The organism is Burkholderia sp. HAN2018 (genome assembly GCF_024704855.1).
GTDB classification, from domain to species: domain Bacteria; phylum Pseudomonadota; class Gammaproteobacteria; order Burkholderiales; family Burkholderiaceae; genus Burkholderia; species Burkholderia cepacia.
The window spans coordinates 1-50,204 of the sequence record NZ_QOBB01000046.1; the positions used below are offsets into that span (position 1 = coordinate 1).

At 66.0% G+C, this 50,204-nt stretch carries 45 protein-coding genes; 22 read left to right on the plus strand and 23 right to left on the minus strand.

Annotated elements, in window-relative coordinates:
• Positions 1-128: 128 nt before the first annotated feature.
• The 7 genes from DPV74_RS14595 to DPV74_RS14625 are packed head-to-tail and all read right to left on the minus strand — an operon-like array spanning position 129 to position 7,266.
• Entirely contained in the window at positions 129-383 is a 255-nt protein-coding gene (locus DPV74_RS14595) for an acyl carrier protein (protein WP_006481176.1), read from the minus strand.
• A 58-nt stretch (positions 384-441) separates the two neighbouring features.
• Positions 442-1,545, minus strand: coding sequence for a hypothetical protein (locus tag DPV74_RS14600; RefSeq protein ID WP_119337452.1), 1,104 nt, complete (start codon positions 1,543-1,545; stop codon positions 442-444).
• 15 nt (positions 1,546-1,560) lie between these two features.
• Positions 1,561-2,880 carry a hypothetical protein gene (locus tag DPV74_RS14605; RefSeq protein ID WP_119337453.1) on the minus strand — a complete coding sequence of 440 codons (1,320 nt, stop codon included), beginning with the start codon at positions 2,878-2,880 and terminating at the stop codon, positions 1,561-1,563.
• The gene (locus DPV74_RS14610) at positions 2,870-3,610 is read right to left on the minus strand and encodes an outer membrane lipoprotein-sorting protein (protein ID WP_059523010.1); all 741 of its coding nucleotides are present in this window, start codon (positions 3,608-3,610) and stop codon (positions 2,870-2,872) included. Before DPV74_RS14610 ends, DPV74_RS14605 begins: the two co-directional genes overlap by 11 nt.
• Complete coding sequence (locus tag DPV74_RS14615) at positions 3,607-4,824, minus strand: FtsX-like permease family protein (protein WP_060349627.1); 1,218 nt, start codon at positions 4,822-4,824, stop codon at positions 3,607-3,609. The genes DPV74_RS14610 and DPV74_RS14615 overlap by 4 nt, the downstream gene beginning before the upstream one ends.
• Positions 4,796-5,506, minus strand: coding sequence for an ABC transporter ATP-binding protein (locus DPV74_RS14620; RefSeq protein ID WP_119337454.1), 711 nt, complete (start codon positions 5,504-5,506; stop codon positions 4,796-4,798). Before DPV74_RS14620 ends, DPV74_RS14615 begins: the two co-directional genes overlap by 29 nt.
• Complete coding sequence (locus DPV74_RS14625) at positions 5,503-7,266, minus strand: fatty acyl-AMP ligase (RefSeq protein WP_119337467.1); 1,764 nt, start codon at positions 7,264-7,266, stop codon at positions 5,503-5,505. Before DPV74_RS14625 ends, DPV74_RS14620 begins: the two co-directional genes overlap by 4 nt.
• Positions 7,267-7,684: 418 nt before the next feature.
• Here DPV74_RS14625 and DPV74_RS14630 point away from each other — a divergent pair, with 418 nt between their 5' ends.
• The 3 genes from DPV74_RS14630 to DPV74_RS14640 all read left to right on the plus strand — a co-directional run bounded on the left by DPV74_RS14630 (position 7,685) and on the right by DPV74_RS14640 (position 11,167).
• Positions 7,685-8,632 carry a fatty acid desaturase gene (locus DPV74_RS14630; protein WP_119337455.1) on the plus strand — a complete coding sequence of 316 codons (948 nt, stop codon included), beginning with the start codon at positions 7,685-7,687 and terminating at the stop codon, positions 8,630-8,632.
• Between the two features lie 56 nt (positions 8,633-8,688).
• Positions 8,689-9,561, plus strand: a complete 873-nt coding sequence (locus DPV74_RS14635) for a ferritin-like domain-containing protein (protein WP_119337468.1) — start codon at positions 8,689-8,691, stop codon at positions 9,559-9,561.
• Between the two features lie 613 nt (positions 9,562-10,174).
• The gene (locus tag DPV74_RS14640) at positions 10,175-11,167 is read left to right on the plus strand and encodes a LysR substrate-binding domain-containing protein (RefSeq protein WP_027792905.1); all 993 of its coding nucleotides are present in this window, start codon (positions 10,175-10,177) and stop codon (positions 11,165-11,167) included.
• Between the two features lie 352 nt (positions 11,168-11,519).
• Here DPV74_RS14640 and DPV74_RS14645 read toward each other — a convergent pair whose 3' ends face one another.
• Positions 11,520-11,825 carry a DUF4148 domain-containing protein gene (locus DPV74_RS14645; protein WP_059699639.1) on the minus strand — a complete coding sequence of 102 codons (306 nt, stop codon included), beginning with the start codon at positions 11,823-11,825 and terminating at the stop codon, positions 11,520-11,522.
• A gap of 296 nt (positions 11,826-12,121) precedes the next feature.
• On the opposite strand from DPV74_RS14645, the gene DPV74_RS14650 reads away from it, so the two are divergent.
• From DPV74_RS14650 to DPV74_RS14665, 4 genes are all read left to right on the plus strand, one after another.
• On the plus strand, positions 12,122-12,313 hold the full coding sequence (locus tag DPV74_RS14650; RefSeq protein WP_230942831.1) for a hypothetical protein: 192 nt from the start codon (positions 12,122-12,124) through the stop codon (positions 12,311-12,313).
• A 321-nt stretch (positions 12,314-12,634) separates the two neighbouring features.
• A complete protein-coding gene (locus tag DPV74_RS14655) occupies positions 12,635-13,312 on the plus strand; it encodes a response regulator transcription factor (protein ID WP_021160456.1) in 678 nt (225 codons plus the stop codon).
• Between the two features lie 13 nt (positions 13,313-13,325).
• Complete coding sequence (locus tag DPV74_RS14660; protein ID WP_049096825.1) at positions 13,326-14,723, plus strand: HAMP domain-containing sensor histidine kinase; 1,398 nt, start codon at positions 13,326-13,328, stop codon at positions 14,721-14,723.
• Between the two features lie 58 nt (positions 14,724-14,781).
• A complete protein-coding gene (locus DPV74_RS14665; protein ID WP_060084764.1) occupies positions 14,782-15,465 on the plus strand; it encodes a response regulator transcription factor in 684 nt (227 codons plus the stop codon).
• 60 nt (positions 15,466-15,525) lie between these two features.
• Here DPV74_RS14665 and DPV74_RS14670 read toward each other — a convergent pair whose 3' ends face one another.
• Together DPV74_RS14670 and DPV74_RS14675 are read right to left on the minus strand one after the other, a co-directional pair.
• On the minus strand, positions 15,526-15,681 hold the full coding sequence (locus tag DPV74_RS14670; RefSeq protein ID WP_162923038.1) for a hypothetical protein: 156 nt from the start codon (positions 15,679-15,681) through the stop codon (positions 15,526-15,528).
• A 69-nt stretch (positions 15,682-15,750) separates the two neighbouring features.
• A complete protein-coding gene (locus DPV74_RS14675; protein WP_119337469.1) occupies positions 15,751-16,023 on the minus strand; it encodes a DUF4148 domain-containing protein in 273 nt (90 codons plus the stop codon).
• A gap of 322 nt (positions 16,024-16,345) precedes the next feature.
• Here DPV74_RS14675 and DPV74_RS14680 point away from each other — a divergent pair, with 322 nt between their 5' ends.
• Positions 16,346-17,521 (plus strand): porin, encoded by a 1,176-nt coding sequence (locus DPV74_RS14680; protein WP_059699635.1) that lies wholly within the window; start codon positions 16,346-16,348, stop codon positions 17,519-17,521.
• A gap of 84 nt (positions 17,522-17,605) precedes the next feature.
• Here DPV74_RS14680 and DPV74_RS14685 read toward each other — a convergent pair whose 3' ends face one another.
• From DPV74_RS14685 to DPV74_RS14705, 5 genes are all read right to left on the minus strand, one after another.
• Positions 17,606-19,072, minus strand: coding sequence for an efflux transporter outer membrane subunit (locus tag DPV74_RS14685; RefSeq protein WP_119337456.1), 1,467 nt, complete (start codon positions 19,070-19,072; stop codon positions 17,606-17,608).
• Positions 19,065-20,270 carry an efflux RND transporter periplasmic adaptor subunit gene (locus DPV74_RS14690; RefSeq protein ID WP_119337457.1) on the minus strand — a complete coding sequence of 402 codons (1,206 nt, stop codon included), beginning with the start codon at positions 20,268-20,270 and terminating at the stop codon, positions 19,065-19,067. The genes DPV74_RS14685 and DPV74_RS14690 overlap by 8 nt, the downstream gene beginning before the upstream one ends.
• Complete coding sequence (locus tag DPV74_RS14695; protein WP_060174503.1) at positions 20,260-23,514, minus strand: efflux RND transporter permease subunit; 3,255 nt, start codon at positions 23,512-23,514, stop codon at positions 20,260-20,262. The genes DPV74_RS14690 and DPV74_RS14695 overlap by 11 nt, the downstream gene beginning before the upstream one ends.
• A 157-nt stretch (positions 23,515-23,671) precedes the next feature.
• Positions 23,672-24,346 (minus strand): response regulator transcription factor, encoded by a 675-nt coding sequence (locus DPV74_RS14700; protein ID WP_119337458.1) that lies wholly within the window; start codon positions 24,344-24,346, stop codon positions 23,672-23,674.
• A 22-nt stretch (positions 24,347-24,368) separates the two neighbouring features.
• Entirely contained in the window at positions 24,369-25,277 is a 909-nt protein-coding gene (locus DPV74_RS14705; RefSeq protein ID WP_027792894.1) for a LysR family transcriptional regulator, read from the minus strand.
• 422 nt (positions 25,278-25,699) lie between these two features.
• On the opposite strand from DPV74_RS14705, the gene DPV74_RS14710 reads away from it, so the two are divergent.
• A complete protein-coding gene (locus tag DPV74_RS14710; protein ID WP_027792893.1) occupies positions 25,700-26,074 on the plus strand; it encodes a hypothetical protein in 375 nt (124 codons plus the stop codon).
• Between the two features lie 75 nt (positions 26,075-26,149).
• On the opposite strand, the gene DPV74_RS14715 is transcribed toward DPV74_RS14710, so the two are convergent.
• Entirely contained in the window at positions 26,150-27,238 is a 1,089-nt protein-coding gene (locus DPV74_RS14715) for a porin (RefSeq protein ID WP_162923041.1), read from the minus strand.
• An 870-nt stretch (positions 27,239-28,108) separates the two neighbouring features.
• Between DPV74_RS14715 and DPV74_RS14720 the strand changes: the two genes are divergently transcribed.
• Positions 28,109-28,783 carry a lytic polysaccharide monooxygenase auxiliary activity family 9 protein gene (locus tag DPV74_RS14720; protein ID WP_059699683.1) on the plus strand — a complete coding sequence of 225 codons (675 nt, stop codon included), beginning with the start codon at positions 28,109-28,111 and terminating at the stop codon, positions 28,781-28,783.
• Between the two features lie 88 nt (positions 28,784-28,871).
• On the opposite strand, the gene DPV74_RS14725 is transcribed toward DPV74_RS14720, so the two are convergent.
• The gene (locus DPV74_RS14725; protein ID WP_060084757.1) at positions 28,872-30,275 is read right to left on the minus strand and encodes a GGDEF domain-containing protein; all 1,404 of its coding nucleotides are present in this window, start codon (positions 30,273-30,275) and stop codon (positions 28,872-28,874) included.
• An 813-nt stretch (positions 30,276-31,088) separates the two neighbouring features.
• On the opposite strand from DPV74_RS14725, the gene DPV74_RS14730 reads away from it, so the two are divergent.
• Entirely contained in the window at positions 31,089-32,162 is a 1,074-nt protein-coding gene (locus DPV74_RS14730; RefSeq protein ID WP_257943092.1) for a chitinase, read from the plus strand.
• A 54-nt stretch (positions 32,163-32,216) separates the two neighbouring features.
• Here DPV74_RS14730 and DPV74_RS14735 read toward each other — a convergent pair whose 3' ends face one another.
• Positions 32,217-33,095 (minus strand): SDR family oxidoreductase, encoded by an 879-nt coding sequence (locus DPV74_RS14735; protein WP_119337460.1) that lies wholly within the window; start codon positions 33,093-33,095, stop codon positions 32,217-32,219.
• Between the two features lie 185 nt (positions 33,096-33,280).
• On the opposite strand from DPV74_RS14735, the gene DPV74_RS14740 reads away from it, so the two are divergent.
• On the plus strand, positions 33,281-34,243 hold the full coding sequence (locus DPV74_RS14740) for a GlxA family transcriptional regulator (protein WP_119337461.1): 963 nt from the start codon (positions 33,281-33,283) through the stop codon (positions 34,241-34,243).
• A gap of 76 nt (positions 34,244-34,319) precedes the next feature.
• Here DPV74_RS14740 and DPV74_RS14745 read toward each other — a convergent pair whose 3' ends face one another.
• A complete protein-coding gene (locus DPV74_RS14745; protein ID WP_119337462.1) occupies positions 34,320-35,252 on the minus strand; it encodes a LysR family transcriptional regulator in 933 nt (310 codons plus the stop codon).
• Positions 35,253-35,460: 208 nt separating this feature from the next.
• Here DPV74_RS14745 and DPV74_RS14750 point away from each other — a divergent pair, with 208 nt between their 5' ends.
• From DPV74_RS14750 to DPV74_RS14760, 3 genes are all read left to right on the plus strand, one after another.
• Positions 35,461-36,327: an NmrA family NAD(P)-binding protein gene (locus tag DPV74_RS14750; protein WP_059699618.1), complete on the plus strand. Its 867-nt coding sequence runs from the start codon at positions 35,461-35,463 to the stop codon at positions 36,325-36,327.
• A gap of 219 nt (positions 36,328-36,546) precedes the next feature.
• Complete coding sequence (locus DPV74_RS14755; RefSeq protein WP_119337463.1) at positions 36,547-36,954, plus strand: MAPEG family protein; 408 nt, start codon at positions 36,547-36,549, stop codon at positions 36,952-36,954.
• Between the two features lie 47 nt (positions 36,955-37,001).
• The gene (locus DPV74_RS14760) at positions 37,002-37,940 is read left to right on the plus strand and encodes a PLP-dependent cysteine synthase family protein (RefSeq protein WP_060084751.1); all 939 of its coding nucleotides are present in this window, start codon (positions 37,002-37,004) and stop codon (positions 37,938-37,940) included.
• A gap of 145 nt (positions 37,941-38,085) precedes the next feature.
• Here DPV74_RS14760 and DPV74_RS14765 read toward each other — a convergent pair whose 3' ends face one another.
• Both DPV74_RS14765 and DPV74_RS14770 read right to left on the minus strand, forming a co-directional pair.
• Positions 38,086-38,334, minus strand: coding sequence for a hypothetical protein (locus DPV74_RS14765; protein ID WP_162923039.1), 249 nt, complete (start codon positions 38,332-38,334; stop codon positions 38,086-38,088).
• Between the two features lie 250 nt (positions 38,335-38,584).
• Complete coding sequence (locus DPV74_RS14770) at positions 38,585-38,770, minus strand: hypothetical protein (RefSeq protein WP_162923040.1); 186 nt, start codon at positions 38,768-38,770, stop codon at positions 38,585-38,587.
• Between the two features lie 130 nt (positions 38,771-38,900).
• On the opposite strand from DPV74_RS14770, the gene DPV74_RS14775 reads away from it, so the two are divergent.
• The 5 genes from DPV74_RS14775 (at position 38,901) to DPV74_RS14795 (ending at position 45,595) form a co-directional block, all read left to right on the plus strand.
• Entirely contained in the window at positions 38,901-39,500 is a 600-nt protein-coding gene (locus tag DPV74_RS14775) for a LysE family translocator (RefSeq protein ID WP_027792883.1), read from the plus strand.
• A gap of 497 nt (positions 39,501-39,997) precedes the next feature.
• Positions 39,998-41,614, plus strand: a complete 1,617-nt coding sequence (locus DPV74_RS14780) for a tryptophan halogenase family protein (RefSeq protein ID WP_060357110.1) — start codon at positions 39,998-40,000, stop codon at positions 41,612-41,614.
• A complete protein-coding gene (locus DPV74_RS14785; protein WP_060357109.1) occupies positions 41,614-42,699 on the plus strand; it encodes a monodechloroaminopyrrolnitrin synthase PrnB family protein in 1,086 nt (361 codons plus the stop codon). Before DPV74_RS14780 ends, DPV74_RS14785 begins: the two co-directional genes overlap by 1 nt.
• Before the next feature lie 58 nt (positions 42,700-42,757).
• Positions 42,758-44,458, plus strand: coding sequence for an NAD(P)/FAD-dependent oxidoreductase (locus DPV74_RS14790; protein ID WP_027792880.1), 1,701 nt, complete (start codon positions 42,758-42,760; stop codon positions 44,456-44,458).
• A gap of 24 nt (positions 44,459-44,482) precedes the next feature.
• Positions 44,483-45,595 carry a Rieske 2Fe-2S domain-containing protein gene (locus DPV74_RS14795; RefSeq protein ID WP_027792879.1) on the plus strand — a complete coding sequence of 371 codons (1,113 nt, stop codon included), beginning with the start codon at positions 44,483-44,485 and terminating at the stop codon, positions 45,593-45,595.
• Positions 45,596-45,869: 274 nt separating this feature from the next.
• Here the strand turns inward: DPV74_RS14795 and DPV74_RS14800 are convergent, their stop codons facing one another.
• A complete protein-coding gene (locus tag DPV74_RS14800) occupies positions 45,870-46,127 on the minus strand; it encodes a DUF4148 domain-containing protein (RefSeq protein ID WP_119337464.1) in 258 nt (85 codons plus the stop codon).
• A 199-nt stretch (positions 46,128-46,326) separates the two neighbouring features.
• Here DPV74_RS14800 and DPV74_RS14805 point away from each other — a divergent pair, with 199 nt between their 5' ends.
• Positions 46,327-47,004 (plus strand): heavy metal response regulator transcription factor, encoded by a 678-nt coding sequence (locus DPV74_RS14805; RefSeq protein WP_021160488.1) that lies wholly within the window; start codon positions 46,327-46,329, stop codon positions 47,002-47,004.
• Entirely contained in the window at positions 47,001-48,512 is a 1,512-nt protein-coding gene (locus DPV74_RS14810) for a heavy metal sensor histidine kinase (RefSeq protein WP_119337465.1), read from the plus strand. Before DPV74_RS14805 ends, DPV74_RS14810 begins: the two co-directional genes overlap by 4 nt.
• Here DPV74_RS14810 and DPV74_RS14815 read toward each other — a convergent pair.
• The gene (locus tag DPV74_RS14815) at positions 48,493-50,079 is read right to left on the minus strand and encodes an efflux transporter outer membrane subunit (RefSeq protein WP_119337466.1); all 1,587 of its coding nucleotides are present in this window, start codon (positions 50,077-50,079) and stop codon (positions 48,493-48,495) included. The genes DPV74_RS14810 and DPV74_RS14815 overlap by 20 nt on opposite strands.
• Positions 50,080-50,204 lie beyond the last annotated feature (125 nt).

Below are 50,204 nucleotides of genomic sequence, written 5' to 3' on the forward strand. Positions count from 1 at the left end.
CGCCGTCGCGTGACGGCGCGACGCGCCGGTATGCGAGCGCCTGCACGGTCAGCGCGGTCGCCGGGGCCACCGGGAGCGGCTCGGCGGCGGCGGCCGCCACGGTCGCAAGGGGCGCGAGCATCGTCGTGTCAGGCGGCGTGCTGCTGGCTGCGCAGTTGCGCGTCGAGCTGCTGCAGCGTCGTGTACTGCGTGATGTTCAGCGCTTCCGGGTCGATCGAACCGTAGAGCTGTTCGCAGAACACGATCAGCTCGACGATGTTCAGCGAATCGATGCCGAGTTCGCCGATGCCGGCATCGGTGTCGACGGTCTCGACATTGAGGATCTTCGCGACTTCGCGGGACAGGATGTCGAGCGCGTCGGCCGGAACGTTCTGGGTCGTCATGAGAGGAGCTCCTGGTAATGAAGTGGGTTGATCGGGATCGATCGGCCTGTCGCGTGGGTCAACTGCCGGCTTCGCAGCGCAGGCTCTTGCGAAGCTCGTGATAACAACGGTACGAACTGCCTTCCATCTTCGAAAACGCCAGCAGGTCGCGCTGGTCGTCGAACGTCGCGACCCGGCCGTCGCGCACGAGCGCCGTCAGGAACTCGTTCGACAGCAGCTTGATCGCGAGCACGCGCTGCACCTTGCCGAAGCTGTAGTGCGCGTCGTCGGTCTGGCTGCGCGCGGCGTCCGCGATGAAGCGGTGGACGGCGCGCGCGTCGGCGTCGAGTTCGACGCGGCCGGTTTGCGCGAGCCATTCGACGTGCGCCATCAGCGCGCGGACGAAGTAGGGGCGCACGACGGTCAGGTACTTGTTGAACACGGTCGGGCCGCCGATCCGCAGGCGATCCTCGGCGCTCACGCGCACCTGGCCGCCGACGTTCGCGAGCTGCAGGTTGCCCGCCAGGAACGGCGCGCCGCAGGTCGTGCGCTTGAGCTTGCGGTACTCGTCGGGCCACACGAGGTACGCGGCCGGGAACATCACGCCCGGCAGCCGCGCGGCGACGACCGCCATGCAGTCGCGATGCGCTTCGATGCCCCACACCTTGTCGACGGTGAGCGCGAGGCCCGAGTCGTCGCTGCGCACGACCGTGCGCCAGGCGGCGAGGGTCGGGCCGCCGCCGTCGCTCATCAGGAACGCGAAGTTGTGGCCGCTGTCGATGCAGTCGCATGCGCGACGGTTCTGGTCGTCGGAGAAGAACAACCCGAACATGATGCGGATGAACGCGCGCATGAACGGCTTGAACAGGTGATGAAACCCTTCGCGTTCGATCTGGCCGAGCAGCGCTTCGGTGAGCGGCGCCTCGTCGTGCCGCAGCGGCGTCGACGCGGACGAATCGGGCAGCACGTCCGGCGTCGCAGCGCGCAGCGCGATCACCATCTCGCTGTCGAGCAGCCGCACGGCGGCCGCCTCGACGAGCCGGGCGGCCGCGCGCGGCGGCGTACCGATGGTGCCGATCGTGTCGAGGTGGCGCAGCACCGGATACGCGGCCTGGTCGGCCACGCGCAGCAGCAGCGGCGGCGGCAGGTCGGCGGACGAAGCGGGGGCGGAAAGCGTGGACATGGGGCGGGGTTCCTGTCAGAAGCGCACGCGCACGGCGGCGTCGATACGGGTGCCGAGACCGACCATCCGGTACTCGGAGTTGCTGTCGGAGAACGCGCGGGTGAGCGCGACATCGACGCTCACGCGCTTGTTCACGTCGGCGACGACCTGGGCGATTGCGAGCAGGCCCTTGTCCTGCGGCGAATACACGCCGCGCAGCGAATACTCGACGCGGCCGATCTTCTTGCCGAGCCGCGCGAACAGGTAGTCGCGCAGGTTGCCGTCGACGCTCACGAAATCGGCGGTGCCGCCGAGGCCGGCCAGCGCGGGGCCGGGCGCGACGGGCAGCAGCGCGTTGTTCGCGCGCACTGCGCTGACCATCCGGCGCCACTGGTTCGCGTCGTAACGCGCCTCGTCGTGCGACCACTCGACGATCAGCGACAGGTTGCCGGGCAAGGCGCTCTGCATGCCGACCGCGCTGCGCCACATGACCTGGCGGTCGTTGCGGCGATCGACGGCGTCGTACGCGGCCGGCGAATCGAGCGGCGTGCCGTTCGCGATGAAGGCCGGCAGCGGCCGTGTCGTGCCGCGTTCGAGCCACGCGCTCGCATAAACGGTGTTCGAGCGTGCGACGTCGAACGACAGCGTCGCGCCCGCGCCGCCGCGGCCCGCATGACGTCCGGCGAGCAGCGCGGCCGAGCCGCCCGACCAGTTGTACGCGCCGCGCACGAGCTGCGTCGCGCCCTGCACGTCGCGGTTGTCGACGTCGTTGCGCAGCGTGCGGTTCTCGCCGGCGATGAACTGCAGCGTGGCCTGTTCGCCGGCCCATTTCGCTTCGACGAGCGGCGTGCCTTCGACGTCGCCGTAGCGGTCGTAGATGTCGGCGGTCGCGGCCCGCTTCTGGAAGAAGCCGAGCGGGAAGAACGCCTGCGACGTGTCGAGCGGGTCGATCCGCTTGCCGGCGGTGAGCGTGATGCCGTTGTCGAATGCGTAGCGCACGCCGGCCTCGTTGAAGCGGGTGGCCTGCGCGCCGAGCGAATGGTTGCTCGCGACGGCGCGTGCGTTCAGGAACAGGTTCTCGCCGTCGATGCGCGCGAGCAGGCCCGCTTCCTGCTGGTTGCGCGGCTGGTCGCCGATCAGGCTGCCGAGCAGCGCATGACCGTCCATGCTGTCGACCGAGCGTGCGTAGGCGATGCCGTTCAGCGTGCTCAACTGTTCCATCAGCGATTCTCCGTGCGCGAGCGTGCAGCCGAGCGCGAGCGGAACGGCGAGTACGACGCCGCGCCGGAGGCGGCTGGGCGAGGGACGAGGGCGGTCACGACGGGCGTCGGCATGGGCGTCGTGGTCACTGGCCATCGGCAAGCGTGTCGGGGTTGAACCAGCCCGACGGAATCTTGCGCGGCTGGCCGTCGAGGATGTCGACGACGCTCGCGCGCTGCTTCTCGATCTCGTTGCGATAGGTGATCTTGCGGATCACCTTGCGCCCGTTCGCATCGACCGGCGCGGAGAAATCGGCGCTGCGGAACAGCAGCCCGCTCGCGAGGAAGAACTGCGCGCGCACCGGCACGTCGGTGTCGGGCGTGACCCACAGCTTGATCGTCGGGTAGACGTTGTCGGGATCGGTCGCGGTCAGGTCGAGCTCGGTGGCCGGCTTGCCGGCGATCGTCGTCGCGCCGGGCGCGGCCGACGCGCGATAGCTGTCCGCCCAGTGCGTGCGCGTGATGTCGCTGATCACGACCTCGCCCTGCAGCCGCTGCATCCCGTTGATGCGTACCGCGCTGCGCGTGTTCGGCACGTAGAACCAGTGGCCGCGCGTCGTCGCGAGATACTTCTGGCCGTCGTTCTCGCCGCTGCGCGTCAGCGCGAGCGTGTCGCCGTTGCCGCGCGTGTAGACGAGATAGCGCGTCGCGTCGCCGGATTGTCCGCCGACCTCGTTCGTGATCTGGATGTTCGTCTGCGTATCGGCGGCCGTGCTGCGGTACGCGTCGGCACGGGCAAGCATGGTCTGGGCCGCCGGTGCGTCGGCTGCGTGGGCGAGCGGCGCGCACGCGACGAGCGCGGCGGCCATCAGGCGGATGCGGTTCATGGGGCGAGTCCTTCGAGGATGTTGCGTTTGGCGAGCCCGAGCGTCGCGAGCAGCGCGGCGGCCACCCCGAGCACGACGAACGCGCCTTCGACGGCGGCCACGGCGGCCGGCGAGACCGTGAATTCGAGCAGGATCGGCTTCACGCGGCCCGGCGGCGCGGGCAGGTGGATCTGCGCGTGGTTGAGCGCGACCATCGTGAGCAGTGCCACCGCGATGCCGGCGGCCGCGCCGAGCAGGCCGAGGAACGCGGTCTCCTGGATCAACACGCCGCGCACCGTCGCGGCCGGCACGCCGAGCGCGCGCAGCGTCGAGATCTCGCGGCGGCGCTCGACGATGCTCATCAGGATCCAGTTGCTCATCGACAGCAGGATCGTCACGCACAGGATCGCGCCGAACACCGAGAACTGGTTCTTGTACAGCGCGACGACCTGGTGATAGAGCGACACGAGCTGGTCCCAGGTCTTCACGTCGAGCGCGGGCAGCGCGGCGCGCAGCGTCGCGGCGGCGGACGGCGTGTGCGCCGTGTCCGACAGGAACACCGCGATGCGCGACGCGCGGTCGGTGCGCAGCAGCGCCTGCGCGGCCGCGAACGTCACGTCGACGATCCGTTCGTCGACGTCCTTGTTGCCCGTGCTCATCACGCCGACGATCTGCGCGTCGGTCGCGTTGATGCCGCCGTGCGCGGTCGAGGCCATCAACTGCACGACCGAGCCGACGTGCACGCCGAGCTTGCGCGCGAGTTCGGCGCCGACGACGACTTCGGTGCCGGCATTCGCGGGCGACAGGTAGCGGCCCGACAGCACCGTGTGATAGTCGAAGAAGCCGGGCGGCTCGCGGTTCGGCTCGATGCCTTCGCCGACGAAGCCGTAGCTGAGATCGCCGTTCGAGATCAGCCCGTCGAAGTCGATGCCGCGCGCGGTGGTGGCGACGCCGTGCAGCGCGGCGACGGCGCGCGCGGCGGCAGCCTGCTCGTCGGCGGTCAGCCCGTACTGCAGCGGCCGTTCGCCGATCAGGTCGAGATAGCCGTGGTGCAGCACCTGCACGTGGCCGACGCCGCTGTCGATCGAGCCTTCGCGCACCGCGTCGAAGGTCGCGATCACGTAGCCGAGTGCGAGGCTCGACGCGAACGCGGCGACGCCGATCATCGCCATCGTCAGCACGGTGCGGCGCTTGTTGCGCCAGAGGTTACGCCACGCAAACGTCGACCAGTTCACGATTCACTCCCGGTACGCCGTCGCGCATCTCGATGCGGCGCGGCAGGTGCGCGCACAGACGATCGTCGTGCGACGCAATCAGAAAGGCGGTGCCCAGCGTGCGGTTGGTGTCGAGGATCAGCTCGGCCACCGCGCGCGCGTTGGTGCTGTCGAGGCTGGCGGTCGGCTCGTCCGCGATCACGATCGCCGGCTCCTTGGCGAGCGCGCGCGCCAGCGCGACCCGTTGCTGCTCGCCGCCGGACAGCTCGCCGGGGCGGTGGCGTTCGCGCGCGGCGAGCCCCACCGCGTCGAGCATCGCGCGGGCGCGCTCGCGGCGCGTGCGCGGCGTGCCCCACGCGAAGCAGCCGAGTTCGACGTTCTCGAGCGCCGACATCACCGGAATCAGGTTGAACTGCTGGAACACGAAGCCGATGCGCTCGCGGCGGATCCGTTCGAGCGTGTCCGGCGCGTCGTCGATCCGATGGCCTTCGAGCCAGCGTTCGCCGCTGCTCGGCATGTCGAGAAAGCCGGCCAGGTTGAGCAGCGTGCTCTTGCCGCTGCCCGACGGGCCGACGAGCGCGACGACGTCGCGCGGGCCGATCGAGATGGTCGCGTCGCGCACCGCGACGACGCGGCCCGCGCCCTCGTACACGCGCGTGACGTCGCGCAGCTCGAGCACCGGCGTGAGCGGGGCGGCCGTCATGCGTACGCTCCCTGGCCGGTTTCGACCGCCGCCGCTGCGTGGATGACAGGCAGCGCGCCGTTCGCATAGAGGTCGCGGCATTTCAGGCGCTGCAGCTTGCCGCTCGTGGTGCGCGGCAACGAGCCGGGCTCGACGAAGCACAGATCCTGCGCGGCGAAGCCGATGCGCGACGCGAGCAGCTGCTGGCACTCGGCGCGCGTCTGCGGTGTCGCATCGGCGGGCCGCGCCTCGATCGCGACGACCAGCCGCTCGGTGCCCGTCTCCGGGTCGGGCAGCCCGAACGCGATGCACGTGCTCTTGCGCAGCGTGCGATGCGATGCCAGCGCTTCCTCGATGTCGTGCGGGAAGTAGTTGCTGCCGCGGATGATGATGACTTCCTTCTTGCGCCCGAGGATATGGAGCTGGCCGTCCGAGACGTAGCCGATGTCGCCGGTGCGGAACCAGCCGTCGGCCGTCAGCGGCGCGGCGATCGAGCCGTCGTCGGGATTCAGGTAGCCGAGCATCACCGACGTGCCGCGAATCGCGACTTCGCCGACGGCGCGGTTCGCGAGGGCGTGGTCGCCGTCGTCGAGGATCCGGAAGGCCATGCCGTCGATCGGCGTGCCCATCGCGAGCACGGTTTCGGTCTCGGTGTCGGCGCCGTCGTTCGCGGCGGCCGGTTGCGCGTCGCGGCGCTCGATCAGCGCGCGCCGGTCGAGCGTGTCGGCGATCACGTACGGTGCGCCGTCCACCGTGCCTTCATGCCACGCACGATGCATCGATACCGCGAGCGTCGATTCGGCCATCCCGTAGCACGGCTGCAGCGCCGATGCCGCGAGGCCATACGGCGCGAACGTCGCGGCGAAGTCGCGCAGCGTCGCGTCGTCCACGCGTTCGCCGCCGATGAAGATGTTGCGGCACGCGGACAGGTCGACGCCTTCCATCGCGGCGGCGTTGAAGCGGCGCACGCAGTAGCGCAGCGCGAAGGTCGGCACCGACGTCGTCGTCGCGCGCGCCGACGCGATGCGCTTCAGCCAGCCGAGCGGATTCCGGATGAAGCTGTTCGGCTGCATCATCAGCAGCGGCGCGCGGTAGTGCAGGTTCGACAGCAGCGTGAGCAGCCCCATGTCGTGATAGAGCGGCAGCCACGAGGCGGTGCCGTCACCGGCCGCGATGTCGAAGCGGACCGACCCGCCGATGCCGAGCACGTTCGCGATCACGTTCTCGTGGCTGAGCACCGCGGCTTTCGGGTGCGACGTCGAGCCCGACGTGAGCTGCACGTGATGCGGGTCGTGGCCGCTCTTCGCGCTGATCAGTGCGCGCGCGCCGGCATCCGCGGCGATCGACAGCGTGTCGAGATCGACCACGCGCGTCGATGCCGCGGGAAACGCGTCGTCGTGCCACGCGGCGGCCTGTGCGTCGGCGGCAATGACGAGGCGCGGCCGATACAGCTCGCACGCGACGTCGATCACTTGCCTGCCGGCGGTGGCGCGGCGCGCGGGAACGGGCACGGTGCAGGGCAGCGCGCCCGTCATCACGCAGGCCATCATCGCGACCGCGTGCTCGACCGATGCGGGCAAGGCGAGCATTACCAGGTCGTTCTCGCGCACGTCGAGTTCACGCAGCGCGCCGGCCTGGTGAAACACTTCTTCCGCGAAGCGCCGGTACGTGATGCCTGCCTCGTTGCCTGCCTCGTCGACGAACGTCATGCGATGCGTGGCGCCCGCGACGTCCTCGAGCGATTCGATCAGGCGATGAATGGTGGATGCGCACTTCGTCACGAGAATCTCCCGTTGAGGAACACGGCCGCTCGTGCCACGGTGCCGGCGGCGCCGTTCGTCGAGTGAGGGGGATTCTTGCCGGATCGACATGACACGACAAACGGAATATTTGCAGGCTATGCATGAGCGCTACGCATCCACTCGTGTCTGCCCCGCACGTGTGCATGTGAATCCGCGCCGGGTGAATGGCCGGTACGCATTCGACCGGTCGTCTAGTTCACGATGTGGTGCGCTCATGCGCGGGCGTCATGCAATGCGTTCGGAAAATTCGTTTGTCCGAAGCATCGACTCACAGAAGAATTGCAACCCGGCAGCGCGCCAGCGTCGCCGTGTCATGGCGCCGGGCAGGGTCCGGCTCAAGGAGAGCGTCTTGTCCGTCACCTCATCGCTTGTCGCCCGTCAGAAACCGGTTGCAGACATGAAGAGCCGTCCGAGCGGCGTCGTCTTCTCGCTGAAGCTCGCGGTATACGTCGCGCTCGTTGCGCACGGCATGCTGTTCGCGCTGTCGACGTATGTGATCCTGAAGATCGTCGGGATCCTGCTGATCGGCGCGATGTACGCACACGGCGTCGAGTTGCAGCACCAGGCGCTGCACTACCAGGGGTTCCGGAGCAAGCGGCTCAACATGGTGTTCGGCGTGCTGCTCGGCATGCCGATGCTGGTGTCGTTCCACGCGTACCAGGACAGCCACCTGCGTCATCACCGGCTGCTCGGCACGCCCGAGAACAAGGAGTTCTTCGACTACGGCGACCAGTACGGCGCGAGCCCCGTCGTCAATCTCGGCCTGTGGGCGTGGCGGCTGTCGATGGCCGCGCACTATATCCAGTTCGCGAAGAACGTCGCGAAGCTCGTCGTGCCGGGGGCGCGCTTCGGCGACAACCCGCTCGTGTCGCGCGCGATCCGCCGCGATCACCTGCTGATGGTCGCGGCGATCGCGCTGCTGGCCGGCGTGTCGGTCGCGCTGCACACGTGGTTTGCCGTGTGGGTGTGGGTTGTGCCGCTGGTGTTCGTCGCCGCGCCCGTGCATGCGCTGGTCGAGATGCCCGAGCACTACCGCTGCGACCTGACGAGCACCGACCCGTTCCGCAACACGCGGACGATCGAGAGCAACGCGTTCATGACGTGGTTCACGAACGGCAACAACTATCACGTCGAGCATCACATGATGCCGAACCTGCCGATCGAGCGGCTGCACGACCTGCATGGCGCGATCGGGCCGCGCATCCGCTATTACCACCGCACGTACCGGCAGTTCTATTACGCGCTGCTGCGCGGCAGGCTGGCGCCGCGCACGGTGGACGACGATGCGGACGAGCGTGCGCCCGATACCGAAGCGGCGGCGCCGGCGTCCACGCAATCGGCATGACCGCGACGGGGCCGGCCGCCTGCTTGCGTGCCGTGCCGGAACGTTGTTCAACGACGGTGACGACGATGCTCTATCCGGAATTATTCAGGTCGCTGGAAGCGGTGCGCTGGGACATGGAGAAGGATATTCCGTGGAACCGGTTCGACGCTTCGCTGCTCACCGACGAGCAGGCCGAGACGATCAGGATGAACGCGATTACCGAATGGTCGGCGTTGCCCGCGACGGAGATGTTCCTGCGCGACAACCGGCACGACAGCGACTTTTCCGCGTTCATGAGCGTGTGGTTCTTCGAGGAGCAGAAGCATTCGCTCGTGCTGATGGAATACCTGCGCCGCTTCCGGCCGGAGAGGGTGCCGACCGAAGAGGAACTGCACGCGGTGCGCTTCGAATTCGACCCGGCGCCGCCGCTCGAGACGCTGATGCTGCACTTCTGCGGCGAGATCCGCCTGAACCACTGGTACCGCTGCGCGGCCGACTGGCATACCGAGCCGGTCATCAAGCAGATCTACGAAACGATTTCGCGCGATGAAGCGCGCCATGGCGGCGCCTACCTGCGCTACATGAAGAAGGCGCTGAACGACTGCGGCGACGTCGCGCGCGCGGCGTTCGCGAAGATCGGCGTGCTGATGGCGTCGGCGCGCCGCACCGAGAAGCCGCTGCACCCGACCAACCTGCACGTGAACCAGGCGCTGTTCCCGCGCGATACCGTGCAGTCGCGCGTGCCCGATCCGGAATGGCTCGAGCGCTGGCTCGACGAGCAGATCCGGTTCGACGGCGAGTGGGAAAAGAAGGTCGTCGAGCGGATCCTGCACAACCTGTCGATCCTGTTCGGGCGCACGTTCACGACCGCGCAGGAGCTGAACCGCTATCGCCGCGAAGTGACCGCGCGGACGAACCGTGTGGCGGATGGCGTGGTGGACGGCGTATAGCGGATGCGTGCCCCGTCCAGCTTGGGCGGAACCGATTCCGGCCGGCAAGATGGCGTAGTGCGCACGGTGTCCCGTATCCGGCCGGCGGGATATTCATTTCCGGACATAATGGGTTCATCAATTTCCTGTTATTGCATGATTCAATCGAATTTCATGCGTTTAGTATATTTTCATAAACATGAAATTCAGGATTTAAATGGTATTTCGCGTGTATGTTGGCGTGTGTTTTCTTTCCGTAATGCGGCAAATGAAATGATATGTCGGGTGATTGAAATTGTATTGTAGGCACGAGGCGCGATTCCGGTGTGGCGCCGAGATGTCCGCCGTGCCATCGATTTTTGCCCGCAATGCCATGTTTTGGTGGGTATTTCTCGGCCATTCCTCGCGTCATTCCACCCGGATATTTATTTACAAAACCACTACTTAATAATGTTAATGTAAGAATATCGGGCCGACTAAAATCGATAGATAAATACGAGTGTCACGATTGAAAATAAGAATGATCAGCATCCATTCTTCAATATAAAATCGCTTCCGAATCCAAATAGGAGAAACGATTCAGGGGAACGAAAGGCGACTTGCCTGTCGATGGGTGCAACTTTGAGGCGGCGGTATGGCTAATGTGAGATTGGCAAAACGATTGAGAAGTATGCCTTCGCTGGATTTCCTGAGAGGCTTCGAATGCGCGGCGCGTCATTTGAGCTTTACACGCGCCGGGCAGGAACTGAACGTCACGCAATCTGCCGTGAGTCGGCAGGTCAAGGCACTCGAGGAGCAGCTCCGGATCGAGCTCTTTCACCGGCACATTCGATCGCTGACGCTGACCGACAAGGGGCGGGAGCTGTACGACGCGATCTCGTTCGCGTTGTCCGACCTCGAATCGGTGATCGGCAAGCTGTCGTCGAGCGTGGGACAGCGCGCGATCTCGTTGTCGACGACCGTATCGTTCGCGGCGCTGTGGCTGATTCCGCGCCTCGGTTCGTTCCGCGCAAGCTACCCCGACATCGACGTGCGCGTATCGGCAACGAGCGAAATTGAAGATCTCAAGCGCAAACGTTTGCATTTGGCCGTGCGATATGCGGGGCCGTATACGTCGACGGACGATACGGACGTGCTGTTTCGCGAGCGCGTCGTGGCGGTCTGCAGCCCGAGCCTGATGGCGACGGCGGGCGACGCGGCGTCGATGAAGCCGGAGGATCTTGAAAAGCACGTGCTGCTGCATCTCGACGATCCGCGCTGCGAATGGCCGTGGCACGGGTGGAGCCATCTGCTGAAGGAACTCGGCGTGCCGCGCCTGCGGCCCGCCGGCGCGCTGCATTTCAGCCAGTACGACCAGCTGGTGCAGGCGGCGGTCGACGGGCACGGCATCGCGATCGGGCGGCGGCCGCTGGTCGACGGGCTGCTGAAGCAGGGCCGGCTCGTCGAGCTGTTCGCGCACTGCACGGTCGCATCGGGCAGTTACGTGCTGGTGCAGAACCCGGATGCGTGCAACGAGTTCGACATCGCGGTGCTGACCAACTGGCTGCTCGAACAGGCGCACCATCCGCTCGCGTCGGGCCAGGAAGCGGCCGGCAGCAACGTGCTGCCGATGTATCGCGTCGGATAGGACGGGTACGCGGCGTGCCGCCGCGCGCGACGCCGGTGTGATTGACGCGCCATGCGGTGACGAGCGGCGTCGTGCCGCCGAACAGCGACACCGACACGTTGAAGCCGATCACGAGCGCGTGCGTGCTTGCCATACGGGGACAACACGCGATCGCGGCGGCACGTTGTACCCGGTGAAATCGATCGTGCCGATCGCCGTGCGTCCGGCGACGTTCACGATCACGACGTTGCCTTCCGTCGCGATCCGCCCGTCGTTGGAAAAAACGGTCGCGTAGCGTGCACGGCATCGACGAAAAAAAACGCGCGGCCGCGAGGCACGCGCGCAAACTCGGAGATCGTTCGCCGGTGGCGAGTCAGTTGCCGTTCGACGCGACGGTGTTGGCCGCGCCCGCGCAATCCTTCTGATACTCGTTCATCAGGCGCGCCTGCGCCGAATCGATATCGTCCGGATAGCTGCTCTCGTCGCCCGACGACGGGTTGTAGCCGACGGATTCCAGCTCGTTCAGCTCGTTGATCAGTTGCCGGTGGGAGACCGGGCCGTGCGTATGCACGAACGGATAGTCGTGGCATTGCGCCGGCGTGAGCGTCGGCGCGGCATGCGCGGCGAAGCTCATCACGAGCAGCGCGGAACAGGCGAGGTAACGGGCGGGATGTTTCATCTTCGACTCCTGGGAAGCGTTGGGAACCGGCCGTACGGTGGATTGCCAACGTCGACCTCACGACACAGGTTAGGCACCGTGAACTATCGAAACGGCCGCGCGAAGATGAAACTAGTTTTATCCGGATCGACGGCGCGCGGAGGCGATCGTCGTCGTACGCATCGAACCTTAAAGAAACCTTCATGCACGCGCGACCGAACGGTTAGCCGTGCGGGCGTATCGTCGAACCCGTGATCAATCGACGCTGCGCACGGCGCGGCCCGCATCGGGGTAATGCAATGAAAGAGACCGTCAGGATGGCCGCGCTCATAGCGCTGGTGTGCTCACCGGTGCTGGCGTTCGCGAAGGTGCAGGGAACCGGGCTCGCGATTGCCGACGTGACGCTCGCGCACGAGAAGGTCGAGCGCACGCAGCGTGTGGAGAACGCGGCACATCGTGTCGCTTCGCATCGCGTCGACCAGCCCGGCGCGGAGCCGCACCGAAGCTGATGCGCGATTCTTTACCGATACCTTTCGACGCGATCGGTTGCAACCGTCCGTGCGCGAAGGCGAAGGGCCGTGCGGCATCCTGTCGCAACAACGCGCGCCGGTAGCCCCGGCGGGCGTTGCCGCCGTATATGAAACTTTCTTCATGAAGTCGACGCGCACGATTTACGCGCGCGCGTGTAGTCTCCATCCGAACGCGCTCGCCCTTCGGGTGTCGAAGCGCGTGCGTCCCTTCGCTGAAGACGAGAATCGTAAATGGCATCATCAGTTTCCCCCGGTAACACGCCGGCCCTGCCCGACCGGCCGGCCGAGAGCGGTACGGCCATCGCGCACGTACTGACGATCGAAGACGACGAAATCACCGCGAACGAAATAGTCAGGGAACTGCAAGGGCGCGGCTTCACGGTCGAATGGGTGGCGAACGGCCGCGACGGCATGGCCCGCGCGCTCGGCAACGAGTTCGACGTGATCACGCTCGACCGCATGCTGCCGGTCGTCGACGGCCTCACGATCCTGACCACGATGCGCAGCGTCGGCGTGCGCACCCCGGTGCTGATGCTGAGCGCGCTCGGCGATGTCGACGAACGCGTGCGCGGCCTGCGTGCGGGCGGCGACGATTACCTGACCAAACCGTTCGATCCCGAGGAAATGGCGGCGCGCCTGGAGGTCCTGCTGCGCCGGAGCCAGACCGCGCCGGCGCCGTTCGCCACGACGCTGACCGTCGGCCCGCTCAGGCTCGACCTGATTTCGCGCAAGGTGTTTCGCGACGGCGACGAAATCGCGCTGCTGCCGACCGAATACCGCGTGCTCGAATACATGATGCGCAATGCCGGCCAGACCATCACGCGCACGATGCTGTTCGAGGCCGTATGGGGCTATCACTTCGATCCAGGCACCAACCTGATCGAAGTGCACATGGGCCGGCTGCGCAAGAAGATCGATCCGCCCGATGCGAAGCAGATGATCCAGACGGTACGCGGCGCGGGCTACATCCTTGGCTGAGTCCGCAACCTTGATGTCCTCGACGGATCACGTCCAGCCGGCGCCGAAGCGTCACTGGTATTCCAGCACGTTCCGGCTCGTGTCGGTCTACGCGGTGACGTTTTCCGTGTCGGTGATGTTGCTGCTCGGCTTCATCGCATCGATCATCACGCACGACATGGAACGCGAAACCGACGTGGTGATCGACTGGCAGATGATCTACTTCGATTCGCTCCAGGACAACCAGCTTGCCGCGGCCATCCAGCACCGGATCGAGCACGAGCGGATGCACACCAACTACTACGGGCTCTTCACGGCCGACGGCAGGCATGTCGCCGGCGACGTGCTGGCCATGCCCGACGGCATCCGGCCGGATCGCACCGGCGTGACGCTCGACCACACGATGACGATCGCGGGCGACCAGGTGCCGCCGGTCGTCCGCACGATGGCGGAGCGGCGCGCCAACGGCGACGTGCTGGTGCTCGGGCGCGACCTGACGCACATCCTGCGGATTCGCGCGGCGATCATCCAGGCGCTGGTCGGCGGCGGCCTGTTCTGCCTGGGCGCGGGCGTCGTCGGCGGCCTGATTCTCAGCGTGCGGCAGATGCGGCGCCTGAAGGAAGTCCGGCGCATCACGCAGCGCATCGCGCAGGGCGACCTCGGGCAGCGGCTGCCGATCGGCGGCCACGACGAGATCGACCTGCTGTCGCATCTGGTCAATCACATGCTCGAGGAAGTCGAGCGCCTGATGAACGAGGTGAAGGGCGTCTGCGACGGCATCGCGCACGACCTGCGCACGCCGCTCGCGCACGTGCATACGCTGCTTGCGCATGCGGCGGAGCGCGCGGACGGGCTCGACGATGCCGCGCTGGCGACGCTCGTCGCCCGCGCACGCAACGAGACCGACGTGCTGCTCAGCCGGTTTCGCGCGATGCTGCGCATCGCCGAAATCGGGTCGCTGCAGCGGCGCGGCGGGTTCGCCGAACTCGCGCTGGAAGATCTCGTCACGGACGTCGGGCAACTGTTCGAGCCGCTCGCCGACAGCCGTGCCATCCATTTCGTCGTGCTGGTCGAACCGGTCGCGCGGATTCACGGCGATCGTGCGCTGCTGTTCGAGGCGCTCACGAACCTGCTCGACAACGCGCTCAAGTACACGACCTCGGGCGACACCGTGCGCCTCGAACTTCACGATACGCCGTCCGGTCCGCGCATCGACGTGGTCGACAACGGCCCGGGCATCGCGGCGAACGAGCGCGAGGCCGTGCTGCAGCATCGTTACCGCAGCCGCCGCACCGGGCACCTCGCCGGGGCCGGGCTCGGCCTGAGCATCGTGTCGACGGTCGTCAACGTGCACGACTTCACGCTGCGAATCGGCAATGCCGAGCCGGGTACGCGCGTGACGATCGAATGCTGGCCGAGGTCGCTCGCATGACGGTTGTCCGCATCCGGCTGCACGTGCGCGCGCATTGCCGCCGCGAAGGGGGCTGACGATGCGCGTGCTGCTCGTGACTTCGCCGCACCCGGAAGCAGCGTGGCTGTACAAGGCGCTGCAGGAGAGCGGGCACAGCCTGCAGCGTGCGGACGATCTGCGCGACGGGTTGTTCCTCGCGTCGCAGGAGACGTTCGACGCGATCGTCGCGACCGCGTTCGAGCCGGGCAGCGATGCCGCGCTGATCGCGATGCTGCCGCGTTTCGTCGCCGACGGCGGTGGTGCGGCACTGGTGGTGCTGATCGGCCAGGCGTCGGCGCGCGAGCGCATCCGCGTGCTGCACGCAGGTGCCGATGCGTGTTTCGGCGCGCCGTATTCGTTCATCGAGCTGCACGAGCGCCTGCAGGCGTTGCAGCGGCTGGCCGGGCCGCGCGACCCGGAAGGGCCGGTCGCGGCGGTGTCCATGCTGGAGACGCTCGCGCGCGAACTCAAGGACGGCAAGCTGCGCCTCGCCGTGACGCGGCGCGAATGCCTGCTGCTCGAATGCCTGATGCGCCATCCGAACGCGCCGGTGCCGCGCGACCAGTTGATCCGGTATGTGTGGCAGGACAAGGACGATGTCGATCCATCGAGCGTCAATCTCGTGGTGTCGCGGCTGCGCCGCAAGCTCGCGCGGCATCTGCCCGATGTCCGGATCGATACGGTGAGCCGCTACGGCTACCAGGTGACGCTGCCGGACGCATAACCGCGCGGCCCCCCCTGTACGAACGGGCGCGTTGCCGATGGCAGCGCGCCCGTCGTGCGTTTACGAGCCGAAGAACGGCACACAGAAATCGGGCGGGCCGACGCAATCGCCGGGGCCGTCGGGTTGCGCGCCGGCGCAGCCGGACAGCATCACGCCGGCCGCGATCGCGACGAGCGCAACGCGGGCGGAACGAACGAGCAAGGGACGAAGCTTCATGAATGACGGGTGATGCGAGAGGTGGGCGGCGCGCGCCGGGCAGCACGCCCGGCCGCGCGGCGGTGCGCATCAATGCGAATAGAGCGTGGAGTCGAGGTACTTGATCTGCCCGTCCTGTTCGGCGTGCACGAGTTCGGCGTAGACCTGGGCACGCGTTTTCTCGTGGATCGGCTGTCCGTACGGCGGCACCCACTGGCCGGCGGCCTGCGCGCCGGGCACGCCGTCCTTGGTGGCGGCCGGCGTCATTTGCGTCGCCTGGGTACTCGTTTGCGCGAACGCGGGAACGGACAGCGCGGCACACGCGGCGAGCAGCGTGGAAGCGACGATCGTGGCGGTTTTCATGTTCGGAATCCTCATGATGATTGACTGGATCATCCCCGGCACGGCCAGTCGATGCCGCGCGTCGGGTTGAGGACAAGCATAGGGGAGGGGGGCTATCGGATCGGCATACGCAACGTGAAAAGAAATTCATGCGCCGGCGCGTTCCGCACGGACATGAATGCGGCGTATCGCGAGGATGAAGAAGGTTTCATTTTTCGGGCCGTTTCGATAACGGCGCTGTCACGCCCGCTGCCTAAATTGTGCGCCATCGCATCGCGGACGGAGCGGCCGTTCCACACCGGCCGGCGATGCGAGAAGACCGATCCACTCTAGCGAAACCATCATGAAGAAACTTCTGGCAATCCCGGCAGCGGTCGCGTGCCTGCTTGCAGGCGCGGCGCATGCACAGAGCAGCGTCACGCTGTACGGCACGATCGACGCGGGCCTGGACTACATCAGCAACCAGAAATCGGCGGCCGGCGCGGGGCCCGCTTACGGCGTGCAGAGCGGCAACGTCAGCACGTCGCGCTGGGGGCTGCGCGGCAACGAGGATCTCGGCGGCGGCCTGGCCGCCGTGTTCACCCTCGAGAACGGCTTCAACGTCGCGAACGGCAAGTTCGGCAACGGCGGCGACGAGTTCGGCCGTCAGGCCTGGGTCGGTCTCGCGAGCCGCCAATGGGGCACGGTGACGCTCGGCCGGCAATACGATTTCCTGGTCGACTTCGTCGCGCCGCTGTCGGCGACGGGCTCGGGATTCGGCGGCAACCTCGCCGATCACCCGTACGACAACGACAACCTCGCCAACGACACGCGGATGAACAACGCGGTGAAGTTCCGCAGCGCAGACTACGGCGGCTTCACGTTCGGCGGCGCGTACGGCTTCAGCAACCAGGGCGGCGGGTTCAGCAACAACAACGCGTACAGCGTCGGCGCGCGGTATGCGAATGGTCCGCTCGACGTGGGCGTGGCGTACCTGCAGTCGAACCAGCCGGGCGGCGTGAATGCGCCGAAGAACACCGGCGGATCGCTGAGCAGCTCGGACGGCGATGCGATGCTCGCGGGCGGACGCTGGCGCACGTTCGGCGCCGGCGCGCACTATGCGTTCGATCATGCGACGATCGGCTTCGTCTATACGAGAACGATCCTGAACGACCCGCGCGAACTGTCGCAGGGCGGCGCGTACGGCACCGTGAACGGCCAGTTGCTGACCTTCAGCAACTACGAACTGAACGGGCGCTACTTCCTGACGCCGGCCTTCTCGCTGGGCGGCTCGTATACGTTCACGCAGGGCCGCTTCGACGATGCGGGCCGCAGCATCGCGCCGAAGTGGAATCAGTTCATGCTGCAGGCCGACTATGCGCTGTCGCGCCGTACCGATCTCTATCTCGAAGGCGTGTATCAGCGCGTGACGGGCGCGGACGGTGTCGCGGTGCTCGGCAACGCAGGAATCTTCAATCTGGCCGCGTCGGGCAACGATCGCCAGGCGGTGGTCGCGGCCGGCATCCGTCACAAGTTCTGACCGGCCGGGCCCGCGAAAAAAAAGCACCCGTCGCGATGACGGGTGCATCCAAACGCGACACGCTCCCCACGTGCCGCAACGGGCTCAGGTCGTCGAACGCGCCGGCGTCGCGACCGGCGCTTTCGCGCCGGACGCTGCTTCGTCGGCCGACCACCCTCCGCCCAGTGCCGCGATCAACCCGACCGCCGCCAACTGCCGGCGCGTATTCAGTTCCAGCATCGCCACCTTCGTCTCGAGCTCGGTAGTCTGTGCGGTCACCACGTCGAGATAGCTGACGACGCCGTCCCGATAGCGCGACATCGACAACTGCAACGTGCGTTCGGCCGCGTCGAGCGCTTCCTGTTGACGATCGGCTTCGTCGCCGAGATGGTGCGTGAGTGCGAGGTTGTCTTCCACCTGCTGGCACGCGTCGAGTACCACCGCGCGGTATTTCGCGCCGTTCTCGGCCAGCTGCGCGTGCGCCTGGGCCGTGAGCGCCTGGCGGCGGCCGCCGTCGAACAGCGTGAGCGCGAGGCTGGGCCCGATCGACCAGATCTCGTTCGGCGCCCTGAGCCAATGGCCGAGCCCCGAACTCTGGTATCCGCCGATCAGCCCGAGCGTGATGTCGGGGAAGAACGCCGCGCGCACCACGCCGATCTGCGCGTTGGCGGCCGCCATGCGGCGTTCGGCGGCCGCGACGTCGGGCCGCCGTTGCAGCAGCGTGGCGGGAATGCCGGCCGGGATCGCGGGCAGATACGCCACGCTCAGGTCCGGCGCGAGCGCGAACGACGAGGCCGGTACGCCGGTGAGCGTCGCGATCGCGTGCTCGTACAGCGCGCGCCGTGCCCGCACGTCCTCGGCCGACGCGCGGGCCGAGTCGAGCTGCGTCTGCGCGCGAGAGACGTCGAGATCGGATGCGATGCCGCCCGCGTGCCGGCTCATCGTGAGTTTCAGCGCACGCTGGTACGTGTCGATCGTGTCGGACAGCAACTGCTGCTGCTGGTCGAGCCCGCGCAGGTTGAAGTACGCGTTCGCGAGGCTGGCCTGCAGGCTCAGCTGCACCGATGCGAGATCGTCGGCGCTGGCCTGCGCGTTCGCGCGCCCGGCCGCGACCTCGTTGCGCACCTTGCCCCACAGGTCGAGGTCGTAGTCGAAGCCGGCGTCGAGCGTGTTCGAGCCGTACACGTTCGGCTGGTTCGCGCCGCGCAGCGGGCGCGTGGCCGATTGCCGGTTGCTCGAGACCTGCGCGCCGAGGCCGATGGTCGGGAACAGCCCCGCGCGCGCCTGATCGAACAGCGCGCCGGCTTCGTCATGGCGGGCCACCGCGGCGGCCACGTCGGGGTTGGCGGCCGCCACCCGCGCTTCGAGCCGGTCGAGCACCGGATCGCGGAACGCCTTCCACCAGCCGTCGCGTGCGATGCGGTCGGCCGGCTGTGCCGGCTGCCAGCCGCCCGCTTCCTTGAATTGGGCAGGCAGCGTGGTCTGCGGCGGATGATAGACGGGCGCGAACGAGCAGGCGGAGAGGAACGCGATACTGGCGAGCATCGCGCAGAGCCGACGCGGGTTAGCCATTCGCACGCTCCGTGTCGCGCACGGCCGCCGCGACGGTGCCGGCCGGCGTCGCGAGCCGGACGCGGTCGCCCGCGGACAGCGAGTCGGGCGGGTTGTCGATCACGCGATCGTCGGGCGCGAGGCCGGTCGCGATCTGCACGTGCGTGCCGAGGTCGGTCGCGATCGTGACGGGCTTGAGCACCGCGCGATCGTCCTTGCCGACCACGGCGACCTGAAGGCCGGCCTGGCGGAAGATCAGCGAGCTGGCCGGAATCGTCAACGCGTGGCTGCTGCCGGCCGGCAGCGCGAAATGCACCTCGGTGTATTCGCCCGGAATCAGCTTGCCGTCGCGGTTGTCGACCATCAGCTGCACGAGCAGCGTGCCGGTCGAATTGGCGATCGAATCGTCGGTGTCGGCGAGCGTCGCATGGAAGGTCTCGTCCGGATGCTCGGGCACGGTCAGCGTCGCGCTCATGCCGGGGCGGATCGCGGCGGCCTCGTTCTGCGGCACGCTCACGTAGACGCGCATCCGGTGCACGTCGGACACGGCGAACAGTTCGGGGCCGGCGCCGCCGCCGGCCGAGATCAGCTGGCCGATGTCGGTCTTGCGCGCGGTGACGACGCCGTCGAACGGCGCGACGATGCGCTTGAACGCCTCCAGCGCGTCGAGACGCCGCACGTTGGCCTCGTTGGCCGCGACGATCGCCTGCTTGGCGGCGAGGTCGCTGGTCTTCTCGTCGGTTTCCTGCTGCGATACGGAATCCTGCGCGAGCATCCTGGTCCAGCGCGCGGCCGTGGACGCGGCCAGCTTCTCGTTGGCGAGCGAGCTCTGCAGGTCGGCGCGCGCCTGCTGAAGCTGCTGGTCGAGCTCGGGCGTGTCGATCAGGCCGAGCAGCTGGCCCGACTTCACGTGCGCGCCGATATCGGTGTACCACGCATGCAGGTAGCCCGACACCTGCGCATGGATCGGCGCGCTTTCGAACGCGGACAGGTGGCCGGGCAGCACGAGCGCGGCGCCGTCGCCGCCGGTCGTCGGCGTGTAGGCGACCACGGTTGGCACCGCCTGATCGGCGGACCATCGGGTCATTTCCTGTTTCGCGTGCGCGCGGCCTGCGATGCCGGCCGTCACGATGCCGACCGCGACCAGCGCGGCGATCGTGGCGACGAGCTTGAGGTTGGGCAGCCGTTTCGGCGACTTGATTTCGATCTCAGTGGACATGGGAAGCTCCGGACGCGGAAGGGAAGGAAGCGCGGGGTGCGTCGTGTTTCAGCGCATCGCGCCGATGCACGAGGCTGAACACGACGGGAACGAAGAACAGTGTCGCGATCGTCGCGCACGCGAGGCCGCCGATCACGGCGCGGCCGAGCGGCGCGTTCTGCTCGCCGCCGTCGCCGAGGCCGAGCGCCATCGGCGCCATGCCGATGATCATCGCGAGCGCGGTCATCAGCACGGGGCGAAAGCGCGTGAAGCCGGCTTCGAGCGCCGAGGCGAGCGCGTTGCCGGTTTCGGCGAGGCGCTCGCGCGCGAAGCTGACGACGAGGATCGCGTTCGCGGTGGCCACGCCCATGCACAGGATCGCGCCGGTGAGCGCGGGCACCGACATCGGTGTGTGCGTGGTGAACAGCATCCAGACGATGCCGGCCAGCGCCGCCGGCAGCGCGGAGACGATCACGAACGCATCGGCCCACGAGTGGAAGTTCACGACGATCAGCAGGTAGATCAGCACGATTGCGCCCGCCAGCCCGAGCAGCAGGCCGGTGAACGCGCTGTTCATGGTCTGCACCTGGCCGCGCAGCGTGACGGTCGAGCCCTTGGGCAGGTCCTTCGCGGTGGCCTTGACGATGCTGCCGATGTCGGCGGCGACGGCGCCGAGGTCGCGGCCCTGGGTGGTCGCGTAGATGTCGAACAGCGGTTCGATGTTGTAGTGCGACACCACCGCGTTGCCGACGCCGCGCGTGATCGTCGCGAGACCGCCGAGCAGCTGCGACTGGCCGTTCGCGCCGGTGACAGGCAGGTTCTGCAGCGCCGACAGCGTGGTCATCCGGTACTGAGGCGTCTGCGCGACGATCGGATAGGACACGCCGTTACGCGGATTGAGCCAGTAGGTCGGGTCGACCTGACTGGTGCCCGCGAGCGTCGCGACCACCGAGTTCGTCACGTCCTGCTCGGTGATGCCGAGCTGGTCGGCACGCGTCCGGTCGACCGCCACCGTGAACTGCGGATAGGTGCTGGCCTGCTGGATGCGCGGGTCGGCCACGCCGGCGATCAGGCGCAGCTTGCGGTACAGCTCGCGCGCATAAGCGAGGTTGGCCTGCTGGTTGGGGCCGGCCACCTGCAGGTCGACCGGGGCCGGTGCGCCGAAGTTGAGGATCTGGCTGACGATGTCGGCGGGCAGGAACGAGAACGTCGTGCCCGGATAGGCGCGCGGCAGGCGTTCGCGCAGCTCGCGCACGTAGTCGGCGGTCGGCGCGTGGTCGTGCGACAGCGAGATCAGGATGTCGCCGTCCTGCGGTCCGAGCGTGCCGCTGTTGTTGTAGGTCAGATTGATCCCGCTGTTCGGCAGGCCGATGTTGTCGACCACTTCGCGCAACTGCGCGGGCGGGATCACGCCGCGAATCGTGTTTTCGATACGGTCGAACTCGGCGGCGGTTTCCTCGACACGCGTGCCGACCGGCGCACGCACGTGCAGCGAGATCTCGCCCGAGTCGATCGTCGGGAAGAAGTTGCGGCCGAGCCACGGGACGAGCAGGAACGACGCGGCCACCACGCACAGGAACGCGACGACGAACGGCTTGCGGCGCGTGAGCGCGAGGCCCAGCAGGATCCGGTACGACGCGCGCACGGACTCGAAGCGGCGCTCGAATGCACGCTGGAAGCGCACCAGCGGATTGCGCGACGGCGGCGCGTCGTGCGCGCCGGCATGGCCTGCATGCGAATCCATGATCGCCGCGAGCTCGCCCGACGCATGGCCGGCCGACGCGTGCGGCTTGAGCAGGTATTGCGCGAGCATCGGCACGAAGGTGCGCGACAGCACGAACGACGACATCATCGAGAAGATCACCGCCTTCGCCATCGGCACGAACAGGAAACGCGAGATGCCGTCGAGCATCAGCATCGGCACGAACACGATGCAGATGCACAGCAGCGAGACGAGCGCCGGCATCACGATCTGTTTCGCGCCGTCGACGATCGCGGTGCGCGTGTCCTTGCCCTGTTCGAGGTGCCAGTTCACGTTCTCGATCGTCACCGTCGCGTCGTCGACCAGAATCCCGACCGCGAGCGCGAGGCCGCCGAGCGTCATCACGTTGAGTGTTTCGCCGGTCGCCGCGAGCAGCGCGATCGCCGAGAGCACGGCCAGCGGGATCGACGCGGCGATGATCAGCGTCGAGCGCCACGAGCCGAGGAACAGCAGGATCATCAGCGACGTCAGCGCGGCGGCGATGATGCCTTCGCGCGCCACGCCGCTGACGGCGCCGTTCACGAAGGTCGACTGGTCGCCCATCGTGACGAGCTTCAGGCCCGGCGGCAGCGTCTGTTCGACCAGCGGCAGCTTCGCCTTCACGCCCGCGATGATGTCGAGCGTCGATGCCGAGCCGTTCTTCAGGATACTCATCAGCACCGCGCGGCGGCCGTCCACGCGCACGATGTTGCCCTGCGGCGGGTAGCCGTCACGCACATGCGCGACGTCACGGATATAAATCGTCGTGCCGTCGACCGACTTGATCGGCAGGTCGTTCAACGCGTCGAGCGAGAGCGGGCTGTTGTTGAGCTTGATGTTGTATTCGAAGCGGCCGATCTTCTGCGTGCCGGCCGGGATGATCTGGTTCTGCTGCGCGAGCGCGTGCGCGACGTCCTGCGCCGACAGCCCTTTCGACTGCAGCGCCTGCGGGTCGAGGTCGATCTGCACTTCACGTGACTTGCCGCCGTACGGCGTCGGAATCGCGACACCGGGCACCGACAGCAGCTGCGGCCGAATGAAGTTGACCGCGTAATCCGCCAGCTTCTGTTCGTCGAGCGTGTTGCTGGTCAGCGCGATCTGCAGCACGGGGACGGTCGACGCGTTGTAGTTGAGGATTTGCGGCGGCGTGGTGCCGGGCGGCATCTGTTTGAGCACGGTCTGCGAGATCGACGTGACCTGCGCGGTCGCCGTGCGGATATCGACGGTCGGCTGGAAGAAGATCTTCACGATGCCGTAGCCGCGGAACGATTGTGACTCGATATGCTGGACATCGTTGACCGTCGTGCCGAGCGTGCGTTCGTAGTACGTGATCACGCGTCCGGACATGTCGTCCGGCTGCAGGCCGGCGTAGTTCCAGACGACGCTGATCACCGGAATGCGGATATCCGGGAAGATGTCGATGGGCGTGCGGAGTGCCGCGAGCGGACCCGCGATCAGGATCAGCAGCGCCAGCACGACGAACGTGTAGGGCCGGGTGAGCGCGAGCCGGACAATTTTCAGCATGGGGTGCTGCTCCGTTCAAAAGCGTCGTGAAGAAGAGCCGGATGCGCGCGGCTTCGGGAAAACACCGATACGCAGCCGATGACCGCATTCTGCGGAGCGGCCCCTAACAGCCGGTCGCTAAAAAGATGAAAGAAGTTTTAGGTGGCGGCGGCCGGATTCAGCCGAGCATGTAGCCCGAGCCGCGGATCGTGCGGATCAACGGTGCCGCACCCGGCCGGTTCACCTTCTTGCGCAGGCGGCCGACGTGGACGTCGATCAGGTTGGTGCCCGGATCGAAGCGGCAGCCCCACACCGCCTCGAAGATCATCGTGCGCGTGAGCACGCGGCCGGCGTGGCGCATCATGAATTCGAGCACGCGCAATTCGGTCGGCAGCAGCGCGAGCTCGCTCGCGCCGAGCGTGACGCGGCGCCGCACCAGGTCGAATGCGAGCTCGCCCGCGCGCAGGACCGTCTCGACCTGCGCGCCGCGCGGCCGGCGGCGGATCAGCACGTCGATGCGCGCGCACATCTCGTCGAGCGAGAACGGCTTGACGAGATAGTCGTCGCCGCCCGCGCGCAGCCCCTGGATGCGCTGGTCGACGTCGGACATCGCGCTCATCACGAGCACCGGCGTGTCGAGGCCGACGCCGCGCATCGTCGCGAGAATCGTGAGCCCGTCGAGATCCGGCAGCATGCGGTCGAGCGTCACGACGTCGTAGTCGGCACTCATCGCCCTGGCCATGCCGTCGCGGCCGGTGCGCGCGACGTCCACCTGGTGGCCGGCGGCGCGCAGCGTCTGGGTGATGTGATCCGCGATCAGCGGATCGTCTTCGATCGTCAGGATGTGGGGCATGGACGGAGCGGCCCGGGCGGAATCAGGCGGCGGCGCGCTCGGGCGCGCGATAGTGTTCGACCACGTAGTCGATGAAGCTGCGGACCTTGGTCGACAGATGGTTGCGGCTCGGGTAAAGCATCGAGATGCAGCGCGCGCCGCCGTTCACTTCGTAGCGTTCGAGCAGCGGCACCAGCGCGCCGCGTGCGAGATCGTCGGCGACGAGCGGGTGCGGCAATTGCGTGATGCCCATGTGATTGAGTGCCGCGATCCGCACCATCATGCTGCCGGTCGAGGCCAGTGCGTTGCCGGTGTAGACGCGGTAGGAACCGTCGACGTCCGAGAATTCCCAGCTGCGCGCGGTGCCGTTCGACACGGTCAGCAGGCTGTGTTCGTTCAGTTCGACGGGGTCGTTCGGCGTGCCGTGGCGCGCGAGGTACTCGGGTGACGCGACGACGACGTCGCGCACGCTCGTCAGCATCCGCGACACGAAGGTCGCGTTGACGAGGCGGCGATCGTCGCAGAAGCAGACGTCGTAGCCGCCCTCGACCATGTCGACGTGCGTGTCGAACGTGGTCACGTCGAACCGGACGCGCGGATGCCCGTCGCGATACGCCGACAGCAGCATGCCGAGGCCGGCCGCGACGGAGGTCGCCGACGCGGCGATCCGCAGCGTGCCGCGCGGGTCGCGCGTGACCTGCACGAGGTTCGATTCCATCTCGTCGAGCTTCTCGATGATCGAGCGGCAACCGTCGAGATATTCGCGGCCGGTCTCGGTGAGGGACAGGCTGCGGGTCGTCCGGTTCAGCAGTCGCATGTTCAGGTGCGCTTCGAGCATGCCGACGCTGCGCGTGACCGCGGCCGCCGACATCCCGAGCTGGCGCGCGGCGAGATTGAAACTCGACAACTCGACTACACGCGTGAACACGCGCATCGCTTGCAGTTGGTTCATGGTCCGCCGAAGGAAAGAATTGACCGTTCGCATGCGCCGCCGACGCATCGCTCGATGCGTGCCGCCGCGCGTGACCGGCAAGGTAGCGAGCCGATTATGGGATGCGGGCCGGCGCCGGACACTTAAAAAACGACGCGGAATGGATGAAATTTCGTTTAAGGAAGCGGCGGACGAGGCGGGGGATGAGGCGTGCGCGAGCGGGGCGGCATTCTCGCCTGACACTGCGATTCACTGAACACGCGTGTCGTCGAAGGTATCGACCCTGCCATCGAGATCGTCGTGCGTCGTGACGGCGAATACGCGATTGTCGCAACGGCAGTCAACCTAAAAATAAATTCATGAAGCTGCATCAAATCTTCAGGTGCGCGCGCGACGCGGCTGCCGATAATGGGCCGATACGAGTAGCCACGAGGAACGCAATAATGACGCAGCCGCTGAGTATCAAGATGATCCAGGAGCACGGCAAGCCGGTGGTGCTGGTGTCGGTCGAACGGGGCGCCGCGGTGCTCGATCCGGAGGACGTCGACGCGGTCATCCAGTATCTGAGCCTGTTGCGCGCGTCGATGCAGCCGGCCGTGCCCGAGATGCCGCCGCGCGCGCAGCAGTTCGTGACGGAGATGGACCCGTGCTGGTATGCGGAGCGCCATCCGCTGTACGGCGGCGCGGTGCTGTTGCTGCGGCACACGGGGCTCGGCTGGGCGAGTTTCGCGCTGCCGCCGCGGAGCCTCGAGCGTCTGCACGGGTCGCTCACGCAACTGCTCGAGGACGAGCAGATGGTGGTCAGCCTGCCGAACTGATTCGGCGCGTGGGTCGATCGCGCCGGCCGGGGCCCGCTTCCGGTACACGGGAAGCCGGCCCCTTCGCGCGATCGCCTAGAAGGTGTGGCGCAGCCCGATCCGGCCGACCGCCTGCCGGCCGCTCGACGACGGATCGAAGCCCGCGACCTGCGCGACGGCGCCGCCCGACGCCATCTGCAGTGCCGCGAGTGCATAGATCGCCGTGCGCTTCGACAGCTCGTACTCGGCGCTCGCGTTCAGTTGCCGGTAGTCGGGTTCCTGGCCGGTCGCATGGTCGCGGCCGGTCGTGTAGGTATAGCCGAGGCCGAAGTTGAGCTGGCTCGTGGCGGCGAGCGTGCCGGCGATCTCGTAGTTCTGGAACTTCACGTCCTGCGCGTCGTCACCTTGCTGGAAATCGACGTTGGTGAAGTTGCCCATCAGCTTGACGTTGCCGATCTGGTACGACGCGCCGGCCGCGAAGATGTTCTGGCTGCGCGCGTTCATGAGCGCGTCGCCGTACACCGCGTTCGTGTATCCGCCGCCGTTCTGGTAGCTCTGCACAGCCTGCTCCGGATCGTTGACGCGCAGGTAGCCGACGCCGGCCGAGAACGACCCGTTCGTGTACGCGAGCGCCGCGCTGTACGCGGCGTTGTCGGAGAAGCGGCCGGGCTGCCCGCCGAACGAGTAGAGCGCCTCGGCGGTGAAGCCGGCGATCGTCGGGCTCGTGTATTTCACGGCATTGCTGATCGCGAAACCGTTGTCGAGGTTGTCCATGTCGTTCGGGTGCGAGAAATACCAGCCCCCGTAATAGTCGTTCAGCGAATACGGCTCGATCAGGTCGACGATCGGATCCCACTGCCGGCCGAGCGTCAGCGTGCCCATGCGTTGGTCGGACAGCCCGACGTAAGCGTTGCGCGAGAACGCGAGGCCGCTGCCGAGCCCGCCGTTCGTGGAATTGAAGCCGCTTTCGAGATCGAAGATCGCGGCGAGCCCGCCACCGAGATCTTCCTTGCCGCGCAGCCCCCAGCGGCTGCCGGCGCTGACGCCGCTCGCCATCTGCCACAGGTGCTGGCCGTCGACGTTCGACGCGAAGTCGATCCCGGTGTCGATGACGCCGTACAGCGTGACGCTGCTTTGCGCATGCGCGTGGGAGAACAGGCCGCAGCAGGCGAGTGCGCACGTCATGCGCAGCAGCCGTGTCGTTTTATTCATGGATGAAGGTCTCGAACGTAGGTTGACGGATATTGTTCGCAGTCCTTGTTTAAAGGGCTGGTCGTCGAGAATATAGCTGCGTCAAAAGCGTGCGGATCGGCAATTCAGTCTTTCAGTTTTTGCGTTGGTTTCGTGCCTGTGGGCGGTCGACAACGCGGGTGTTGGGCGCTGTGGGTTGTTCGCTTCGGGGTGGGGGCTTGGGGGGATGACTCCGCGCTTCGCAACGTGACCGACATTGACGACATCGATGCGCAGCGCGCCAGCGTTTGAATATGCCCGGATCTGGAGGCTCCCGGTCGACGATGGCCTGCGAGCTATTTTCAGATCAGGCGCAATTTTCAGCAAAATAATAATTCATCCCGATCCGGATTTTGAATGATTGGCGGGTTTGATCCAATTCAAATATCAATCGACGAATCAAATTATTGAGCAATGTAGGCGGCCATTCCGGTGGCTTCCGAACGCGAAATGCCGGGATCGATCATTCACGATCGTCAAACGCCAGAATCCGCGTTACGTCAGGGTTGAAGGGCGAAGAAACCAGGAATGGATGATTCGATGCCGCGAATCAAATGATTATCAATGACGGACGTTTATTTTTCCGGTTTTTGCGGATAAGGTTCGACTCGGTGAAAGTGATTTGTCAGGAAGTGCGGCGATTGATCATTGCTTGCCGCGGTTTCATTCGACCGCCGCTTTCGCCGATCAGCATGCGCGACGACGCGTCGACAGGAATCTCTTCGCGGAATCCTGCGACGGGCTCGATGTGCGCATATCCGTTTCGACATTCATGCCATGAGAGGGCTCATGAACAAGAACATCCGCAGATACGTTGCTTCCGTCATGCCACGCGCGCTGGCCGGTGCGGCACTGCTGGTCGCGGCGGCCGGTGCGCACGCGCACGGCCGTTTGACCGAACCGCCTTCGCGCATCGTGCTGTGCACGCAAGGCCAGAATCCGAACTGCCCTGTCGACGCGTGGCACGCTAACGCGATGGAGAACGGCAAGTTCTTCCCCGCGACGCAAAGCGGCCTGTCGGATCCGTTCGCGCCGGACGACGCGAAGAATGCCGCACCACCGAAGGACGGCGAAATCGCCGGCGCCAGCACGAATGGCCCGCTGCCCGTGCTGAACGAGCAGTCGCCGGGCCGCTGGCAGAAGATCCCGCTACGGCCGGGCGCGGTGCAGAATTTCAAATGGGAATTCAGCGCCGTGCACAAGACGCGTCGCTGGAACTACTTCATTACACGCGCCGACTGGAACCCGTCGGAAAAGCTCACGCGCGCGCAGTTCGAGCCCACGCCGTTCTGCACGATCCAGAATCCCGGCCAGCCATACTGGAACCCGAACGCGAACCTGGTGCCCCAGCAGCCGACCATTCACGCGTGCCGGCTGCCGATGCGTAGCGGCTACCACGTCATCCTTGCAGTCTGGGAAGTCGCGGATACGGCGATGGCGTTCTATCAGGTCGTCGACGCGATCTTCACCAATGGCGATACGACACGCAGCCCGTTCTGATCCGGCCGCGACATGACGCGCCCGGCGCGTCATGAGTTGAAGAACCCGTGTGAGGGATGCGGTGAGCGTCACTGACACGGCAACCGGCTTACCCGGCGACCACCTGGTTGCGGCCTTGATGCTTCGCGCGGTACAGGCGTTCGTCGGCCTTGCGCAGGATCGCGTCGATCGTCTCGCCGTCCCGGCCGAATTCGGAGGCGCCGACACTCACGGTGACCTTGATCGGTTCGCCGATGCCAGCTTCGAACGGCGCGCCGGCGATTGCCGCGCGGATGCGCTCGCCGATCGACCGGGCCGTGTCCAGCGCGGCTTGCGGCAGCAGCACCATGAATTCCTCGCCGCCTACCCGCGCGACGCCATCGTACGGCCGGATCGCATCGGTGCATTTGTCGACGAAGCGTTGCAACACCTGATCGCCCGCCTGATGCCCGTAACTGTCGTTGATCGCCTTGAAGTGGTCGAGGTCGAGCGCGAGCAGCGAGAACGGCGCGCCGTTGCGCTTGGCCCGGTTGATTTCCGCTTCCACGCTTTCGATGAATTGCCGCCGGTTGGTCGCGCCCGTGAGCGGGTCCGTGGCCGCCAGGTGTTCGAGCTTTTCGTTGGTCCGTTGCAGCGCCTGCAACGCACGCTCCGTCCTGGCCATCGCGTCCCTCAACCGGGCAAACAGTTCTGCCTGGCTGTAGATCTTCGAAAACGAACGGGTCGTTTGAAAGGCCTGCACCACGCCGAAACTGAGCAGGAAGAAGCCGGCTGCGAAAATCGCATGCGCGAGCCACCACATGTGATTCCACGGCCGCCCGAGGATGAAGGCGAGCGACGAGAGTGCGAACGACGTGACCGAAATGCCGTAGATCGTCATCAGTGGCGAGCGGATGCGGCGTACGACCAGTGCAACGACGTTCACGGCCGAGAGCAGCAGTGCGCCGCCTTCCATCGACAGGCGCACCCACAGGTGGCCGGCCACCGGCGAGAAGGCGATCACGGCGACCGCGACGTCGACGAGTCCGAACAGCGCGAGCCAGGGCAACCAGATGCGGGGATCGGCGCGGGTCGTTGCGCTGTCGGCCTTGTGACTATAGGTGAGCTGCCCGACAAGGATCAGGATCGACATGGTCAGGCGCGATGCCGGCCCGTACAGCAGGAACAGCCAGATGTTGTGATGCGCCATGCCGGTGAACAGGCCGTGCAACGCATAGATGACGGAAAAGCCCAGAAAGCCCAGCGTAAGCCAGCGAAGCAACGGCTCACCCGACAGGCGATAGCAGCGCCAGCAGACATACGTGACGAACGCGCCTTCGAGCGTGGCGGCCGCGATCGCCAGCTCGTGAAAGGCGTGATTCTCGAATTTCAGCGACGGGTCCTGGAAGAAGTACAGGTAGGCGATCAGATAGGCGGGCAGCAGCGCGAAGCCGACCAGCAGGAGCCTCGCGTACACCCGGGTGACCAGTTGGGCGGTGCGGGTCGACGCTTGGGGGGCGAGATCGACAGTCATGTTCGGCCTCCGGGTTCGGTGGATGCATCAAGGACGGCTACGTGACGTCATCGCGGGTCGGCAGCCAATACGATGAAGCCAGATCGCGTCGCCTGAATTTCGTTGTTTTGAACAATCAGCCAAATGGCTGCGGGATATCCGGTTAAATTATCGAATGGCGATAATTGCAATATGGCAATGCGATCGCGTGAATATTTCTGGTTTCGATATGGGTGAAAATACTCGATTCAAAGGTTGATGCCTGACGATTATGTAGTATAACCAATCGAAACGCAGGCGTCGGATTGAAGCATCACTACATCGGCCGTCGAAAGACCGGTATCCGCCGCCGCGCGGCAGGCACGCTATCCCAAGCCTGCGTGACGGCTTCACGTACCGCCTGCATCGCGCTTGTGACGGGCATCCGGTCTTGCGCGAAAGTGGCGTGTACATGCTTCACCAGCATAGACCGAAGTCGCAGTTTTTTCCGTCGTAGATATAAAAACAAAATCAATATCGAAATTTGTCTTCGGACGGCAATTTGTAAGGTTGATTTCTCTTGAATTCGACCTGGGCGGAGCGTTGTCAATCGAAAGTGGAAGCCACCGGGTGGAGGAGTCGAAAGGCTGATCTGATCACGATGCTGATTCGGTAGTCCGTATCAATGGTGCAGACGCTTGCCGTCCGCATGACGTGGCGGGTTTTCGTTACGCCCGTGTGGACGGAGCGCGTCTTCCTGAAATCTTACCCGGCATGTATCGCGTGAAAGACCGATGCCGGCAATGCGTAAAACGCGATGAGGGCGTGAACATGAAGAGCAACCGATCCGGAATCATGCAGCGATCGACCTTGAAGGGCGCGCTGGCGCTTCTGCTGGCATGGTCGTCCTTCGGCACCGGCACCGGCACCGCCGGTGCAGCCGGGACGGGTACCGGCACGGCGCCGGCATTCGTTTATAGCCCGTACAAGGACGCGACGATTTCGATGAACTGGAACACGAACGTCATCTCGTCGAACGTCACCGGTCAGATGCGCCCGGTGCTGTCGGTGCTGCCAGCCGGTGTCCGTACGCTGACGCTCGCGTTTGCGACCGGCGAATGCGGCAGCGAGAACTGGGCGGGCGTCGACGGCGGCGCGATGGCGGCCGCCAACGTGCCGCTTTTCACTGCTGCCAATGTGAATTACGTGATTTCCACCGGCGGCGCGGCCGGCATGTTCACGTGCGGGTCGGATGCGGGCATGGCGGCCTTCATCAATCGTTATGCATCGAGCAACCTCATCGGGATCGACTTCGATATCGAGGGCGGGCAGACACAACAGGTGATCGACGATCTCGTCCGGCGCGTGGCGGTCGCCCAGCAGAATTATCCCGGCCTGCGCTTCAGCTTTACGCTCGCGACACTGGCCCCTTCCCAGCAGGGCGCGACCACGGCCGGCTCCTGGGGCGCCAGCGCCCCCGACAGCTTCAACGTGTACGGAGACTGGGTCATGCAGGCGATCCAGGCGTACGGCCTGAAGAACTACACCATCGACCTGATGACGATGGACTACGGGTCGGCGGGGGCCGGGAACTGCGTGGTCGCGAACGGCACCTGCCAGATGGGACAGTCGGCGATCCAGGCGGCGATGAACCTGCACGATCACTGGGGCGTACCGTACAGCCAGATCGAGCTGACGCCGATGATCGGCGGCAACGATGTGAGCGGCGAAACCTTTACGCCGGCGGATGCGGACACCGTTGCGCAGTTCGTGAAACAGAATGGCCTCGTGGGTGTCCACTTCTGGTCGTTCGACCGTGACGTCGATTGTCCGCCCGGCGCCGCATCGTCGACGTGCAACTCCATCGGCGGCGTCGGTACGCTCGGTTATACGAACCGGTTTGCCAACGACCTCGCGCCCGGCAATTGAACGAAGCGGGGGCAGCGCGCCGGATCGGTGTCGGCTTCCGCGTCGACCGTACCTTCAGGCCGCGGCGGATCGCCCTTTCGGCTCGGCGAGGTGTGCCAGCCCGAGGCCCTCGAGCACCTGCGCCTGAATCGATGCCGCTTGGGCGTTGAGGGCGTCAGCGCCGAATGACTCGCCCACGATCAAACGCGGCGGGCGAGTACCGTTGGCTTGTGCGACAAGCTGCACGATCGCGTCGGCGACGTCGTGCGGGTTCGGCGCGTGGTCGCTCGCGAACAGCGCCATGAGCGTCTCCACCATCTTGTCCGGAATCGCACCGGCCTCGCCGTAGCCGGGTACGCGCGCGGCGTCGGCGGGCCGCTGCGCGCTGGCGAAAATATTCGTCGGATAGTTGCTGGGTTGAACGAGAACGACGGCGATGCCCGACGTCGACAACTCGTAGCGGTAGCTGTCGGTCAACGCTTCGAGCGCGAACTTCGATGCGCCATAGAGACCGAAGAACGGAAACGTCACGCGGCCGAGTATCGAGCCGATGTTCACGATCAGGCCTTCGCCCTGTTTCCTGAAGGTCGGCAGTACCGCCCTCGACGTTCGCTGGATGCCGAATACATTCACGTCGAAGAGCGCCTGTACCTGCTGTGTCGTGAACGCCTCGGAAATACCCGCTGATCCGATACCTGCGTTGTTGACGAGGACGTCGAGATGCCCGGCATTTTCCAGCACGGAAGCCACGCCTCGCTCGACGGACGCATCGTCCGCCACATCCAGTTCGATGACGTGCATGCCTTTCGCTTGAAGGGCATCGGCATGCGGCCGGTTTCGGCCGGCGATGTCGCGCATCGACGCGAATACCCGGTGCCCGGCCGCCGAGAGCCCTTCTGCAGTGTCGCGGCCGAAGCCGCTGCTGGCGCCGGTTATCAGAATAGTTTTGGACATGTCGAGTGTGTTCCAGCAAAACAAGGTTGGAGAGCCGCAACCGAATCAGCGCGAGCATGTCCGGCGCGGTCGAGATGAAATGGGCGACGTCATTGGAGAACTCTTCGCCGCATTGCGGTGCAGTCTAGGTTTTTCACGGAAAGCGGGCTATAGTCGCAAATGACATTAATGGATGCGTTTACGACATGAGATTGTCCATTCTGGCGCTCGAAGGGCTGTTCGACACCGGCCTGACGGTGCTTTTGGATACCTTCGCGATGGCCAACGAACTGGCTGCCGCTCAGGGCTTTGCCGCGCCGCCCTTCGACGTCGGAGTGGTCGGCGTACGCAGACGCGTCCGTACCGCGCACGGACTGTCCATGCTGGCGGAGCCCGCAAGCAGCGCACGCCATGCCGACTGGGTGGTCGTGCCCGCGCCTGGCATCAGGCAGCCGGAGCGCCTGATCGAGGCGCTGGAGCGTCCGGACGTGCGCGATGCAATGGCGCACCTTCGGGCGTGGCATGCCGATGGCGTCGGCGTCGCCGCCGCTTGCATCGGTACGTTCGTGCTGGCGGAAGCCGGGCTTCTGGATCATCGCCAGGCGACGACCACCTGGTCGCTCTCGCCCTTCTTTCGTCAACGTTATCCTGCGGTCGATCTGAACGATTCACGCATGGTCGTCGCCGCGGATCGCCTGGTGACGGCGGGATCGGCCATGGGCCATCTCGACCTTGCGCTGTGGTTGCTGCGTCAGGCGAGTCCCGAACTGGCCACGCTCGTTGCCCGTTTCATGCTGATCGACAAGCGTTCGTCGCAGGCCGAATACATCATTCCGGATTACCTTGCCCATGCGGATCCGCTGGTCGCTCGATTCGAGCGATGGGCGCGCGAGCATCTTTCCACGGGTTTTTCGCTTCAGGCGGCGGCGGCCGCATTGGCCGTTGGACCGCGCACGCTGCAGCGCCGTACCGAGGCGGTACTTGGGAAGTCGCCATTGGCGTTCGTCCAGGATCTGCGCATCGAACGGGCGCAGAATCTCGTGTCGATGGGTTACGACCTGGAGACGATTGCAAGCGAGGTCGGCTACGCGGATGCGGCGACGTTGCGGGCCTTGTTGCGTCGCAGGCTCGGCCGTGGGGTGCGGGAATTGCGTGCCAGCAATCGGTAGCGTCCGGTCTTGAAAAGCGGCGTGCCGTACGCGGCGAATGCCGAGCCAAGGGGCCGTGGGCGCCGCCGGAACGGCACTAGCGCCTGCCGGCGCGCCCGTGAACACCCGTCAGTTCGACCATGAAATCCAGGAACGCCCGGGTCTTGGCCGGCACGTGATGCCGGGATGGGTAGTACGCATATAACGGATACCGCTCGTCGGCCCACTCGGGAAAGAGATTGATCAACCGGCCGTCGGCGATCAGCGGCTCGGCACCGAGCAGCAGCATCTGCGCAATGCCGGAACCGGCGAGGCACGCGCTGAGCAGGGCGCCCGGATCGTTGACCGTGAGGCGCCCCCGGGTGTCGACCACGATGCGTTTGCGCCGGCGATGGAATTCCCAGGCGAACGGCTTGCCTGTCTCCGGGTTGCGAAATTCAAGGCATCGGTGGCTCCGGCTTTCGAGGTCCTCGGGTTTGGCCGGCCGGCCCCGGCGAGCGATGTACGAGGGCGCCGCGACCGTCACGACGCCGGTATCGAGCAGCTTTCTCGCAATCAGGCTGGACGATCGCGGTTCGCCGAATCGCACGGCGAGGTCGAAGCCGTCCATGACGAGGTCGCCCAGGCTGTCTCGCGCGATGAGCTCGATTTCGAGGTCGGGATGCGCGTCCATGAACGCATCGAGTTGTTGCCCGAGAATGGCCCGGTAAACGACGGGATCCAGATTGATTCGCAGCTTTCCGCGCACGACGGAGGCGCCGCCTGCGGCCGCCGCGGCCGCTTCCTCCAGCCCGGCAAGATGCGGCATGACCTGCTCGTAAAACCTGCGGCCCTCTTCGGTCAGCGACACCGACCGCGTCGTTCGATTGAAAAGCCGGATGTTCAACCTTCTTTCCAGTCGTGCAATCGCTCGACTGACGCCCGGCGGCGTCATGCCTATTACGTCGGCCGCAGCCGCAAACGTTCCGGCATCGACCACGGCGGCGAACACGCTAATGCTGCCGGACAGTTTCTCGCTACTGGATCTCATGGTTGTTCGAGTGCATACGGTGGCGGATCGCGGGCGACCCGCTGAAGGCCGCTACGCCGACGCCGGACAGCGCAGCAATGCCGGTCGTCTGCGTCGATCATGCCGAATTAGTGACGCGTTGTCACTTATCTGCTTCCATCCATGTCGTTTTGTTTCGCTCGATGTTTGGCCAGAATGCGACCGACGTATTCACACACGGAGAACGAACATGTATGCGATAACAGGAATCACCGGCAAGGTCGGCGGCGCATTGGCCAGCGAGCTGCTGGCGGCGGGGCGGCCGGTGCGCGCGGTCGCGCGCGACACGACGCGGGCAGGGGCGTGGGCGGCGCGCGGGTGCGAGATTGCGACTGCCTTCATGGAAGACCCATCGTCGCTCGCCGCCGCGTTCACGGGCGCTGCGGGCGTTTTCATCCTGCCGCCTTCGGAGTTCGATCCGGAGCCCGGGTTTCCCGAGGCGCGGAAGGTGATCGAGGCCGTGTCCGCGGCGCTTCTGAAGGCGCGCCCTGAAAAGGTCGTTTGCCTGTCGACGATCGGTGCACAGGCTGACGAGCCCAATCTGCTCACGCAACGCACGCTGATGGAACAGGCGCTGCGCGAGATGCCGATGCCCGTGACGTTCCTGCGGCCCGGCTGGTTCATGGAGAACGCCGCGTGGGACGTCGCGTCCGCGCGCGACGAGGGCGTCGTCGCCAGCTACCTGCAGCCGCTCGACAAGCCCGTGCCGATGGTCGCCACCGCGGACGTAGGTCGCGTTGCGGCCGAACTGCTCCAGCAGACCTGGCGCGGTGTGCGTGTCGTCGAGCTCGAGGGCCCGCGCCGCGTGAGCCCCGACGATCTTGCACTCGCCTTCGCTCGCGTTCTGGGCCGGCAGGTGCGCGCAGAAGGCGTCGACAGGCGAACGTGGGAAGCGCTGTTCCGTGCGCAGGGCATGAAACATCCACTACCCCGCATGCGCATGCTGGACGGCTTCAACGAAGGCTGGATCGATTTCGAAAGTAATCCGGAAGAAATCGTGCGTGGTCGCATCGCACTGGATACGGTTCTCGGCGAGCTTGTGTCGCGTGCGGTCTGAATGAATTCGGTGGGCGGCGTGTGGCGCGTTGGTGCTACGCGCCAACGATGCATCGTCGCGGTCGAACGACTGCCGGATTCCATGTCGATCGGGTGTCGCGATTGTCGCTATTAATGTCATTTGTGACTATGGATCAGACCTCGTCGCGAGTCTAGACTGCGAAGCGTTTCCGGCATCCGCAGATCTCTGCTGCACCTTCTGTACGACAAGGCCAATCCGATGACATTTTCGCCAGAACTTCACCTGCTGACGCTCACCGCACTCGCAACGCTGCTGATGTGGATTCCGTACATGCTGGCCAGGATCATGACGCGTGGCCTGATGGCGGCCCTGAACAATCCCGATCCGTCCCGTCCGCCCGATCCGCCGTGGGCGGAACGCGCACGGAGCGCGCATGCGAACGCGATCGAGAATCTCGCCGTGTTCGCCCCGCTCGTGCTGATGTGCGCAATGACGGGGGCGAGCGGCCCGGCGACGGTGTTCGCGGCCAAGCTCTATCTCGGTGCCCGGTTGGTTCACTACGTGGTCTACGCCGCCGGCATTCCCGTTGTTCGCACGATCGCCTTCCTGGCCGGCTTCGCGGCGACGCTCACGTTCGCTGTTGCGTTGCTCGGACACGCGAGCTGACCCCCACGCACTTGCGTTTCACTTGCCTGCTTACTTCAGAGGTCACCATGAAATCGACTCCCGGCAACATCCTCGACACGATCGGCAACACGTCACTCGTCCCGTTGCGAAACGTTGTCCCGAAGAACGGCGCACGCCTTTTCGTCAAGCTCGAAAGCCAGAATCCAACCGGCAGCATGAAAGATCGGATCGCGCTCGAGATGATCGAAGCTCCCGAGCGGGATGGGCGTCTGAAGCCCGGCGGCGCAGTGGTCGAATACACCGGCGGCAGCACGGGTGTGTCGCTGGCGCTGGTGTGTGCCGTCAAGCGGCATCCGCTGCATCTGGTTTCATCGGATGCGTTCTCGAAGGAAAAGCTGGATCACATGCGCCTGCTGGGCGCGAAGCTGACGCTCGTCGCCAGCGACAACGGCAAGCAAACCGAGAAGCTGACGAAGGACATGATTCGCGAAGCGCATCGAATTGCCGGCGAGACGGGCGCATACATCACGGCGCAGATGGAAAACACCGATCAGCTCAACGCCTATACGAAGATGGCCGACGAGATCTGGGAGCAGACGGGCGGCCGCCTCGACGGCTTCGTCCAGAGCGTCGGCACGGCTGCGTCGCTGCGCGGGATCTCGCGGCGCTTGCGCGAACACGATGCACGCATTCGGATCGCCGGTGTGGAGCCGGCCGAATCCGCGGTACTGTCGGGCGGCCCTACCGGCGCGCACAAGATCGACGGGATCGGCGCGGGTTATGTCGTGCCGCTTTGGCGCGACGGGATTGCTGACGAGCTCGAGCGTGTCTCCACGGAGGAGGCGAGAGCCATGGCGTTCCGACTGGCTGCCGAAGAGGGGTTGTTCTGCGGTACGTCGACCGGAGCCAACGTAACTGGCGCATTGCGACTCGCCGAACGGCTTGGCCCGGACGCCACGATCGTGACGATCATGTGCGACACCGGCATGAAGTACCTGAAGTCGTTCGCGCCAACGACGGGCTGACGGCCATTGGTCGTAGCCGCATCGTTTTGCACCGGGACCGGTTTCGTCTGGCGCAGCAGGTGAACGGCGATCAACGCGACCGGCACGACGCCGATGATCCGGTGGCGGGCATGGCGCCGTGCTGGCGGGAAGGCCTCGGGTTCACTCACGTCCGCGTCACGCACGGATGATGCATCGCTCTACTGGATGACATGAAAGGATTCCTGATAATAAAGCGGTGGAGCGAATGAAAAGGGACGGCGTCTGCGACGCGGCCGTCTACCGTTGATCGACAACCGACCGGTGCCGCATCGGGATGCGCGAGCGTGTGCGACGGCGGACAGTCGTTACGGTTGGTCGGCAGCAGTGTGTCGGCTTCGGCATCGATCGGTTGCTGGCGGACTTCGGCGCGCATGAGCGACGCCGGCGTGGATGGTGCGAAAGTCTGCGTGCCGAACGGCAGGGTCGGTGCCTGTTATGAACCAATACGAATCCGGCCATTGGCGGATTTGACCCGTGACATATTCAGGGTGGCGCGCAGGTGACGTTTGTTTCACCGCGCGGTTCTTGTCGGGGCTATTGGAGCCATTTCGATCATCATGACCCGATTAAACGATTAAGAACACGTAATTGAATCAATCGCGCGGAAAGTTACGCTTTACTTTTCAGCATGAAAAAATGTGTGATTGAGTAACATTGGTTGCGTCTATTTTTAATATCAGGCGGGCATTTTCAGGCGCAGCATAATTCGGATCGGCGACGTACAATTCGCTGCGAAACGGTAATGCCGTGAAAAATGCGCCATTTCCCCAAAGCCCCTCGAACCCGGCTGGTTTTCTCTTGATCGCCATTGGCATGGTTGCCGGGCACCGCTGGCGCCTGTTGCGAACGCCGACAGCAGCCCGAATGCAGAATGACCCACAACCGATACGACAGCTCGCCCCGACGCATGGCGACCGTCATCGACACCAAGGAAGCAAGATGCCGACATTCCAGGTGATGTTGAAGATGGCACTCTACGTTTCGCTGGTCCTGGCCACGCCAGGCCCGACAAATACCTTGTTGCTGTCCTCGGGAATCAAGGTCGGCTTCCGGCAATCGTCGCGACTCCTGGTTGCGGAGGCATCGGGCTACGGCTTCGCGATATCACTGTGGGGTTTCTTCCTGGCGACCTTCGCGGCCACGCGGCCCTGGCTTTACGATGTGCTGAAGCTGGGGAGTTCGGCCTACATCTTCTATCTCGCCCTGCAGCTATGGAAAAGCCCGCACCTTGAGGGCATCCGGTCGGGCACCATCGGCTTTCGCGACATGTTCGTCGCGACGACCATGAACCCGAAGGCGTTGTTGTTCGCCACGGCGATCTTTCCCCCGCAGGCTTTCGTATCGGTTCCGTTCTATCTCTGCTCGATCGCGGTCTTTACGGCGCTTGCCGTGACGATCGGTTCGATGTGGCTTGTCGTCGGCGGCGTCCTGACGGCGCGCCGGTCGCTGGCCACCCATACCGGAACGCTGCTTCGCGGCGCGTCGGTCGTGCTGGCGATGTTCGCGGGCACGCTGGCGTTTTCCGTACTCAATCGCTAAGGCCTGTCGGGCAGCACCCCTCCCATCGCCGGGAGCAGGTCAAGTTCGCCGAAATGCGCAAGGGTCGACATCATTGTTTCGCAAATGGTGGCGACCTTATTCGTTTCCCGTTAATTGGGTAGTTCATTTATCGTTTTCATACAATAAATGGGTGTGTTGTCTAAAAATGAAATGGTTGATTTTTAAAAATGTAAATACTCATCCATAAAATATCTCGACGATATTTTATGGATTGAATATTTCTTTGGAGTAATGAAAATTGATATGAAACTTTACGAGGTGTGCCGTCGTGAACGCTGTTAAGGTGTATCGGACAGGTTACGCGAACGGTATGGAAAATTTCGGAAGGCTGAAGTCTCATGTGCATTCGATGCGTTAATGGCAATTTCCGCATCGGCAAGCCAATCCATTCATGACGCGTTACCGGACGATTTACGAGTTCAGCTCGATCAGGCGGCACCATCCCTTCAGGTTTCAAATCCTATGAGAACCGTGTCATGAGCAACCCGATCAAGAATATCGTCATCGTGGGCGGCGGCACCGCGGGCTGGATGGCCGCTTCGTACCTCGTCCGGGCGCTCCAGCAGCACACGAGCATTACGCTCGTCGAGTCCGCGGCGATCCCCCGGATCGGCGTGGGCGAGGCGACGATCCCAAGTTTGCAGAAGGTGTTCTTCGACTTCCTCGGGATACCGGAGCGGGAGTGGATGCCCCAGGTGAACGGCGCGTTCAAGGCCGCCATCAAGTTCGTGAACTGGAGGAAGTCCCCGGAGCGCTCGCGCGACGATCACTTCTACCACTTGTTCGGCACCGTGCCGAACTGCGACGGTGTACCGCTTACCCACTACTGGATGCGCAAGCGCGAACAGGGTTTCCAGCAGCCGATGGAGTACGCGTGCTACCCGCAGCCCGGGGCGCTCGACGCCAAGCTCGCACCGTGCCTGTCCGACGGTACCCGCCAGATGTCCCACGCGTGGCACTTCGATGCGCACCTGGTAGCCGACTTCCTGAAGCGCTGGGCCATCGAGCGCGGGGTGAAACAGGTGATCGACGAGGTCGAGCAGGTTCACCTGAACGAACGCGGCTACATCGCCAGCCTGTCCACCAAGGAAGGGCGCACGCTGGAGGCGGACCTGTTCATCGACTGCTCCGGCATGCGGGGGCTGCTGATCAACCAGGCGCTGAAAGAGCCCTTCATCGACATGTCCGACTACCTGCTGTGCGATAGCGCGGTCGCCAGCGCCGTGCCGAACGCCGATGCGCGAGTGGGAGTCGAGCCGTACACCTCAGCGATCGCCATGAATGCGGGGTGGACCTGGAAGATTCCGATGCTGGGCCGGTTCGGCAGCGGCTACGTCTTCTCGAGCAAGTTCACGTCGCGCGACCAGGCCACCGCCGACTTCCTCAACCTCTGGGGCCTGTCGGACAAGCAGCCGCTCAACCAGATCAAGTTCCGGGTCGGGCGCAACGGGCGGGCGTGGGTCAACAACTGCGTCGCGATCGGGCTGTCGTCGTGCTTCCTGGAGCCGCTGGAATCGACGGGAATCTACTTCATCTACGCGGCGCTTTATCAGCTCGTGAAGCACTTCCCCGATACCTCGTTCGACCCGCGGCTGGCGGACGCATTCAACGCCGAGATCGTCCACATGTTCGACGACTGCCGGGATTTCGTCCAGGCGCACTATTTCACGTCGTCGCGCGACGACACGCCGTTCTGGCTCGCGAACCGGCACGACCTGCGCCTCTCGGATGCCATCAAGGAGAAGGTTCAGCGCTACAAGGCAGGATTGCCGCTGACCACCACGTCGTTCGACGATTCCACGTATTACGAAACGTTCGACTACGAATTCAGGAACTTCTGGTTGAACGGAAACTACTACTGCATCTTTGCGGGCTTGGGGCTACTGCCCGACCGGTCGCTGCCGCTCTTGCAGCACCGGCCGGAGTCGATCGACAAGGCCGAGGCGATGTTCGCCCGCATCCGGCGCGAGGCCGAGCGTCTGCGGACGAGCCTGCCGACGAACTACGACTACCTGCGGTCGCTGCGCGACGGCGGCGCGGGGCTGTCTCGCAGCCAGCCCGGGCCGACGCTCGCGGCGCCGGAAATCCTGTAGTGGAGCGCACCCTGGACCGTGCATGCGCATTCGCGGCGACGCACGCCGCGGTGGCGGCTTGCGATCCGCTGCGGGCGCGGGCACTCGTTCTGCAACTGCCGGGCCTGAACCGTCAGAAGGACGTGCCCGGCATCGTCGGCCTGTTGCGCGAGTTCCTCCCGGTGCGCGGCGTGCCCGCCGACTGGGGCTTCGTCGAAGCCGCCGCCGCGATGCGGGACATCGGGTTCTTCCTGGGCTCGCTCAAGCGGCACGGCCACGAGCCCGTGGACGCGGTGCCCGGGCTCGAGCCGGTGCTGCTCGACCTGGCGCGCGTGACCGGCCTGCCGCCGCGCGAGACGCTCCTGCACGTGACGGTCTGGAACCCCGCGGCGGCCGACGCGCAGCGGAGCTACACCGGGCTGCGCGACGAAGCGCACCTGCTCGAGAGCGTGCGTATCTCGATGGCGGCGCTCGAGGCGGCCATCGGGATGACCGTCGAACTGTACGACGTGCCCCTGCGGTCGCCGTCGTTCGCCGAAGGGTGCGACGAGCTGGCGGACTATCTCCACAAGATGGTCGAATCGATCGTTTACGCCTACCGCTATATCTCGGTGCAGGTCTTCTACGACGAGCTTCGCCCGTACTACGAACCGATTCGGGTCGGGGGCCGGAGCTACCTCGGCCCCGGTGCGGTGGAAATGCCGCTCTTCGTGCTGGAGCACGTGCTGTGGGGGTCGCAATCGGACCACCCGGGTTATCGGGAGTTCAAGGAGACGTACCTGCCCTACGTGCTTCCCGCATTCGGGGCGATCTACGCGCGGTTCGCCGGGGCGCCGTCGCTCGTCGACCGCGTGCTCGACGAGGTGCAGGCGACCGGCGCGCGGGGCGAGCCCGTCGTGGCCGGGCTGGCCGCCCTCGACCGGGTCTTCGAGATCCTGCTGCGCTTCCGCGCGCCGCACGTCAAATTGGCGGAGCGGGCGTACGAGGTCGGGCGAAGCGGCCCGACGATCGGCAGCGGGGGGTACGCGCCCAGCATGCTCGGCGATCTGCTCACGCTCACGCGTGCCGTGCGGTCCCGCCTTCGCGCCGCGCTCGACGAGCCCTGACACCCGACGCCCGACGCGTGCAGCCATGTGTTCCATCTCACAAGGAGAGTGTGCCCTCATGACTCAAAAGAGCCCCGCGAACGGGCGCGACAGCAACCACTTCGACGTGATCATCCTCGGGTCGGGCATGTCCGGCACCCAGATGGGGGCGATCCTGGCCAACCAGCAGTTTCGCGTGCTGATCATCGAGGAGTCGTCGCACCCGCGCTTCACGATCGGCGAATCGTCGATCCCCGAGACGTCCCTGATGAATCGCATCATCGCCGATCGCTACGGCATTCCGGAGCTCGACCGCATCACGTCGTTCTACGCGACGCAGCGTTACGTCGCATCGAGCACGGGCATCAAGCGCAACTTCGGCTTCGTGTTCCACAAGCCCGGCCAGGAGCACGACCCGAAGGAATTCACGCAGTGCGTGATTCCCGAGCTGCCGTGGGGCCCGGAGAGCCACTATTACCGGCAAGACGTCGACGCCTATCTGTTGCAGGCCGCGATCAAATACGGCTGCACGGTGCGCCAGAAGACGAACGTGACCGAATACCACGCGGACAAGGACGGCGTCGCGGTGACCACCGCCCAGGGCGAACGGTTCACCGGCCGGTACATGATCGATTGCGGCGGGCCGCGCGCGCCGCTCGCGACCAAGTTCAAGCTCCGCGAAGAGCCGTGCCGCTTCAAGACGCACTCGCGCAGCATTTACACGCACATGCTCGGGGTCAAGCCGTTCGACGACATCTTCAAGGTCAAGGGGCAGCGCTGGCGCTGGCACGAGGGAACCCTGCATCACATGTTCGCGGGCGGCTGGCTCTGGGTGATTCCGTTCAACAACCACCCGCGATCGACCAACAATCTGGTGAGCGTCGGCCTGCAACTCGACCCGCGTGTCTACCCGAAAACGGACATTTCCGCACAGCAGGAATTCGACGAGTTCCTCGCGCGCTTCCCGAGCATCGCGGCGCAGTTCCGGGACGCCGTGCCGGTGCGCGACTGGGTCAAGACCGACCGCCTGCAATTCTCGTCAAGCGCCTGCGTCGGCGACCGCTACTGCCTGATGCTGCATGCGAACGGGTTCATCGACCCGCTGTTCTCCCGGGGGCTCGAGAACACCGCGGTGACCATCCATGCGCTCGCGGCGCGCCTCATCAAGGCGCTGCGCGACGACGACTTCTCCCCCGAGCGCTTCGAGTACATCGAGCGCCTGCAGCAGAAGCTCCTGGACCACAACGACGACTTCGTCAGTTGCTGCTACACGGCGTTCTCGGACTTCCGCCTGTGGGACGCGTTCCACCGGCTGTGGGCGGTCGGCACGATCCTCGGGCAGTTCCGGCTCGTGCAGGCCCATGCGAGGTTCCGCGCGTCGCGTGACGAGGGCGACCTCGATCACCTGGACAACGACCCTCCGTACCTCGGGTACCTGTGCGCGGACATGGAGGGGTACTACCAGTTGTTCAACGACGCCAAAGCCGAGGTCGAGGCCGTGAGCGCCGGGCACAAGGAGGCCGGGGAGGCCGCGGCGCGGATTCACGCCCTCATCGACGAACGCGAGTTCGCCAGGCCGATGTTCGGCTTCGGGTACTGCATCACCGGGGCCAGGCCGCAACTCAACAACTCGAAGTACAGCCTGGTGCCGGCGATGAAGCTGATGCACTGGACGCAAACCAGCGCGCCGGCAGAGGTGAAACGGTACTTCGACTACAACCCGATGTTCGCGCTGCTCAAGGCGTACATCACGACCCGCATCGGCCTGGCGCTGAAGTAGCCGGCCGACACCGCCAGGAAAACGATGAACGACGTTCAATTCGATCAAGCGGTCGCCACGGAGCAAGCCCCGGGGGTGTATGACGCGACCACGCGCGTGGCCGCGAGCTGGTACGTCGCGATGCGCTCGGACGACCTCAAGGACAAGCCGACGGAGTTGACGCTCTTCGGCCGTCCGTGCGTGGCGTGGCGCGGCGCGACCGGGCGGGCGGTGGTGATGGACCGCCACTGCTCGCACCTCGGCGCGAACCTGGCCGACGGGCGGGTCACGGACGGGTGCATCCAGTGCCCGTTTCACCACTGGCGGTACGACGAGCAGGGCCGGTGCGTTCACATCCCCGGGCACAGCCAGGTGGTGCGGCAGTTGGAGCCCGTTCCGCGCGGCGCGCGTCAGCCGACGTGGGTCACCGCGGAGCGGTACGGCTACGTGTGGGTCTGGTACGGCTCCCCGCAGCCGCTGCACCCGCTGCCCGAAATCGCCGCGGCCGACGTCGACAACGGCGACTTCATGCACCTGCACTTCGCGTTCGAGACGACGACGGCGGTCTTGCGGATCGTCGAGAACTTCTACGACGCGCAGCACGCGACCCCCGTGCACGCGCTCCCGATCTCGGCCTTCGAACTCAAGCTGTTCGACGACTGGCGCCCGTGGCCGGAGGTCGAGCCGCTGGCCCGGGCGGGCGCGTGGTTCGGTGCCGGGATCGACTTCACCGTGAACCGGTACTTCGGGCCCCTCGGCATGCTGTCGCGCGCGCTCGGCCTGAACATGTCGCAGATGAACCTGCACTTCGACGGCTACCCCGGCGGGTGCGTGATGACCGTCGCGCTGGACGGAGACTTCAAATACAAGCTGCTCCAGTGCGTGACGCCGGTGAGCGACGGCAAAAACGTCATGCACATGCTCATCTCGATCAAGAAGGTGGGCGGCGTCTTGCGCCGCGCGACCGACTACGTGCTGTTCGGGTTGCAGACCCGACAGGCCGCGGGGTACGACGTCAGGATCTGGAACGGGATGAAGCCGGACGGCGGCGGCGCGTACAGCAGGTACGACAAGCTCGTGCTCAAGTACCGCGCGTTCTACCGGGGCTGGGTCGACCGCGTGGCCGAGACGGGCGCTCGACCGCACCGCCGCGAGTGAGCGGCGAGGCGTGAGGCGGCGGCCGGGAACCGGCCAATGAGCAGGATCGCGCCGGAAAGGCATGCGACCGGCATGCCCGAGCCGAGCACGGCCCGTTTTTTCGCGATCATCGTTTCACGTCGTCGGACGGGCGGGCGGCCGTCGGGCCGGTGCGCTCGAGCGCTTGAGCGACTAGGATTTCGCGGGCCCGGCTGCGGGCGCCGCGAAATCCGCCGACAGGCGCCGGGTCGGCGCGCGATCCGGCTGTCAGCCGGCTGCCGAACAGATGCGGAGATCAAGAGCCGGCCGATGCCGTCGTGACCGGCGCCGCATCGGGATGCGCGCGCGCGTAAAGCTGGCGATTGCGCGCGATCTGCGCCTGCGACGGCGGGTAGTCGTTCCGGTCCGTCGGCAGCAGGCCGCCGGCTTCGGCATTGATCAGCTGCTGGTAGATTTCGGCGCGCGTGAGCGGCGCCTGCGTGGACTGGGCGAAGGCCTGTGTACCGAACGGCAGGCTCAGCGCGGCAACGACAAAGGCAGTGAAGAGTTTCATGGCGATTCCCTGGTGGTTGAACGAACGGGCGAGTGGGGCGGCCCCACGTATCCCATTCTGGTTGCCGCGGCAGTCACAACGCTGACCCGCCGATTACAGTTTTGTAATCCGCCCGTTTCGCGCTTGCACGATGCGGCTCGCGCGCCGCGTTTCCCGGTAACATCGGCGCATGTCACCACCCCATGCGACGGAGCCGACCATGCGCATCCTGATAGTCGAAGACGAACCGAAGACCGGCGCGTACCTGAAGAAAGGGCTCGAGGAATCCGGCTTCAGCGTCGATCTCGCGAAGGATGGCGGCGAGGGCCTGACGCTCGCGCAGGAGGAAAGCTACGACGTGATCGTGCTCGACGTGATGCTGCCCGTGCTCGACGGCTGGAGTGTGCTCAAGCGGCTGCGCGACACCCACGCGACGCCCGTGCTGTTCCTGACCGCGCGCGACGACGTGCAGGATCGCGTGCACGGCCTCGAACTCGGCGCCGACGACTACCTCGTGAAGCCGTTCGCATTCGTCGAGCTGCTTGCCCGGATCCGCACGCTCGCACGGCGCGGGCCGCCGCGCGAGACGGAGCGCATCGCGGTGGGCGACCTGGAGATCGATGTCGTGCGCCGTCGCGTGAAGCGCGGCACCGTGCGGATCGACCTGACGCCGCGCGAATTCTCGCTGCTGCAACTGCTCGCGCGCCGGCAGGGCGAGGTGCTGAGTCGCACGCAGATCGCGTCGTATGTGTGGGACATGAATTTCGACAGCGACACCAATGTCGTCGAAGTCGCGATCCGGCGGCTGCGCGCGAAGATCGACGACGATTTCGCGGTCAAGCTGATCCATACGGTGCGCGGCGTCGGCTACGTGCTCGAACCGAAGGACGCCGCATGACGCTCGGCCGCTTGATCGGCCGTTCGATCGGCGCGACGCTCGCGCTCGCGTTCGGCGCGACCATGCTCGCCGTCTTCGCGCTTGTCGGCACCTATGTGTATACGGCCCTCGAGCGGCAGGTAAGCACGCAGGACGACCTCGACATCGTGCTCGCCGCGCGGCACACGCGCCGGCTGGCGGGCGAGCTCGATTCGCTCGACGCGGTGCGCACGCATGCGGACCGGCTGACGAGCCAGGTGCTCGGCAACGCGGCGCTGTCGATCGCCGTCGTCGACGGGCAGGGCAACGTGCTCGCGCGCCACAACGTCGAGCGCACCGGGTTCGAGGACTCGCCCGAGCCGGCGGCAGCCGCATCGACGCCCACCTCGCCCACCTCGCCCGCGCCGCCGGCATTGCCCGATGCCGCGCTGTTCCCGCCGCACGCGACGCCGGTGCCCGCGAACGAACGGATCACCACCGACCGGATCGCGACCTGGACGGCCGCCGGCGGCGTGTCCGTGCGCGGCGTCGTCAGCGATGCGCAGTTGCGCGACCACTCGACGATCCGGATCGCGATCGCGCGCAACATGAGCGATCGCGCCGCGATGCTCGACGGCTACCGCGACCGGCTGAAGATCGCCGGCGGCCTGGGTGCGCTGTTCGCGATGCTGCTCAGCTACTGGCTGATCCGCACATCGCTCGCGCCGCTGCGCGAGATCGTCGCGAACACGGGCCGGATCACCGTCGACAAGCTCGATACGCGGCTCGACGCGTCGCGCGCGCCGCGCGAGCTGACGGCGCTCGTCGACGCGCAGAACGCGATGCTCGGCCGCCTGCAGCAGGCGTTCGGACACCTGTCGCAATTCAGCGCGGATCTCGCGCACGACCTGCGCACGCCGCTGAACAACATGCGCGGCGCGACCGAGGTGGCGCTCGCGCGACCGCGTTCGCCCGACGAGTACCAGGCGCTGCTCGAATCGAATCTCGAGGAATACGACCGTCTCGCGCGGATGATCGAGAACGTGCTGTTTCTCGCGCGCGCCGAGCATCCGGGTTTCGTCACGCGGCAGCGTGCGTTCGACGTGCATGACGAACTGGAGCGTATCGCCGGTTATTTCGAAGGGCTGGCCGACGAAGCAGGATCGACGCTGCGCGTCGACGGGCACGGGCAACTGACCGCCGATCTCGAACTGTTCCGCCGCGCGGTCAGCAACCTGCTGGCCAACGCGCTGCGCTATACGCCGGCGGGCGGCGTGATCGCGATGAGCGTCGACGAAACGGCGGATGCGGTGCGCGTCGTCGTCGCGAACCCGGGCGAGCCGATCGATCCCGCGCTGCTGCCGCGCATCTTCGAGCGTTTCGTGCGCGGCGACCCCGCGCGCAGCGGCGGCGTGCCGGGCGGCACGGCCGGGCTCGGCCTCGCGATCGTGCGCTCGGTGATGGAATTGCACGGCGGCACCGCACGCGTCGAAAGCGACGCGGCCGGCACGCGCTTCATCCTCACGTTCGTCAGGACGCCGACGGCGTAGCGGCCGCGTGCGCGGCGGCCGTTGCGTGCGCATCCATATCCGTATCTTTGTTCCAGCCGCCGCCGAGCGCCGTCAGCAGCGCGACCGCCGCCTCCATCCGGCGCGCGGCGATCTGGTCGGCCAGGCGCCGGTTCGACAGCGCGATCGTCTGCGCGGTCACGACGTCGAGATAGCTGACCGCACCGGCGTTGAAGCGGTTGGTCGTCAGCTTCAGCGACAGGTCGGCCGCGTCGGTCGCGCGCTGCTGGCTGTTCGCTTCCGATGCGAGCGCATCGAGCGCGGACAGTTGATCCTCGACCTGCTGGAACGCGGCCAGCACGGTCTGCCGGTAATCGGCGACCACGCCGTCGTACTGCGCATGCGCGGCTTGCAGCGACGCGCTGCGGCGCCCGCCGTCGAACAGCGTGCCGGCGAGCTGCGAGCCGAGCGACCAGAACAGGCTCGGCGCGGTGAGCCACGGCGCGAAGAACGAACTTTCGAGCCCCGCGCTCGCTGACAGCACCAGGTCGGGAAAGAACGCGGCGCGCGCCTCGCCGATCTGCGCGTTCGCGGCCGCGACGCGCCGCTCGGCCGCCGCGATGTCGGGCCGCCGCTCGAGCAGTTGCGACGGCACGCCGGCCGGGATCGCCGGCACGTCGAATGCCTGCACGCGCGGCGGCAGCGTGAAGGTCGACGCGCTTTCGCCGACCAGCGTCGCGAGCGCATGCTGAAGTTGCGCGCGCGACGCATCGATGTCGGTGTCCTGCGTCTGCGTCGATTCGAGCTGCGTCTCGGCTTGCGCGACGGCCGACGCGTCGATCGCGCCGTCCGCGAGTTGCTGCTTCAGCAGCTTCAGTGCATCGGCATACGCGCGCACCGTTTCGTCGAGCAGTTGCTTCTGCGTGTCGAGCGAGCGCAGCGCGAAATAGTCGGTCGCGAGCTCGGCCGTGACGGACAGCCTCACGGCCTGCAGGTCGGCCGCGCTCGCGTCGGCATTCGCCTGCGCGCCCGTCACGGCGTCGCGCACGCGGCCGAACAGGTCGGGTTCCCAGCTCGCGGCGACGCCGGCCTGGTAGTCGGGCGTCGTCTTGCCGGCGAGCGACGAGCCGAGCTTGTTCTGCGACAAGCGCGAGCGGCTTTGCGCGACGCCGGCCGTGACGGTCGGCAGAAACCCCGCACGCTGGTAGCCGACCATCGCGCGCGCCTGCTGGAGATCGGCGACGGCTTTCTTCACGGTCTGGTTCGAGATGTCGACGCGCGCTTCGAGCGCGTTCAGTGCGGCGTCGTCGAAGACGGTCCACCACGGGCCGCGCGACGCGGCATCGGCGGGCGTGGCGACGTTCCAGCCGGGTTGGGAGACGGGGGCGGCCGAAGCCGGTACGCCCGAAGCCGGTACGCCCGAAGCCGGTACGCCCGAAGCCGGTACGCCCGAAGCCGGTACGCCCGTAGCCGGTATGCCCGCATAGTGCGCAGGCACCGCGACGGCGGGGGGCGAGTAGGCGGGTAGCGTCGAGCATGCGGTCAACGCGGCGGCGATGCCGAGCGCGACGACGCGGCGCGCGAACGGGAGCGGATGAAAGAGGCACATGGTGGAGATCTCGCGAGTTGTCATGAACGGTCAGCTGCGGGCCTTCGTCGACGTCGCAACCGGCGTCGACGCGGGCGCCGCGACGGCGGCCGGCGCTGCCGCGGCCGCTACCGCGTGAGGCGCCG

Excerpts from the sequence above, each read along its gene's own strand:
- DPV74_RS14715 (WP_162923041.1), bottom strand. The coding sequence starts at position 27,238 with ATGACGTGCGCACTCGCCTGCTGCGGCCTGTTCTCCCACGCGCATGCG.
- DPV74_RS14815 (WP_119337466.1), bottom strand. The coding sequence starts at position 50,079 with ATGTGCCTCTTTCATCCGCTCCCGTTCGCGCGCCGCGTCGTCGCGCTC.
- DPV74_RS14725 (WP_060084757.1), bottom strand. The coding sequence starts at position 30,275 with ATGACTGTCGATCTCGCCCCCCAAGCGTCGACCCGCACCGCCCAACTG.
- DPV74_RS14770 (WP_162923040.1), bottom strand. The coding sequence starts at position 38,770 with ATGGCGATCAAGAGAAAACCAGCCGGGTTCGAGGGGCTTTGGGGAAAT.
- DPV74_RS14695 (WP_060174503.1), bottom strand. The coding sequence starts at position 23,514 with ATGCTGAAAATTGTCCGGCTCGCGCTCACCCGGCCCTACACGTTCGTC.
- DPV74_RS14640 (WP_027792905.1), top strand. The coding sequence starts at position 10,175 with ATGGCTAATGTGAGATTGGCAAAACGATTGAGAAGTATGCCTTCGCTG.
- DPV74_RS14795 (WP_027792879.1), top strand. The coding sequence starts at position 44,483 with ATGAACGACGTTCAATTCGATCAAGCGGTCGCCACGGAGCAAGCCCCG.
- DPV74_RS14765 (WP_162923039.1), bottom strand. The coding sequence starts at position 38,334 with ATGCGCGCCGAAGTCCGCCAGCAACCGATCGATGCCGAAGCCGACACA.
- DPV74_RS14675 (WP_119337469.1), bottom strand. The coding sequence starts at position 16,023 with ATGAAAACCGCCACGATCGTCGCTTCCACGCTGCTCGCCGCGTGTGCC.
- DPV74_RS14760 (WP_060084751.1), top strand. The coding sequence starts at position 37,002 with ATGAAATCGACTCCCGGCAACATCCTCGACACGATCGGCAACACGTCA.
- DPV74_RS14810 (WP_119337465.1), top strand. The coding sequence starts at position 47,001 with ATGACGCTCGGCCGCTTGATCGGCCGTTCGATCGGCGCGACGCTCGCG.
- DPV74_RS14630 (WP_119337455.1), top strand. The coding sequence starts at position 7,685 with ATGAAGAGCCGTCCGAGCGGCGTCGTCTTCTCGCTGAAGCTCGCGGTA.
- DPV74_RS14755 (WP_119337463.1), top strand. The coding sequence starts at position 36,547 with ATGACATTTTCGCCAGAACTTCACCTGCTGACGCTCACCGCACTCGCA.
- DPV74_RS14780 (WP_060357110.1), top strand. The coding sequence starts at position 39,998 with ATGAGCAACCCGATCAAGAATATCGTCATCGTGGGCGGCGGCACCGCG.
- DPV74_RS14595 (WP_006481176.1), bottom strand. The coding sequence starts at position 383 with ATGACGACCCAGAACGTTCCGGCCGACGCGCTCGACATCCTGTCCCGC.
- DPV74_RS14800 (WP_119337464.1), bottom strand. The coding sequence starts at position 46,127 with ATGAAACTCTTCACTGCCTTTGTCGTTGCCGCGCTGAGCCTGCCGTTC.
- DPV74_RS14720 (WP_059699683.1), top strand. The coding sequence starts at position 28,109 with ATGCCACGCGCGCTGGCCGGTGCGGCACTGCTGGTCGCGGCGGCCGGT.
- DPV74_RS14670 (WP_162923038.1), bottom strand. The coding sequence starts at position 15,681 with ATGAAGCTTCGTCCCTTGCTCGTTCGTTCCGCCCGCGTTGCGCTCGTC.
- DPV74_RS14710 (WP_027792893.1), top strand. The coding sequence starts at position 25,700 with ATGACGCAGCCGCTGAGTATCAAGATGATCCAGGAGCACGGCAAGCCG.
- DPV74_RS14610 (WP_059523010.1), bottom strand. The coding sequence starts at position 3,610 with ATGAACCGCATCCGCCTGATGGCCGCCGCGCTCGTCGCGTGCGCGCCG.
- DPV74_RS14775 (WP_027792883.1), top strand. The coding sequence starts at position 38,901 with ATGCCGACATTCCAGGTGATGTTGAAGATGGCACTCTACGTTTCGCTG.
- DPV74_RS14645 (WP_059699639.1), bottom strand. The coding sequence starts at position 11,825 with ATGAAACATCCCGCCCGTTACCTCGCCTGTTCCGCGCTGCTCGTGATG.
- DPV74_RS14745 (WP_119337462.1), bottom strand. The coding sequence starts at position 35,252 with ATGAGATCCAGTAGCGAGAAACTGTCCGGCAGCATTAGCGTGTTCGCC.
- DPV74_RS14730 (WP_257943092.1), top strand. The coding sequence starts at position 31,089 with ATGCAGCGATCGACCTTGAAGGGCGCGCTGGCGCTTCTGCTGGCATGG.
- DPV74_RS14790 (WP_027792880.1), top strand. The coding sequence starts at position 42,758 with ATGACTCAAAAGAGCCCCGCGAACGGGCGCGACAGCAACCACTTCGAC.
- DPV74_RS14680 (WP_059699635.1), top strand. The coding sequence starts at position 16,346 with ATGAAGAAACTTCTGGCAATCCCGGCAGCGGTCGCGTGCCTGCTTGCA.
- DPV74_RS14805 (WP_021160488.1), top strand. The coding sequence starts at position 46,327 with ATGCGCATCCTGATAGTCGAAGACGAACCGAAGACCGGCGCGTACCTG.
- DPV74_RS14685 (WP_119337456.1), bottom strand. The coding sequence starts at position 19,072 with ATGGCTAACCCGCGTCGGCTCTGCGCGATGCTCGCCAGTATCGCGTTC.
- DPV74_RS14740 (WP_119337461.1), top strand. The coding sequence starts at position 33,281 with ATGAGATTGTCCATTCTGGCGCTCGAAGGGCTGTTCGACACCGGCCTG.
- DPV74_RS14700 (WP_119337458.1), bottom strand. The coding sequence starts at position 24,346 with ATGCCCCACATCCTGACGATCGAAGACGATCCGCTGATCGCGGATCAC.
- DPV74_RS14620 (WP_119337454.1), bottom strand. The coding sequence starts at position 5,506 with ATGACGGCCGCCCCGCTCACGCCGGTGCTCGAGCTGCGCGACGTCACG.
- DPV74_RS14705 (WP_027792894.1), bottom strand. The coding sequence starts at position 25,277 with ATGAACCAACTGCAAGCGATGCGCGTGTTCACGCGTGTAGTCGAGTTG.
- DPV74_RS14750 (WP_059699618.1), top strand. The coding sequence starts at position 35,461 with ATGTATGCGATAACAGGAATCACCGGCAAGGTCGGCGGCGCATTGGCC.
- DPV74_RS14605 (WP_119337453.1), bottom strand. The coding sequence starts at position 2,880 with ATGGCCAGTGACCACGACGCCCATGCCGACGCCCGTCGTGACCGCCCT.
- DPV74_RS14690 (WP_119337457.1), bottom strand. The coding sequence starts at position 20,270 with ATGTCCACTGAGATCGAAATCAAGTCGCCGAAACGGCTGCCCAACCTC.
- DPV74_RS14650 (WP_230942831.1), top strand. The coding sequence starts at position 12,122 with ATGGCCGCGCTCATAGCGCTGGTGTGCTCACCGGTGCTGGCGTTCGCG.
- DPV74_RS14600 (WP_119337452.1), bottom strand. The coding sequence starts at position 1,545 with ATGTCCACGCTTTCCGCCCCCGCTTCGTCCGCCGACCTGCCGCCGCCG.
- DPV74_RS14735 (WP_119337460.1), bottom strand. The coding sequence starts at position 33,095 with ATGTCCAAAACTATTCTGATAACCGGCGCCAGCAGCGGCTTCGGCCGC.
- DPV74_RS14660 (WP_049096825.1), top strand. The coding sequence starts at position 13,326 with ATGTCCTCGACGGATCACGTCCAGCCGGCGCCGAAGCGTCACTGGTAT.
- DPV74_RS14665 (WP_060084764.1), top strand. The coding sequence starts at position 14,782 with ATGCGCGTGCTGCTCGTGACTTCGCCGCACCCGGAAGCAGCGTGGCTG.